Here is a 57,427-nt window from a genome sequence, read left to right as displayed (position 1 = left end):
GCGACTATGCCAACCGTATGCGTTTTGCCGTAGAGGTTGTGCGGGCAGTACGCCAACGCGTCGGCAACGATTTCATCATTATCTATCGCCTGTCGATGCTGGATTTGGTGGAAAACGGCGGCACCTTTGAGGAAACCGTACAGTTGGCGCAGGCCATAGAAGCCGCAGGCGCAACGATCATTAACACGGGTATCGGCTGGCATGAAGCCCGCATTCCCACCATCGCCACGCCGGTCCCGCGCGGCGCGTTTAGCTGGGTAACCCGTAAGCTGAAAGGCCATGTGACAATCCCGCTGGTCACCACCAACCGCATCAACGATCCACAGGTAGCCGATGATATTCTGGCCCGCGGCGACGCCGATATGGTGTCGATGGCGCGTCCGTTCCTCGCTGACGCCGAACTGCTTTCCAAGGCGCAGTCCGGACGTGCCGATGAGATCAACACCTGCATCGGTTGTAACCAGGCTTGTCTGGATCAGATCTTTGTCGGCAAAGTCACGTCATGCCTGGTGAACCCACGCGCCTGCCACGAAACGAAGATGCCCATCTTCCCGGTAGTGGTGAAGAAAAATCTGGCCGTGGTCGGCGCCGGACCCGCCGGTCTTGCTTTTGCGATCAACGCCGCCGCACGCGGTCATCATGTCACCCTGTTTGATGCCAACGCCGAGATCGGCGGACAATTTAACATCGCCAAACAGATCCCCGGCAAAGAAGAATTTTATGAAACGCTGCGCTATTACCGCCGGATGCTCGACGTCACGGGCGTTACGCTGAAACTGAATCAGTTCGTAAGCGCCGACTGTCTTCAGTCCTTTGATGAAGTGATCCTCGCCAGTGGGATCGAGCCGCGCATGCCACCGATCGCCGGTATCGATCATCCGAAAGTACTGACCTATCTTGACGTCTTGCGTGACAAAGCCCCGGTCGGGAAGCGCGTCGCCATTATTGGTTGCGGCGGGATCGGTTTTGATACCGCCATGTACCTCAGCCAACCCGGCGACCCCACCAGCCAGAACATTGCCGAGTTTTGCGTGGAGTGGGGTATCGACACCAGCCTGCAACAAGCGGGCGGCCTGCGCCCGGAAGGCCCTCATTTATCACGCAGCCCACGGCATATCGTGATGCTGCAACGCAAAGCCAGTAAGCCTGGTCAGGGGCTGGGGAAAACAACGGGTTGGATCCACCGCGCGACCCTGCTCTCGCGCGGGGTAAAAATGATCCCGGCGGTCAGCTACCAGAAGATTGACGATGACGGGTTACACGTGTTGATCAACGGCGAGCCGCAACTCCTTGCCGTGGACAACGTGGTCATTTGCGCCGGGCAGGAGCCGAAACGCGATCTGGCCGATCCGTTGCACGCAGCAGGTAAAGTGGTGCATCTGATTGGCGGATGTGATGTGGCGATGGAACTGGATGCCCGCAGAGCCATTGCGCAAGGGACGAGGCTGGCGCTAGAAATTTAACTGGGTGTATTTCGTAGGCCGGATAAGGCGTTTCGTTGCCATCCGGCAATGTGTGCCGATAGGCCTGATGGCGCTTCGCTTATCAGGCCTACGAGATCGTGCAGATGATTTAATTAGCGGCGACGCCCCAGCTTCACCGCTTTGAGCACCACAAATTTATTGTTGGTAGCGATGGTGGTGCAGTTGCCAAAAATCTTCTTCAGCTTGTGGAAGTAGTCCAGGTGACGGTTTGCCACAATATACAGTTCACCGTTGATTTTCAGACAACGACGCGCATGATGGAACATCTCCCAGGCGATGTTATCGGTCAGCGCATGCTTCTGATGGAACGGCGGGTTGCACAGCACGGCGTTAAAGCGGAATGGCTCCACGCCAGAGAGCGCGTTATTAATCATAAATTCACAGCGATCCAACGCGTCCGGCATGTTGGTTTCCACGTTCAGACGGCTGGACGCCACGGCCATCGGCGATTCATCGACAAACACCACGCTCGCCTGCGGATTCTTCTCCAGCAACGTCAGACCAATCACCCCGTTGCCACATCCGAGATCCACGATCTCCCCTTCCAGATTTTCAGGCAGATGCTCAATAAAGAAACGGGCGCCAATATCCAGACCGGTGCGTGAAAAGACGTTGGCATGGTTGTGAATCGTCCAGTCCGTGCCTTCAAGCTTCCAGCTCAGCGTCTGCGGCGTCTCGGCCAGCGCAGGTTCACTGAAGGTACAGTTGATCAACCGCGCTTTTTTCCACGCCAGGGTGGTGGTGGTTGGACCGAGCACCTTCTCAAACAGATCCAGCGTGGAGGTGTGGATATCACGCGCTTTTGCCCCGGCGATAATGCGGGTTTGCGGCGTCACTACCTGACGCAGCGCGCGCAGTTGCTGCTCCAGCAGGGCCAGCGTTTTAGGCACTTTGATCAGCACCACGCCCGGTGCTGGCGGATAGTCCGCCGTGCTGTCGAGAAACTTGACGCTGGATTCTGCGATGTCGTTATGGCGCAGGTTTTCACGCGTGGCGAGTTCGCTTAGGTAAGAATCACCGATGCTGTAAGGCGTATGTTCGGCCAGCGCGCAACCCAAGGCACCGAAGGTATCATTCAGGATCAGAACCGGGCCGCTAATCACCGTATCGTCCAACTGCTGCAGCAGATATTCATCCGCCGCTTCCCACGCCAGCAGCGGGTTAACGTCGTCCGTCTCCGGGAAACGTTTAAGATTGAGTGAACGGAAACCGTTGTCTAAGTGGCTCATCGGCCCTCCTGAGTGGTAAAATTTCGGCGTTATCCCTGAAAAGGGTGCGTGAGTATACCTTTTTTACACACAAAATCATTCAAGTTGCATGAAGTTGGCAAGAGAGAGAATCCCCAGGAGCTTACATAAGTAAGTGACTGGGGTGAACGAACGCAGCCAACGCGCAGGCAGTTTGAAGGATGACGTGTATGGAGTGTTGATGAGCAATCTTACCTATCTGCAGGGCTATCCGGAGCATTTACTTTCCCAGGTGCAGACCCTCATTACTGAACAACGGCTGGGTACCGTACTGGGAAAACGGTATCCGGGAACGCATGATTTCGCGACCGACAAGGCGCTCTGGCAGTACACCCAGGATCTGAAAAATCAGTTTCTGCGTAATGCGCCGCCGATCAATAAAGTGATGTATGACAATAAGATCCACGTCCTCAATAACGCGCTCGGTTTGCATACCGCCGTTTCACGTGTTCAGGGCGGGAAACTGAAAGCAAAGGCAGAGATCCGCGTCGCCACGGTGTTTCGCAACGCGCCGGAGCCGTTTCTGCGGATGATCGTCGTCCATGAACTGGCGCATCTTAAAGAGAAAGAACACAACAAAGCCTTTTATCAGTTGTGTTGTCATATGGAGCCACAGTATCACCAGCTTGAGTTTGATACCCGCCTGTGGCTGACGCAGCTTTCGCTAAAGGAAACTGCGTAGTCGCGCACTGGCTTTGCCATAAAGGCGTGATACATTGGCGCAAGAATCCCTTTATGGAGCCTGAAGGCGTTTATGATACGTTTCGCTGTTATTGGCACAAACTGGATCACCCGCCAGTTTGTCGATGCCGCTCATGAAACCGGCAAATATAAGTTAACCGCAGTCTATTCCCGCAGCCTCGAGCAGGCGCAAACTTTCGCTAACGACTATCCCGTTGAACATCTGTTTACGTCGCTGGACGCCATGGCGCAAAGCGATGCAATTGATGCGGTCTATATTGCCAGCCCGAATTCCCTGCACTTTCCCCAGACCCGACTCTTTCTCAACCACCAAAAACATGTGATCTGCGAGAAGCCGCTGGCGTCGAATCTGGCTGAGGTTGAAGCGGCTATCGCCTGTGCCCGCGAAAATCAGGTCGTACTCTTTGAAGCCTTCAAAACCGCCAGCCTGCCCAATTTCCTGCTGCTGCAACAAGCTTTGCCGAAGGTGGGGAAAGTACGTAAAGCCTTTATCAATTACTGCCAGTACTCCTCGCGTTACCAGCGCTATCTGGACGGTGAAAACCCCAACACCTTTAATCCGGCGTTTTCAAATGGCTCGATCATGGATATCGGCTTTTATTGCCTGGCGTCAGCCATCGCACTGTGGGGCGAACCCAGCAGCGTACAGGCCTCTGCCAGCCTGCTGGAAAGCGGGGTGGATGCCCATGGCGTCGTGGTGCTGAATTACGGTGATTTCAGCGTGACCCTGCAGCACTCCAAAGTCAGCGATTCTGTACTGGCCAGCGAGATTCAGGGGGAAGCCGGTTCTCTGGTGATTGAGAAAATCGCCGAGTGTCAGAAAGTTTGTTTTATCCCGCGCGGCGGCAAGACGCAGGATCTCACTGTACCTCAGCATATTAATACTATGCTTTATGAGGCAGAAACCTTTGCGCATTTGGTTGAAACGCTTGAGGTGAACCATCCCGCTCTGGAAGTCAGCCGTATTACCGCGAAACTGCAAACGGAAATTCGTCGCCAGACGGGAGTGGTCTTCCCGGCAGATGATCAAAACCCGCCAGCCACTGCGTAAATCAATGTAAAACAGATGTAACAGGCCATTGACTGGCAGCATGGCCTGTCATATTTTGTAACCTGCAAAGGGGAGTAACTTCATTGTCGGTGGATCGTCATTACGATGTGTGAAAAACCACATCCGGTCACCGGGCAACAAAACAGGAATGCGTCGTCGTATTCCTGTTTTGTTGTAAGTGAGACCTTGCCGGAAGGCGAGGTCTATGCATATAAAAAGCAACGGCTGGCGTCTTCTGACGTCAGCCGTTTTTTTATGTGTAAGGAAATTTTATGAATACTGTCGGCACACCGTTGTTATGGGGCGGATTCGCTGTCGTTGTGGTGGTTATGCTGGCTATTGATCTTCTGCTGCAGGGGCGTCGTGGCGCACATACGATGTCAATGAAGCAGGCGACAGTCTGGTCCCTGGTCTGGGTAACGCTCTCATTATTGTTTAACGCCGTATTCTGGTGGTATCTGGTTCAAACGCAAGGACGTGAGGTCGCCGATCCGCAAGCGCTGGCGTTTCTGACCGGTTATTTGATCGAAAAATCACTGGCGGTGGATAACGTCTTTGTCTGGTTGATGCTGTTCAGCTACTTCTCTGTCCCACCCGCGCTGCAACGTCGGGTATTGGTCTATGGCGTACTGGGCGCGATCGTGCTGCGTACCATCATGATCTTTGCCGGAAGCTGGCTAATCACGCAGTTCGAGTGGTTGCTGTATGTGTTCGGCGCCTTCCTGCTGTTTACCGGTGTAAAAATGGCGCTGGCGAAAGAAGATGCGTCCGGCATCGGCGACAGACCGGTGGTTCGCTGGCTGCGTGGGCATCTGCGCATGACCGATACTATCGAGAATGAACATTTCTTCGTGCGTAAGAACGGCCTGCTGTTCGTCACGCCGCTGATGCTGGTCCTGATTCTGGTTGAACTGAGCGATGTCATTTTCGCCGTCGACAGTATTCCGGCTATCTTTGCCGTCACGACCGATCCGTTCATTGTACTGACCTCTAACCTGTTCGCGATTCTGGGTCTGCGTGCAATGTACTTCCTGCTGGCAGGGGTCGCGGAGCGCTTCTCAATGCTCAAATATGGTTTGTCGGTCATCCTGGTGTTCATTGGCATTAAGATGCTGATTGTCGACTTCTATCATATTCCTATCGCCATCTCGTTAGGTGTGGTGTTTGGGATCCTGACCGTAACGCTGCTCGTTAACGCATGGGTAAACCATCAAAACGATAAGAAACAGCAAGCGCAGTAACCTCCCCCTGGCCCGACAGCATGCCTGTCGGGCCAACAAATACAGGTTCCGCAGACCGGTAAACGTAGCGTCCCCTGGCAATACATGAACAAATAGTTAAAAAATATGATGCGATACGTAAATTTCAGTATTTTACGCTTCCCCAGAGCGCATCTTTCCTTATACTCACACAGGCAAACATTTATTACATCCGGGCATAAACGTAACAAAGAGTACGTTCCAGGGTGGACGCAATATCACTTAAGGAAATCTCCATGAAGTCATCAACTTCTGGCCTACTCGCGCGCCTGGCGCAGGGTAGCCTCGTAAAACAAATCCTCTTAGGTTTGGTGCTCGGCATTTTGCTGGCGCTGGTGTCTAAACCTGCGGCAGAAGCTTCGGGCCTGCTGGGAACGCTGTTTGTTGGCGCCCTGAAAGCCGTGGCTCCAGTCCTGGTACTAACGCTGGTCATGGCGTCTATCGCCAATCACCAGCAGGGTCAGAAAACCAATATCCGTCCGATTCTGTTCCTGTACTTGCTGGGAACATTTTCTGCTGCCCTGGCGGCGGTAGTGTTCAGTTTTGTATTTCCGTCAACGCTGCATCTGTCCACTGCCGCAGGGGATATCGTACCGCCTTCTGGAATTGTAGAAGTGTTACGTGGACTGCTGATGAGCATGGTCACCAACCCCATTAATGCCCTGCTCAACGCTAACTACATTGGTATTCTGGTCTGGGCTGTGGGTTTAGGCTTCGCGTTTCGCCACGGTAGTGAGACGACAAAAAATCTCGTTAATGACATGGCAAATGCCGTGACCTTCATGGTGAAGCTGGTTATCCGTTTTGCCCCTATTGGTATTTTTGGACTGGTTTCCTCCACGCTCGCCACGACCGGTTTTGCGACGCTCTGGGGCTACGCTCAACTGCTGGTCGTGCTGATTGGCTGTATGCTGCTGGTCGCGCTGGTCATTAACCCGCTGCTGGTATTCTGGAAGATTCGCCGTAACCCATATCCGCTGGTCATGACCTGTCTGCGCGAAAGCGGTATCTATGCTTTCTTTACCCGCAGTTCTGCCGCGAATATCCCGGTAAACATGGCGTTGTGCGAAAAACTGAACCTGGACAGAGATACCTATTCCGTCTCTATCCCGCTGGGTGCGACCATCAATATGGCTGGGGCAGCAATCACCATTACCGTCCTGACATTGGCTGCGGTTCACACACTGGGCGTTCCGGTGGATCTCCCGACGGCGCTGTTACTGAGCGTGGTTGCTTCGCTGTGTGCGTGTGGTGCATCTGGTGTGGCGGGTGGCTCTCTGCTGCTGATCCCGCTGGCGTGTAATATGTTCGGTATCCCTAACGATATTGCCATGCAAGTGGTAGCGGTCGGCTTCATCATCGGCGTACTGCAGGACTCCTGCGAAACGGCGCTGAACTCGTCGACTGACGTCCTGTTCACCGCAGCAGCCTGCCAGGCTGAAGACGAACGTCTGGCTAATAACGCACTGCGCGGTTAATCTCTTCCCCCTCCGTCAACGTGCGGAGGGGGCTTTCTGCGACGCCGCAGTCTCCATTCTGAAAGGATCAATACCGCGTTTTTGCATGCGTCTGAAGCGGATAATATTGAGACCATTGATCACCAAAAAGCTGCCCTCAATAAGCGTACCGCCAATCGATCCCAACCAAAAGTTATGAATGACCCAACAGGCCGTGGCGCACCACATCACGCAACGCACAGTTAATCCTTTACAGCGAAACAGCGCCCAGGTACTGGCAAGCGTGCCCATAATAGGCAACAGTTCCATAGCATGTTGTAGTTTCGCCAGACCAAGAACCAGCGTGAGCACGATGAAAACGGCCATCACCCAAAGTCGCCGGGTATACATCGAAATTAGCGTACGTACGGTGTTAAGTTCAGCGCTCATCCCGGCAGGGGTGGCGCCCATTAAAAAGAAATGCACGCCAATGATGGCGCTATAGACGGTAAGCTGCAGTTTGAAACGACGCTCGTCGCGGTTGAAAAAGGTGGTAATACCAATCAGAAAGGCGATGACTCCAACGCCCTGAGCCAACCAATACGCGGTCATGATAGTCCTTGTAGACAGGCAAAAAGAAACGGCGCCTCATTATATGAAACGCCGTTTCAATTTTAAAGCAATCGTTTTATAACGTCACGCCGCTTTTGAAAATCGCCAGTTCCCGGAAGTCATTACGCTCATTACAGGTCTGCTTACCATTGGCAAAATCAACGATCGTATCGACGAACTCATCGAGTAGCTGCGGCATCGCTTTGCCGTGGATCAGTTGCCCGGCATCAAAATCGATCCAGTGCTTTTTCTTCGCCGCCAGTTCGCTGTTTGTGGCGATTTTCACTGTCGGAACAAATCCGCCGTATGGCGTACCACGACCGGTACTGAACAACACCATGTGGCAACCCGCCCCCGCCAGCGCACTGGTAGCAACAGCATCGTTACCCGGAGCACTCAGCAGATTAAGGCCCGGCGTTTTCAGACGCTCACCGTAGCGCAGAACGTCCACCACCTGGCTGGAACCGGCTTTCTGAGTGCAGCCCAGCGATTTGTCCTCCAGCGTAGTGATCCCCCCCGCTTTGTTGCCCGGCGAAGGGTTCTCGTAGATCGGCTGATCATGCGCAATGAAGTACTGTTTAAAGTCATTGACCATGGTGACCAGTTTTTCAAACGTCTCTTCGTCACGGCAATGCGTCATCAGCAATTGCTCCGCGCCAAACATTTCCGGTACTTCCGTCAACACGGTCGTGCCGCCATTGGCAATCACGTAATCGGAGAAGCGTCCCAGCATCGGGTTGGCCGTGATACCCGACAGACCATCTGAACCACCACACTCCAGACCGAACTTCAGCTCGCTCAGTTTGCCCGGTTCGCGCTGGTCGTGACGCATCACGTTATACAACTGATGAAGATGCTCAATGCCCGCTTCCACTTCATCGTCCTGCTGCTGGCAGATCATAAAGTGAACGCGATCGGCATCAAACTCGCCCAGCGTTTCACGGAAGGCATCCACCTGGTTGTTTTCACACCCCAGTCCAATCACCAGCACCGCTCCGGCATTCGGATGGCGGACCATATTTTGCAGCATGGTGCGGGTATTGATGTGATCGTCACCCAACTGAGAACAGCCATAGGTATGACTAAAGAGGAACACACCGTCAGTACCTTCGGCGTCGTGAGTTTCCTTCAGAAAGCGTGTCTGCATCTGGCGTGCAATACCGTTCACACAGCCGACCGTCGGCAAAATCCACAATTCGTTGCGCACACCCACTTCGCCGTTGGCGCGGCGATAGACCTGCACATCGCGATCGGCAGGCTGCGCTTCTTCGGCCTGAAAATCGGGTTGATAGCGATACTCGTCCAGATCGCTCAGATTCGTACGAGTATTGTGGGCGTGAATATGCTCCCCCACCGCAATATCCGCCAGCGCATGACCGATCGGCAGACCATATTTAATGACGTTTTCGCCTTTTGCGATCTGGCTTAACGCAAATTTATGTCCGCGGGCAATGTCCTGGCAAAGCGTTACGATGTGGTTATCAATGCTGACTTCTGTACCCTGCGCCAAATCGGCCAGGGCAACGGCAACGTTATCCAGCGAATGGATCCTGATGTATTGCATATCAACCCCAGACCTTAGTTCAGTTCAATAGCGAAGTAATCGCGCGCATTGGTAAAGCAAATATTGCGCACCATCTCACCCAGCAACTGGATATCCGCCGGCGCTTCACCAGCCGCCACCCAGCGGCCCATCATCTGGCAGAGGATGCGACGGAAATATTCGTGACGGGTGTAAGACAGGAAGCTGCGGCTGTCTGTCAGCATGCCGACAAAGCGGCTCAGCAGGCCAAGCTGCGCCAGTTGAGTCATCTGACGTTCCATACCGTCTTTCTGGTCGTTAAACCACCAGCCGGAACCGAACTGCATTTTGCCCGGCATTCCTTCGCCCTGGAAGTTACCGATCATCGTGCCCAACACTTCGTTATCGCGCGGGTTCAGGCAGTAGAGGATGGTTTTCGGCAGCAGATTCTGTTCATTCTGTTTGCTCAGAAGCTTAGAGAGCTCTTCCGCCATCGGGCGGTCATTGATGGAGTCAAAACCAACGTCTGCGCCCAACAATTTGAACTGACGCAGGTTGTTATTACGCAGCGCGCCAATGTGGTACTGCTGTACCCACTCGCGACGCGCGTATTCAGCGCCGAGGAACACCAGTACGGCAGTTTTAAACTGCGCCACTTCGTGCTCGCTCAGGGTTTCACCTGCCAGGCGACGAGACAGGATATTGTCCAGCTCTGCATCGCTCGCGTCAGCGAACATCACGACGTCCAGCGCGTGGTCGGAGACTTTACAACCGTGTGCCGCGAAGTGATCCAGACGTTTGGTCAGCGCGGTTTGCAGGTCAGTGAAACGACGAATATCGGTATCGGAGACTTCACCCAGCTTCGCCATGTAATCGTTAAAGGTGGCCTGCTCAATGTTGAAGGCTTTATCCGGGCGCCAGCTCGGCAGCACTTTGATGGCGAAAGTGCTGTCTTTCGCAACCGTTGCGTGATGCTCCAGAGTATCGATCGGATCATCGGTGGTGCCGACCATTTTCACGTTCATCTGCTGCATGATGCCGCGCGCGGAGAATGTGTCCTGCGCCAACAATTCGTTGCACTGGTTCCAGATTTCGTCGGCCGTCGCCGGAGAAAGCAGTTTGCCGGTAATGCCAAACGGACGACGCAGCTCGAGGTGCGTCCAGTGGTATAACGGGTTGCCGATAGTGTGCGGAACGGTCGCCGCCCAGGCATCAAACTTCTCACGATCGGAGGCATCGCCGGTACACAGGCGTTCAGCGACGCCATTGGTACGCATGGCGCGCCACTTGTAGTGATCGCCTTTCAGCCAGATGTCATACAGGTTGTTGAAACGGTAGTTTTCGGCGATTTGCTGCGGCGGCAGATGGCAATGGTAGTCGAAGATAGGCTGGTCTTTCGCGTAATCATGGTACAGACGTCGGGCAAATTCAGTATCCAGCAGAAAATCTTCAGTCATAAACGGAGTCATTTATCGTTTTCCTCTCAACGAGTACGTCAGATTGCTTATGTTTAGATGCTGCAAAGTTATCACACCAATTTACAGACTCTGAAGATATTTTCGTGAGATAGATCAATAAACCTAAACAATTAGATTCCCCTTAGCGAAGCAAATCGTGCTCCAGACCGCGCCAAGACTGGTCTGGTGGAATCAAAATAATGTCCCTACGAAGATTCATACTTTTGTGATGTCACTCACCTTTTGAAGTTGTATGACAAGTTATCTTTTTTTCGTCGCAATTTGTAAGCCGACTTAATATAACAATTTTGATGGTTCGCCATCGAATTAACCGGTACGGAAACCGAATTAGCACGATGACTTAAATGGCAAAGTTCGGGGAGTATCTCATCTTACGGTTACCCCCCTTCGTTAAAGAACATCTTCCGCCCCGAGCAGGAAGATAGCCGCATGACTTGCGGAAATAACAAAACGATGAGGTTTTACATGCGTAAAATTAAAGGATTACGTTGGTACATGATCGCACTGGTGACATTAGGCACCGTGCTGGGTTACCTGACACGTAACACAGTCGCGGCCGCGGCGCCAACGCTGATGGAAGAGTTGCATATCTCCACCCAACAGTACTCCTATATCATCGCAGCCTATTCTGCTGCTTATACCGTAATGCAACCTGTCGCGGGCTATGTACTGGATATACTCGGTACGAAAGTGGGTTACGCGATGTTCGCCGTACTGTGGGCCATTTTCTGCGGTGCGACAGCGCTGGCAGGAAGTTGGGGCGGCCTGGCCCTGGCGCGTGGTGCCGTCGGCGCCGCAGAAGCGGCCATGATCCCGGCAGGCCTGAAAGCCAGTTCTGAATGGTTCCCGGCAAAAGAGCGCTCCATTGCCGTGGGATATTTCAACGTCGGTTCCTCAATTGGCGCGATGATCGCACCACCGCTGGTGGTCTGGGCGATCGTCATGCACAGTTGGCAAATGGCGTTTATCATTTCCGGCGCGCTGAGCTTTATTTGGGCGATGTCATGGCTGATTTTCTACAAACATCCTCGCGATCAGAAAAAACTGTCTGACGAAGAACGTGACTACATCATTAATGGTCAGGAAGCACAGCACCAGGTCGGGGCGGCGAAGAAAATGTCCGTTGGCCAGATCCTACGTAACCGTCAGTTCTGGGGTATTGCACTGCCGCGTTTTCTCGCAGAACCGGCATGGGGTACCTTCAACGCATGGATCCCGCTGTTCATGTTTAAAGTTTACGGCTTTAACCTGAAAGAGATCGCCATGTTCGCCTGGATGCCAATGCTGTTTGCCGACCTGGGTTGTATCGTTGGGGGCTACCTGCCGCCACTGTTCCAACGCTGGTTTGGTGTGAATCTGATCGTTTCCCGTAAAATGGTCGTCACCATGGGGGCATTTCTGATGATTGGTCCCGGCATGATCGGCCTGTTTACCAGCCCCTATGTCGCTATCGCGCTGCTTTGCGTTGGCGGCTTTGCTCACCAGGCACTTTCCGGCGCCCTGATTACGCTCTCTTCCGACGTCTTCGGTCGTAACGAAGTGGCGACAGCAAATGGCCTGACCGGGATGTCTGCCTGGATGGCGAGTACGCTGTTTGCGCTGGTGGTTGGCGCACTGGCCGACACGATTGGCTTTAGCCCGCTGTTTGCCGTGCTGGCCGTATTCGACCTGCTGGGCGCTCTGGTCATCTGGACCGTACTGCAAAACAAACCGGCGAATGATTCACCTTCAGGCAAATCGCTCAACGAACCTGCTCCGCAAAATTGACCTGACGCAGTTAGTCATGAATTACCGTCAAAGCCGCCTGGAAACAGGCGGCTTTTTCATCAGTACAAGTAGAGCCAGGCTCGTAAAAGTGGTATAACAAATGTTGTCTGCCGTATCATGCCTGGAGTGCATATGGAAATCACCGAACCACGACGTTTATATCAACAATTGGCTGCTGACCTTAAAGAGCGTATCGAAAACGGCGTTTATCTCGTGGGCGATAAATTGCCTGCAGAGCGTTTTATTGCCGATGAAAAGAATGTCAGCCGCACTGTGGTTCGCGAAGCCATCATCATGCTGGAAGTTGAAGGCTATGTAGAAGTGCGTAAAGGTTCCGGCATTCACGTCATTTCGAACCAGCCAAGGCACTATGTCGCGCCAGACGAAAACCTTGAGTTCGCCAGCTATGGTCCGTTTGAGCTGCTCCAGGCTCGACAACTCATCGAAAGTAATATTGCTGAATTTGCTGCCACCCAGGTGACCAAACAAGACATCATGAAGTTGATGCAAATTCAGGAGAATGCGCGTAACGAAAAATGTTTCCGCGACTCCGAATGGGATCTCCAGTTTCATGTACAGGTCGCGCTGGCCACACAAAATACCGCACTGGCCGCTATCGTTGAGAAAATGTGGACTCAGCGCGTACATAACCCGTACTGGAAGAAACTTCACGATCACATCGATCTCCGCACTGTGGATAACTGGTGCGATGACCATGATCAGATCCTGAAAGCGCTGATTCGCAAAGATCCCCATGCAGCCAAACTGGCGATGTGGCAGCATCTTGAGAATACAAAACAGATGCTATTCAATGAAACCAGCGACGATTTTGAGTTCAACGCCGACCGTTATCTTTTTGCGGAAAATCCCGTCGTTCATCTTGATACTGCGGCCAACGCCGTAAAATAAATACTCTGACGTTGACAGGCGCAGCCATGCTCCTGTCGGCGATATTCAGTAAGCGTAAGGTATAAAGTGTCAGCCTGTGTAAATCCTCTCGCCACCCTCCGTTGCGATAAGCAAAATCAGCGTGTATCGACGGCAATTTCTATAACGGACTACGTTGACCTTTGTTACACTTAGATGTTTTTTAAATTATGTGTGTTAGTGCTTGCTCGCTTCATAACTTAACAAGGAATTGTGCAAGCCGTGACGTTGCACCCTACAGCGACCCATACGAAAAAACGAAGAATGTCGCAATGTTGCAAACTCCAGAAAACCGGCATGACGATTACCGATTCTCCAGGAATACTGAATGGAACTTTTGACCCAATTGCTGCATGCCCTCTGGGCTCAGGACTTTGAAACACTGGCCAACCCTTCCATGATTGGCATGCTTTATTTAGTCTTATTTATGATTTTGTTCCTGGAAAACGGGTTGCTTCCTGCTGCCTTTTTACCTGGCGACAGCCTGTTGGTTTTGGTCGGCGTACTCATTGCAAAAGGCGCCATGGGATTCCCACAAACGATTCTGTTACTCACAACCGCCGCCAGCTTAGGCTGCTGGGTCAGTTATATACAGGGTCGATGGTTAGGCAACACCCGAATCGTACAAAACTGGTTGTCTCATTTACCCGCGCATTATCACCAACGCGCGCACCACCTTTTCCACAAGCATGGCTTATCGGCATTATTGATCGGCCGCTTTATCGCCTTTGTGCGCACTTTACTGCCCACTATCGCCGGTTTATCTGGCCTCAATAATGCGCGTTTTCAGTTCTTCAACTGGATGAGCGGTTTATTGTGGGTGGTTATACTGACCACCCTGGGCTACATGCTGGGCAAGACGCCTGTCTTCCTGAAGTACGAAGATCAGCTGATGTCGTGCCTGATGCTACTTCCCGTGGTCCTGCTGGTGTTTGGGCTAGGAGGTTCGCTGGTGGTGCTATGGAAAAAGAAATACGGTAATCGAGGTTAAATGATGCTGAAACCACGCCTGACGCTTCGACAACTGGGCTGGACAACGTCATTTTTGGTGCTGCTGACCATACTGATTCTGGTGTGGTCGGCGATTCGTCAACAAGAGTCGACGCTGGCTATCCGTGCGATTAATCAAGGCACCAGCATGCCGGATGGTTTTTCAATTTGGCATCATCTGGATGCCAATGGCATTCGTTTCAAAAGCATCACCCCGCATAACGACACCTTACTGATCACATTCGACTCCCACGCCCAAAGTGCAGCCGCCAGGGCGGTGTTAGTCAGAACGTTGCCCCGTGGTTACATCATTGCCCAACAAGATGGCCAAAACCCAGCGGTGCAGTGGATTTCCCGCTTACGAGATACCCCGCTTCGCTTCGGATAATTTCAAACAATCCGAATCATATCACTCACTTTGGTGATTTCGCTGTTTACTGGCTATGATTAAGTGAGCGGGTACATCACCCGCCGCTTTATTATTTGGATCATCGTGCCCGAAAAAGGGATACGAGTCACAATGGAAGGTTCAAGAATGAAATACCGCATTGCTTTAGCTATTACCCTTTTCACGCTCAGTGCAGGCAGCTACGCCAACACCCTCTGTCAGGAAAAAGAGCAGGATATTCAGCGGGAAATCAGCTATGCCGAAAAGCACAACAACCAGAACCGCATCAACGGTCTGAATAAAGCACTCAGTGAAGTCAAAGCCAACTGTAGCGACAGTCAATTACGTGCTGACCATCAGAAAAAAATCGCAGAACAGAAAAATGAGATTTCTGAGCGTCAACGTGACTTAGCAGAGGCGAAGCAAAAAGGCGATGCTGATAAGATTGCAAAACGCGAACATAAGCTTGCCGAAGCTCAGGAAGAGCTGAAAAAGCTTGAAGCTCGCGACTACTGATTTATCCGTAACAATCACTACTCACTCACCTGGAGAAAACTATGTCGAATGATAACACTACGGAACATCTGCGCGCTGAGTTGAAATCCCTGGCCGACACGCTTGAAGAGGTGCTCAGCTCCTCTGGCGATAAGTCAAAAGAAGAGCTGAGTAAGATTCGTAGTAAAGCCGAGCGCGCGCTGAAAGAAAGCCGCCACCGTCTGGGGGAAACCGGAGACGCGATTGCGAAACAGACCCGCGAAGCTGCGGCCCGCGCTGATGACTATGTGCGGGAAAATCCGTGGACGGGCGTTGGCATCGGCGCGGCAGTCGGTGTCGTGCTGGGCGTTCTGCTGACGCGTCGTTAATGATGGCGGATTCTCATCAAACACAAGGACCGGGTAAAAGCGTTCTGAGTATTGGCCAGCGAATTGTCACTATTCTCGTTGAGATGGTGGAGACCCGTTTGCGACTGGCGGTTGTTGAGCTGGAGGAAGAAAAAGCAAATCTCATCCAGCTTTTGCTGATGCTGGGTCTCACCATGCTTTTCGCTGCTTTCGGTCTGATGAGCCTGATGATTCTCATCATCTGGGCCGTGGATCCTCAGTATCGACTTAATGTCATGATCGCGACGACAGTGGTGCTACTGGTGATGGCGCTGATTGGCGGAATCTGGACGTTACGCAAGGCGCGTCGCTCTACCCTGTTGCGCCACACACGACGCGAACTGGCGAACGACAGACAAATCCTTGAGGATGATGCCCGATGAGCAACAAAGTCGAACGCCAAAAGCGTAAGGCCTTGCTGCTTAGTCAGATCCAGCAGCAAAGGCTGGATCTGTCTGCCAGTCGTCGGGAGTGGCTTGAAACGACCAGCGCGTACGATCGCGGCTGGAACACGCTACTCAATCTGCGTTCATGGGCGCTGGTTGGCAGTAGCGTGATGGCTATCTGGACGCTTCGCCACCCCAACAGACTGGTACGTTGGACGAAACGAGGATTCGGTCTCTGGAGCGCCTGGCGTTTGATTAAGTCGACGCTGCGGCAGCAACATTTACGCGGTTAACGTCGCCACACCGCAAGCCTGATAATGCTTTGCTTATCAGGCTCTCTTCTTTCTTCTGCACATCACTCAAATTTTTTGAAAAATACTGACAGTTTTCCTTGCTAACAATTGTCATTAGCCATGTTTATGATTCTCTCCATCGACAGCAAAGACGCGCGATAACGCGTAATAGCATAAACAACATAATCAGCAGCCTGAGTGGTTTCCTGGAGAGTAAAATGAAAAAATTAGAAGATGTTGGTGTACTGGTAGCGCGCATTCTGATGCCAATCCTGTTTATTACCGCAGGGTGGGGAAAAATCAGCGGATATGCGGGTACCCAACAGTATATGGAAGCGATGGGTGTCCCCGGCTTTATGCTGCCGTTGGTGATTCTGCTTGAGTTTGGTGGCGGTCTGGCGATCCTGTTTGGTTTCCTGACCCGTACAACTGCACTGTTTACTGCGGGCTTTACACTGTTAACGGCATTCTTGTTCCACAGTAACTTTGCCGAAGGCGTAAACTCGCTGATGTTCATGAAAAACCTGACCATCTCAGGCGGCTTCCTGCTGCTGGCCATCACAGGGCCAGGCGCATTCAGCATCGACCGTGTGCTGAATAAAAAGTGGTAAGCGCACTATAATTAAGAATCAAAAAACGAGGAGCTTTACTCCTCGTTTTTGCTATCCGGAGGAGAGAGAAAATGGGACAACTGATTGACGGCGTCTGGCATGATGTCTGGTATGACACCAAATCTACCGGAGGGAAATTTCAACGTTCTGTATCGGCTTTCCGCCACTGGCTCACCGCGGATGGCGCGCCAGGCCCGTCTGGTAACGGGGGTTTTGCCGCGGAAAAAGACCGCTATCATCTGTACGTCTCTCTTGCCTGCCCCTGGGCGCACCGCACGCTGATTTTACGTAAGCTCAAAGGTCTGGAACCGTTTATATCGGTCTCTGTTGTCAATCCGTTGATGCTGGAAAACGGCTGGACGTTCGACGATAACTTTCCCGCAGCGACCGGCGATACTCTCTATCAACATGAATTTCTCTACCAACTCTATCTGCACGCCGATCCGCATTACAGCGGCCGCGTGACCGTGCCGGTACTGTGGGATAAAAAGAATCACACCATCGTCAGTAACGAATCGGCGGAAATTATCCGCATGTTCAACACGGCGTTTGACACGCTGGGTGCGAAAGCGGGCGATTACTACCCTCCGGAACTGAGCCCTGAAATTGACGAGCTGAACAGTTGGATTTATGACAATGTGAACAACGGTGTCTATAAAGCCGGTTTCGCCACCAGTCAGCAGGCGTATGATGACGCCGTAACCCACGTCTTTGACTCGCTGGCGCGCCTGGAACAGATTCTTGGACAGCATCGCTATTTGACCGGTGCCAGGTTAACGGAAGCTGACATCCGGCTGTGGACGACGTTAGTGCGCTTCGATCCGGTGTACGTAACACACTTCAAGTGTGACAAACACCGAATCAGCGACTACCCGAATTTGTACGGTTTTTTGCGCGATATTTACCAGATACCGGGCATCGCGGAAACGGTCAATTTCGACCATATTCGTCACCACTATTTCCGCAGCCACAAAACCATCAACCCAACCGGCATTATTTCTATCGGCCCGTGGCAGGATCTTAACGAACCTCACGGGCGCGACCTCCGTTTTCGTTAGTTTACAAGGCACCCTTCAGGGTGCCTTATTTATTCATACTTCAAATATTTACCACCTTTCCATTCGCGGCTATTCTTTGTTTGAGTACTTTAAAAGCAAGTGATTGACCACGATTGAGGAAAAAATGGACTGGTATTTAAAAGTATTAAAGAACTACATCGGTTTTGGCGGGCGTGCGCGCCGCAAAGAGTACTGGATGTTTGTTCTGGTCAACGGCATCTTCACAGTAGTACTGGCGGTACTGGACAAGATGTTTGGCTGGGAGGGCACTGCGGGAGAAGGCACACTGACCACCATTTATGGCGTTCTGATATTTTTACCCGGCTTAGCGGTACTGTTTCGCCGTCTGCATGATACTGACCGCACAGCATGGTGGTTATTGATATTACTCATCCCCATTATCGGCTGGCTGGTCATTTTCGTCTTCACCTGCCAGAGCGGCGTGTCGGGCGAAAACCGTTTCGGACCGGATCCGAAGCTTATCGCCTGATGTCATCTTCGCACCTCTTCTCAGAGGTGCGTTTCACCTTTACTTTCCGGCAAACAGTTTGGGGATCTCCCGCAGACACCAGGACTTCGCTTCTCCCATGCTGTCACGTCGCCACGCCATAATGATATCGATCTCGCTGGTCGATTCCGGGCTGACAACCCGTAGCCGTCCTTCGGCAATATCCTGCTCCACCAGCGGATACGGCATCGTTGCAACGCCAAGTCCGGCCAATAACGCCTGACGTTTATCTTCAATAGCGCTCACCGTCAGACGAGGCTGTTTATCCAAAAGCTGAACGGTTAACACCGGACGCTCACGGGCAGTATCCGCCACCGCAATCCCACGATATTTGACGCGCGTGACTTCCGATAAAGGTTCAGGCTCCTGATGGATCGGGTGGTCAGGCGCCGCCACATACACATTCATCAGGGTGTACAGTTTGCGGGAATTAATTTCTGACGATGAACGAAAATGCATATCCGGCGCGATGACAATATCGGCACGCCCCTGCTCCAGACGTTCCCATGCGCCCGCCAGCACTTCGGTGATAACTGAAAGTTGGGTATTCGCCTTACCGGCCAACCGCTCGATAAGCGGGAAGAAAGCCGACGTCGGCACCAGGGCTTCGGTCACCAACGTCAGATGCGTTTCCCAGCCACGCGCCAGCGCTTCTGCATCCGTCGTGAGTTTGTCAGCCGCTTCCAGCAGTACCCGCCCGCGTTCCAGCAACATACGCCCGACATTGGTGAACTTCGTCCGGTGTCCCGAGCGGTCAAACAGCACCACATCCAGCTCTTCTTCCAGTTTTTGCATGGTGTAGCTGAGCGCGGAAGGCACGCGTCCCAGTTCATCCGCCGCAGCGGCAAAACTGCCACGCCTGTCGATCGCATCCATTACACGTAACGCTTCAAGCGTTAACGCCCTTTCTTTGGCCATATCGTTCTCATTCAGGAAATTTGAACATACCGGGCAGAATATCTGGCTAACAATGCAGCGTCCAGCCCCTTAACATAAAAGGAGGTAAAGAGAGGTCAAGAATTATGATTACTACCCGTACAGCCAAACAATGCGGCCAGGCAGATTATGGATGGTTGCAGGCCCGTTATACCTTTTCTTTTGGACACTACTTTGACCCCACACTGTTGGGATACGCCTCGCTGCGCGTCCTGAACCAGGAAGTCCTTGCGCCGGGCGCCTCTTTCCAGCCGCGCGCCTACCCGAAAGTAGATATTTTAAATCTGATTCTGGAAGGCGAAGCAGAGTATCGCGACAGCGAAGGCAACCACGTCCAGGCGAAAGCGGGAGACGCATTACTGCTCGCCACCCAGCCGGGCATCAGCTACAGCGAGCACAATCTCAGTAAAGAGAAGCCGCTGACCAGAATGCAGTTGTGGCTGGATGCCTGCCCTGAAAGGGAAAATGCGCTGGTACAAAAAACCGCGCTCACACTGGGTAAACAGCAACTGATCGCGTCCCCGGACGGCTCGCAGGAAAGTCTGCAACTGCGTCAACAGGTATGGGTACACCACATCATGCTCGATAAAGGTGAATCCGTGAGTTTTCAACTGCATGGCCCGCGCGCCTATCTGCAATCGATTCATGGTACGTTCCATGCGCTGACGCATAACGAAGAAAAAGAAGCGCTAACCTGCGGTGATGGCGCATTTATTCGTGATGAAGCTAACATAACGTTAGTGGCCGATACGCCATTGCGCGCATTGCTGATAGATTTGCCTATATAGTCTGGAAAAACAAGGGAGTATGACTATGAGCAAAAAGTCGGCTAAAAAGCGTCAAGCCGTATCAAAAAATAGCGTGCAGGAAACCGTGAGCAAACCTGCCCCGTTTGGTTATGAAGAGATGTTGACCGAGCTGGAAGCGATTGTCGCTGACGCCGAAATCCGGCTGGCGGAAGAAGACGCCGCCTGACAACCCGATAAGTAAAACCCCATCGGGGAGTCAGTCGGCAAATGGCCGGATGGTGACGCAGTAGCGTCTTCTCCGGCCTGACGATTAATGTGCCTTGCTGGCCATGATCTCAATGATCTGCTTGTCCGTTTGCTGCATGGAGCGACACGCCAGCGCACACAGGTTCGAGATAGACTGTTCGACGTTATGCGCCACAATCCCCTCATTACCGGTCACTGCCGTATCATCCAATGCCATTAGGACCGCCTTCCATGCCGACGATGCGCTGGTGGACACTTTCATTGCGCAGCTGTTCGACGCTCCGTCGCAAATCATCCCGCTGACGTCGCCGATCATACTGCCGATCGCCATCGCAATGGTGTTGTAGCGCCCGTCAATCAGCCACGCCATTCCCGCAGCAGCCCCCATCGCCGCCGTGGTCGCCGCACACAGAGCGGACAAACGCGGCAACTGGTAATGGATGTAAATCGCACTCAGATGTGACAGCATCAACGCGCGCGCGAGACGCTCCTCATCGGCGCCAAAATGCTCTGCAACCACCATCACCGGCACCGTCGCGGTAATCCCTTGATTACCCGAGCCAGAGTTACTCATCGCAGGCAACGTTGCTCCCCCCATTCGCGCATCCGACGCCGCACTGGTACGGATCAAAATGGCGGTGGACAGATCATTTGCCAGCAGTCCCCGCGCACACTGTTTCTCCATTGTCGACCCGATATGCAACCCCCAGGAACCGCGCAGGCCTTCCAGAGACAGCGCGCCGTTGAGCTTCGCGGCATCGAGAATAAAACGGATCGATTCAAACGGAACGGCGTTCACAAAGGCTAAAATCTCCTCCAGTGACGTCTCAGAAAGCACGTCCAGCGGCGACCCCTGCTCTTCATGCTGACGGCATTCATCCTGCGTAAACACCACCCCCTTGTTCGTTTCAACACGCACAATGTTGGTATGGCCGCCCACGATCGTCACACATGCCCATCCAGAGGCGCTATAGACTTTAGCCCGTGAAAACAGGATATCCTCGCAAGGCTCCTGCAACATCACCGAGACCTTTCCGGCTGCCAGCAAGTTTTTCGCCCCGGCAATCGCCTCAGCAGAAGCGTCTTTCAGCACTTCAAGACCGGCTAGAGCGTCTCCCCCCAGCGCCCCCAGCGCTGCCGCGACGGGCAGCCCAACCATCCCTGTGCCCGGTACGGTAACCCCCATGCCGTTTTTCATCAGGTTTGGTGAGACCCATGCATCAATGCGTTCGACCTGGCCTTCAAGCTCAGAGACCGCAACCGCCGCCGCCAGGGCCAGTGAAATGGGTTCAGTACATCCCAGCGCCGGTTTGACTTCTTCCTGCACCGCCAGGATAAAACGCTGCCATAATGGATTTACTGTAGTCTCAAACATAACAATGACCTTAAAATTTCATCAATATCAAGAAAATGCCAGGAACGGAGAAACGCACAGCAACAGGCCGGTGAAGATAATCAGATATAACGACGCGCCTTTGTATTTGTGCAATGCAGGAACTTTGTAGACCAGCCACGCCGGGATCAAACATCCCACCATGCCAAAGATTGGGCTACAGATTGAGGTAAAGCTGAGGACGGGCGCATTCAGGACAATTGCGCTCCAGGCCAGTAAGATGGCAAACAGCATAATGCCGCGCTGAACGAGTGTTTCGTTGATCTTCTCGGCCGGCATTTTGCGGCGCAACAGGTTCATCACAATCCCTTGCGTGGCTTCACGAAAGCCCAGATACACCCCGAAGAAAGCCGTCATCACCGCAAAAATGTTCAGAATGACGCTGACCACTTTGACCCAGCCAGCTCCAGCGCCGCTAATAAATTGCGCGGCAATCGCAAGGGCGGAAATATTCTGCTCGTACGCTTTCACCGCTTCATCGTGACCCATCGCCAGAGTGAAAGAGACGGCATAGAAAAAGACCGTGACAAACAGAACCCCGAACGCAATGTTCATGGCGCGCAGCGCCTTATGACGCGCCACCTCGATGGATTTTGAACGTGAACGGTAAGAGATCACCATCGGGCTTAAGGTTTGGATAAACAGAATTGACGTCAGCGTAAAAGGTAACGTGATGATGGCGTTTTTTACCAGTAGGGCCATCGGCGGCAGCGCACCAATGTTATACAGATGCCACATCCCGACCATTGACACCCCCAACGCCGCCACCACTAACAGCTTGGTCAGCACCATGCCGGTAGAGATTTTAAACAAGAGCTTTTCACCGCGCGATGAAATGGCCACCAAAGCACAAATCAGTACCAGGCCATAAAACGGGCTGTCAGAGAGTAAGCCTTCGGTGACGCCGAACGTGTGGAGGTATGACGCGCTGTCATTGGTGATGGCGGTGGAGTACACAAACATCCAGATAACCAACATCACAAAGTAAAGCGCACCTAACAAAATCCCCCAGTTTTTACCCAGATAGCCGCTAATAACGCTGGGGTAGTCTTTGCATTCAGGGGATTCCGCCAGGGTGTTAATAAACAAACGCTGAAACAGATACATGGCCGGGTAGCCAATAATGGAGGAGAGCAAAAAGACCCACAGCCCCATTAATCCCACCTGGACGGGGAGAAAAACGATCCCCGCGCCAATCGCCATGCCAATACTCATAATGACCCAGCCAGTGTCCATGCTGTCGAATTTAATCGCTTCACGCCATTCACTTTCGCTCATTCCAGCCCGGCGCGCTGGAGCCGATACGTCGAGGATGACGCTGTTATTCGTTGCCGTTTCCATAAGGTTCTCGCTTAATGTTCAGGTAGAGGTTTTTTATTTTTTTTCGTTCCGCATCAAGGCGATACGCGGCACGTTTTCTGCAGGCGAGCTTTTGTAATGAAGAAATCATACGCCCAGGGCCAGAGAAAAACTTCACAATAAAACACCTACAATTTCTAAAAGTTAAGAAATATTTTCTATATTAGAAACAAAAAATAATCATACTTTCTCTATTTGAAGGAGATCACAACATAAAATTCTGATGAAATCACAACATAAAAAAAGGCGCACCAGAGTGCGCCTAAAGGGGGAAGAGAAAAAGGGATTCGGTCAGGTACAAACAACTTTAATTGCCAGCCCACCACGTGAGGTTTCACGGTATTTATCGTTCATATCTTTACCGGTCTCATACATCGTCTCGATGACTTTATCGAGAGAAACCCGCGGTTCAGATGTCCGGCGCAACGCCATGCGTGCCGCGTTCACCGCTTTTACCGCATTAATCGCGTTACGTTCAATACACGGAATTTGTACCTGTCCCGCCACCGGATCGCAGGTTAGCCCCAGGTTGTGCTCCATCGCGATTTCCGCCGCAATACAGACCTGCGTCGGACTACCGCCCAGCAATTCCGTGAGCCCTGCCGCCGCCATCGAACAGGCTACGCCAATCTCGCCCTGACAGCCGACTTCCGCCCCGGAGATGGAGGCATTCATCTTATACAACGCGCCGATGGCTCCGGCCGCCAGTAAATAACGGGCAATGGAGTTCGCATTCACCGGTCGACGGAACTTGTCATAATAAGCCAGTACGGCAGGGATAATGCCACATGCCCCGTTCGTTGGCGCAGTCACGACCCGTCCTCCCGCCGCGTTCTCTTCACTGACGGCTAAGGCGAACATGTTGATCCAGTCGATAACATTCATCGGATCGCTCGACAGGCTGTCACTGGAGACCAGTAACCGACGCAGCGCAACCGCACGACGCGGCACATTAAGCGGCCCTGGCAGCACGCCCTCGGTATTCATGCCCCGTACTATCCCGGCATGCATGACCTCCCAGATACGCGCAAATCCCGCATCCACGTCATCTTTACTGCGCATTGCCAGCTCATTTTGCATCATCAAGCCGGAGATGGAGAGGCCATTTCTTTCACACAGTTTCAGAAGTTCGCTGGCTGAGCGAAAGCCATAAGGCACTGACGTTTCAACATCATGCGCCTGACCAAAACGCTCCTCGTCGACGATAAAGCCACCGCCAATAGAGTAATAGGTTTTACTTAACAGTTTTTCCTGCCCGTTCCACGCCGTAATGCGCATCCCATTCTCATGGCGTGGGAGCGTTTCTTCGTGAAAGAGAATACTGTTAGCGACGGGAAAATCGACCACATGAGCGCCTTGTGCCACCGGCAGGCGTCCGGTACGGGTGACTTCCTGAATAAATGCAGGAATACCATCAATATCAACATCCTGTGGACTATTTCCAGCCAGCCCCATCATAATGGCGACATCGGTCGCATGCCCTTTTCCGGTCAGCGATAACGATCCATACAGATCGACCACCATACGCGTTGTCTGTAGCAGTGCCCCAGAACGGGTCAGTTGATCAATAAAACATTTTCCAGCATTCATTGGCCCTACGGTATGCGAGCTGGAAGGTCCAATGCCAATCTTAAAAATTTCGAATGCGCTAATCATATCCACACCCTCGGATTGCCGTTCAGTGAAGACCAGGTTTCACACTCATTATTGGGATCGGGGCGATCCTAACGATCGCCCCGCAGGGGATGACTTACGCGCTGCGCACCGCGATGGCTTCAATCTCCAGTTTCACGTCCTTCGGCAGACGGGCCACCTGAACGCAACTGCGTGCGGGGTAGATAGCCTGATGTTCGTCAAAGAACTGCTGGTAAACCTGATTGATAGTGGCAAAGTCATTCATATCAGTAATGAAGACAGTTGTTTTCACGATACTGCCGACCTCTAACCCGGCGGCAACCACGATTGCCTTCACGTTCTCAAGGCTCTGACGCGCCTGATCGGCGACGTTTTCCGCGACTGCACCCGTTTGTGGGCAAACCGGGATCTGACCCGACGTCAGCACCATACTGCCTAAATCAACGCCCTGTACGTAAGGACCGATGGCCCCCGGTGCACGTTGGGTCTCAATACTCTTTCTCATATCGCCTCCGGCGTTAAATCGCCTGGGTGAAAGTACGCGAAATGACATCCTGTTGCTGCTCTCGGGTCAGCGCGTTGAAGCGCACAGCATAACCAGAGACACGGATTGTCAGGTTTGGATAGTTTTCCGGATTCTCAATAGCATCCAGCAGCATTTCACGGTTCATCACGTTCACGTTCAGGTGCTGCCCACCTTCGACATGCGCTTCATGATGGAAGTAACCGTCCAACAGACCCACCAGATTGGTTTTGCGCACACCGTCATCTTTACCCAGCGCCGCTGGCACAATGGAGAAGGTGTACGAAATACCGTCTTTGGCGTAGGTGAACGGCAGTTTTGCCACCGATGTCAGCGACGCGACTGCCCCTTTACGGTCACGGCCATGCATCGGGTTAGCCCCTGGCGCGAACGGCGTACCGGCGCGGCGACCATCCGGGGTGTTCCCGGTTTTCTGGCCATACACCACGTTAGAGGTAATGGTCAGAATCGACTGCGTCGGCACGGCATTACGGTAGGTTGGCAACACTTTAATTTTCTTCATAAAGCGTTCAACCAGATCGCAGGCAATGCTGTCTACGCGTTCGTCGTTATTCCCGTACTGCGGGTAGTCGCCTTCAATTTCAAAGTCGACAGCCAGCCCGTTTTCATCACGAATCGGTTTCACTCGTGCATACTTGATGGCAGAGAGGGAATCCGCCGCGACGGACAAGCCCGCCATCCCGCACGCCATCGTCCGATAAACATCACGATCGTGCAGCGCCATCAGCGAAGCTTCGTAGCTGTATTTGTCATGCATGTAGTGGATGATATTCAGGGCGCTGATGTACTGTACCGCCAGCCAGTCCATAAAGTGGTCCAGGCTCTCCATCACCGTGTCGTAATCCAGCACGTCATCCATCAATGGCGCCGTTTTCGGCCCAACCTGGATTTTCAGCTTCTCATCCACACCACCGTTGATTGCGTACAGCAGCGTTTTCGCGAGGTTGGCGCGTGCGCCAAAGAACTGCATCTGCTTGCCGATCACCATCGGGCTCACGCAGCAGGCAATGGCATAATCGTCGCTGTCGAAGTCAGCACGCATCAGATCGTCGTTTTCATACTGCAACGATGAGGTGACGATTGAGACTTGCGCAGCATACTTTTTAAACGCAATCGGCAGCGCTTCCGACCACAACACGGTCAGGTTTGGTTCTGGCGCTGGCCCCATAGTGTGCAGCGTATGTAGGTAACGGTAGGAGTTTTTGGTCACCAGCGTACGACCGTCCAGCCCCATCCCGCCGATCACTTCGGTCGCCCAGATAGGGTCGCCGGAGAACAGCGTGTCGAATTCCGGCGTACGCAGGAAGCGCACCATACGGATCTTCATGATGAAGTGGTCGATCAGTTCCTGCGCCTGCTGCTCTGTTAAGACCCCGGCCTTAAAGTCGCGTTCGATGTAGATATCAAGGAACGACGCGGTACGGCCCAGAGACATGGCACCGCCGTTCTGCGATTTCACCGCAGCCAGATAGGCGAAGTAAACCCACTGTACGGCTTCCTGCGCATTACGCGCCGGACGGGAGATATCGCAACCGTATTTCGCGGCCATTTCCTGCATTTGCAGCAGCGCACGACGGTGTTCCGAGAGTTCCTCACGCAGGCGAATAGTCGCCTCAAGATTCTGCCCCCACTCCAGATTTGACTGGAGATCGGCAAATTGTTGTTCACGCTCACGCACCAGATAGCGAATACCGTACAGCGCGACGCGGCGGTAATCGCCAATGATGCGACCACGGCCATAGCCGTCTGGCAGACCGGTCAATACGCCAGACTTACGGCAGCGCAGCATATCCGGGGAATAGGCGTCAAACACGCCCTGGTTATGTGTCTTTCGCAGTTCCGTAAATTGATATTCGAAGTCGGCATCCATCTCGCGACCATAAGCGTCGAACGAGCTTTTGATCATATTGATGCCGCCAAACGGGTGCAGGGCGCGCTTCAGCGGTTTATCCGTTTGCAGACCGACGATCTTTTCCAGCTCTTGTTCAATATATCCCGCATCATGCGCGGTGATCGTTGTCGCGATATTGGTATCGAAATCAACCGGGGCATGGGTTGCGTTTTCAATACGAATTCCCGCCATGACTTTTTCCCACAATGCTGTGGTTGCCGGGGTTGCTTCTGCAAGGAAAGATTCATCCCCTTCATATGGCGTATAGTTGTGCTGAATAAAATCACGGACATTAATTTCTTCTTTCCAGTCCGTACCTTTAAAGCCTTGCCAGGCGTCGGCATACAGCATATCGCTGGTATCGATATTTACCTTCATGAAAAATAATCTCTCTACAGAACAACAAAATAAGTTATGCAAATTCCACAGTGGCGTTAACTTTGCCTAAATGAATCGCATCGAGTGCAATCATTTTTTCTTCATTCGTGGGAATGACGGCGCAAATAACACGAGCCTCTTTGCCTGAGATAATTCTTTCGCCATGGGAATTAGGCAGACTGTTCATATCGCTGTCTACACTCACGCCCAGTACGGCCAGATGTTCAATCACCAGGCGGCGAATTAATACGGAGTTCTCACCGATGCCGCCAGTGAAAATAATGCCGTCCAGACGATGCAACGACGCCGCGTGACCAGCAATATGTCGTGCAATGCGATGCACAAACGTTTTGATCGCCAGTTGTGCGCGTTCATGACCTTCGTGCCAGGCTTTTTCCAGCACGCGTAAATCAGAAGACAGACCTGAAATTCCCAGTAAGCCAGACTCTTTGTTAACCACGCGCTCAAGGTCACCCAGCGTCTGGTTGGTTTCGCTGGCTACCCACGCCATGGCACCAAAGTCTACGTCGCCACTGCGCGTGCCCATCATCAGCCCTTCCAGCGGCGTCATCCCCATTGAGGTATCGACGCTCTGTCCGTTGCGAACCGCACAGATTGACGCGCCATTGCCGAGATGAGCGACGACCAGACCGGAATCTTGTTCCTGAAGTTCGAGGAGATCGTGCGCACGTTGTGAAACGTAGCGATGCGATGTGCCATGAAATCCATAGCGGCGCACACCCAGCTCTTCAAAATATTTCCACGGTAAACCGTACAGGTAAGCTTCAGGTGCCAGCGTTTGATGGAAGCTGGTATCAAAAACGGCCACCTGTTGAACACCAGGGAAAAGCTGCTTTGCCGATTCAATTCCGCTTAAATTCGCGTAATTGTGTAATGGCGCTAAAGGAGAAACCCGGCGAATATTTTCAATAACGTCATCAGTAATAATGGCCGATTCAGTAAAGATATTTCCGCCGTGGGCGATACGGTGGCCAATTAAGGCCACGCTATCGATTAAATTACGTTTTTCCAGTTCAACGGCTATCGCCTGAAATGCACCTTCGTAGCTGTGGTGAGCCAGCTTCGCTGGCTCTCCTCCATTCACAACCAAAAAAGCATTTTCAGAATTAATACCGTCCGCAATACCCGACATCAAAACATCACAATGGGTTGCATCCAGCACTGAAAACTTAATTGAAGATGATCCACAGTTAATAACCAGAACTACCGGGAATTCATTCATTTCACTACTCATCCTGCGTTTAAGGATTAAAACAGTTTGTACACGATGTTCAGAATGGTCAGCAGACCAATAGCGGTAACAAACACGTTATCCAGACGACCACGGTACTTCGCCAGCGACGGCGCTTTACGGATGGCGTACATCGGCAGCAAGCAGAGCAGCGATGCAATGATCGGCGCACCCATGGCTTCAATCAGGTCCAGAATGTTCGGGTTGGCGTATGCCACAACCCAGGTGGAGCCCATGATGAAGATCATGCTGATGGTGTTAAGTTTGCCGGAGGAAACTTTAGTTTTATCGCCTTTATAACCGAACTTCAGCACCAGACCGTTCAGACCTTCCAGCGTTCCCAGATAGTGACCGAAGAACGATTTGAAGATGGCGACCAGTGCGATAATAGAAGCACCGTATTCCAGAACCGTCGCAAAAGTCGATTTAGTACCAGACAGTGAAGCAAAGTGGTTTGCCAGGTAAGAAAGCACTGGAATGTTCTGTGCTTTAGCATCTGCCATGTTTGCCGGAGAGAGCGTGAACAGGCAGCTGAAGGCGAAGAACATCACGACTGCCACCATCAACACGCTGGCGCGAGAGATGATCTGTGAACATTTACGCTCAGTGAACTCGCGACCAAAGTCTTTCTCATACTCTTCACGTTTGGACACCACGAAAGAAGAGACGATAGGTGAGAAGTTGAAAGAGAACACCATGATGGAGATACCCAGCCATACGGTAACCAGAATACCGTCATGCCCGGTCAACGCGATATTACTGAGATCCACCTGCTCAACGACTGCGGAGTTCCAGTAAGGGATTAGCGACAGGGAGATCAGCACCAGGCTGGCAATGAACGGCCATACCAGGTAGCTCATCACTTTAACCATCAGATCCTTACCGAACCAGATGACAAATGCCATCAGCAGCAACAGGAACAGTGCCACGAAGCCACGGTTAAGCGCAGGCATCTGCAACTGGTTTTCCCAGAAGGTCATAAAGGTGTTGGTTATGGTGACACCATAAATCCACAGCAGTGGACAAATCGCAAAGAAGTAGAGGAACGTGATAACCACGCCACCTGTTTTACCAAAATGCTCTTCAACCGTTTCTGTGATGTTACCGGAAGGATTAGAACCGGAAAGACACAGGCGTGCCAGTGCACGGTGGCAATAGAACGCGATGGGGTACGCTAACACCAGCATCAACAGAATGGGGATCAGTCCGCCAAAACCTGCGCGGATGGGGAAGAACAACACCCCAGCGCCGATGGCAGTACCAAATAAACCCAGTGTCCAGGTGGTGTCTGATTTGCGCCAGGACGACTCTTTTGTCTGGCTGGATACAATGCTGCTATCAGTAGTACTCATATCCTATCCTCAACGAAATAATGAATAGCTGGGATTAAGCGTCAACTAAACCCGTAATTTGTGAAACGCGGGAGAGATCGATATTTCCGCCAGAAATAATGCTGACTGTTTTTCTGTTCTGGATATAACCATCTAATTTCCCACTTAATAATGCAGCACATGCCAGCGCGCCAGCCCCTTCGGTGACAACTTTATTACGCTGAATTAATGCAATCATGCTGTTTCGAATTTCGTCTTCGCTCACCAGGACAATGTCGTCTACTAATTCACGAACGATTTCGTAAGTTAAATTACCCGGGCGGGAGACATCACAACCATCCGCCAGGGTGCCGGTCGTTCGGTGCATGGTTATTTCACCGGCATGATAAGATGCCGCCATACCGTGTACATTTTCAGACTGTACACCAATAATTTTAATGGTCGGGTTGATAGATTTAATCGCAATAGCAATACCTGCGATTAAGCCGCCGCCGCCAATGGGCACAATCACGTTATCGACATCATATAAATCTTCCATGATTTCCAGGCCAATTGTACCCTGACCGGCAATCACTTTCGGATCATCATAAGGAGGAATAAAAATACGCCCTTCGGTTTCAACAATTTCACTGACTTTGGCAATCGTGTCATTGAAGTTGTCACCGTGCAGGATCACTTCTGCAGAATAATCACAGGTGGCTGCTACTTTAGACTTCGGCGCGCCCTTAGGCATGACAACCTTCCCGTCAATACCGAGCATAGCGCAGGAGAGCGAAACCCCTTGCGCGTGATTACCCGCAGAACAGGCCACAACACCTTTGCGTCTTTCAGCTTCCGTTAAAGAGCTGAGCTTATTAAATGCGCCACGGATTTTAAATGATCCGGTACGTTGCATATTTTCAAATTTCAGGAATATTTCACCTTTGCAACGCTCACTAAAATAGTTGGAGCGAGGCATTCCCGTTTTATAAATTTTGCCCGCAAGTCTTTTTTTCGCTTCGATGACATCTTCAATAGCAACCGGGAGATCGTATGTAATGTGCATGAAAACCTCTTACCTGGGTATTAAAGTAATATGAATAGCTGTTACCATTGTCTGATATTCAGACAAATGGTATCGATTGTGTATTAAAACTAAGTTCAGTGAATTTCAATTAATTGCTTTCGTCTGCAACCATTATATGATGAGTATTCTTTGGCTAATTCAACCAAAACCGATGCTGCCTTTTTAATTCGATAATTCTTAGACCATACCGCAGCATAACGCGCAACCGGCAAAGTCTCCTCTACTGGAATAGTAGTAAACTGATTTGAACCAAAAGGTGTGGTCATGTCGCAGGGAATGACGGTCAGGAAATCAGCATTGAGAACAAGATTGTAAATGGTAACAACAGAATCTGTTTTAACGATGTTTTCACTGTTAATACCATTTCTTTGTAATGTGGTGAGGAGTTCGCTGTAGTAACCCATATTCGTTTGCGGCAACACCCACTGTTCGTTCTTCAACGATTCCAGCGTAGTGGTGCCGGTGCATGTTCGGGACTTGCTGGCGACCAACACAAACTCGGACTCAAAGAGCGGTTCCACATGCAGATCTTGCAGTTTCATCTCATCACTCAACGTACCGATAGCGAAGTCCAGTCGGCCATCACGAATCGCAGGTAGAAAAGAGGAAAGCTGCGCTTCGTACATAGAAACCTGCGCTTTCGGAAACACCTCTTTAAACTTGTGAATCATGTCTGACATGAAAGTAAAACCAATCAGTGAAGGGAAACCAAACGAAACGTCGACGACCGTATTGCAGGTCATACTGTTCATCTCATTCACCATGTTTTTCATTTCACGGGTAATAGTTTCAGACCAGGACAACAAAACCTGACCCGCACTCGTTAATGTGACACCCGTATTTTTACGAACAACTAATTCAACACCAAAATAGGCTTCAACATCACTGACAATTTTGCTGACGGCGGGTTGAGTTAATCCTAATTCTTTTGCAGCCGAACCGATAGAACCGCTTCTAATGACTTCCTGGAAGACCACTAAATGCTGTGTTTTTGGGAGAAGAATATTATTCATTTCGGCCTGCACTAATTACTTTATTGACGGCAGGAAGTGTACCAAATAAAAGTTATGTGGTTATGTGCGACCACTCACAAATTACCTTACCTTACCTTTAACAGGCCTGTATTTTTAAAAATAAACACTTATAAATCATATGCTTATAAATAACTTCAGTGACTTAACCAGGACATTCATCAAGAAAAACCGCAGGGGATAACAATATTTTATGGCTATAACATCGGTGTTTTATCAGTTATTTTCAAAAGACCGTATAGACGATAATTCAAGCAATTACAGTGTAATTAACACACAAACTTACATTTAAATTTATAAAGTAACTTATCAAATATCTGTATAAACATGACAAAATTGCCATTAAAAACTGTTGCACATCACATTTTTTTGCCTTATTTGTTTGTAAATAAATATGATAATTATCATTTACTAAACTATTTAGCTATTTCTATTATCATTTCAAACAATATTTTAACACTATGTTTGTCAGTTTTTTTAGCGAGTAATTTTGTGATTTTGATCATCAGCATTTCTTTTGTCTGGCATAAATACTCACAGACAGGGTTTTGTGTTAGTCATCACAAAACAAGAAATCTCTCCGGATGAAAGCTGCCCGAGTTATTTCAAATATGCCGATTTATTACTCAGTCTTCCCCCGTTTATTACGCCCGGAGAGTGCGATATTTACACCATCAACTAGTACATTATCTGCTTAAAATGCCCTGTCGGACACAATGCAGCCTTCCAGCGATAAGCCCATCCCGCCCTCCGACTCTTTCTTGCGCCTCAGGGAGACTCAAAAAGAGTAGCCAGCGAAATACTATTCAATATGATCACGCACTCTCAGTCTCGCGACACCCCGCCACAGATGCTTTAAGCGCTCCCCCTTTTCGTCTAAAAGAAATTTTCATTTCGTTCTTTTTTGACTGCTGTCTCATTTTTTACTCTGAACTATGGTTGACAATCGAACTTGTCCGGACATCCGGACAAATAACCACCCAACGGTCTGGAGAATGAACCATGGTGAATATCGTGCACACCCGCTTAGATGACCGCTACATTCACGGTCAGGTTGCGACAGGATGGATTCCGCATACACAGTCAAATCTGGTTGTTATCTGCAATGACGCTGTAGCCGAAGATGAAATGAGAAAACAGTTGATATCCATTGCCGCGCCAGAGGGGGTTGGGGTTCGCTATTTTTCAGTCCAGAAAACGATTGATGTCATTCACCAGGCATCGCAAAAACAACACATTCTGCTGCTGGCTGATAACCCACTGGATGCGTTAAAACTGGTTGAAAACGGGGTGCCGATCAAAGAGATCAACCTGGGAAATCGCGCTTATTCCACTGAACACAACATTAAAGTTTACAAGTCCTATCACGTAAACCCTGAAGAAAAAGCGGCTCTGGACACATTAGCCAGCAAGGGAATTAATGTGTATTACGCTTTGACGCCTAATGACAGCAAACAAGCCTATAAAGGGTAAATTTCATGGAATTAACAACAGTTTTGCTCATTGCGCTTGTTGCCGCATTTACCGGTGCGGATTCGTTTGCAGAGCAGTTTCAAACCTATCGTCCGGTCGTTGTTGGTTTTTTGGTTGGTCTTGTGCTGGGTGACGTCAAAACAGGTTTGATGGTCGGTGCGATTCTGGAGCTGGTCTTTCTGGGTCAGACCGCAGCATTTGGCGGCGCTCAGCCACCTAACATGGTGATAGGTACCGTTATTGGCGTAACGTTCACTATTGTGAGTGGACTTGATCCAAAGGTCTCTGTCGCTTTGGCGGTGCCATTTGCCATCCTGATGCAGGCGATCATGACCGCTTTTTGTACTTTCCTTGCGGTGTACATGCATAAAAACGATCGCTATATCGAAACCATGAATTTCTCTGGTTTTGCCCGAACTCAATGGACGGGTCTTAGCCTCGCCTTCATCTTGTACTTTGTTGTCGCTTTTATTCCGATTTACTTTGGCGCCGAACAAGCCTCCGGTTTCATCAAATCGTTACCAGAATTTGTCATCCACGGTCTGGCCGTCGCTGGCGGGATCTTACCTGCCGTTGGTTTCGCCATGCTGCTTAAAATGATGTGGCAACGCCAGCATATCCTGTTTCTTATTGCCGGTTTCGCCGCAGTGAGTTACCTAAAGATGCCTATCCTCGCGCTGGCTATCTTTGGGGGTTGTTTCGCCGCTTACGATTTCTTTTCTAATCAATATCGTCAGCAGACTATGCCTAAAACGACACCAGAAACTGAAGAAGAAGGGATCTAAGATGAGCGATTTTATCGACCAAACTGAAGCGCCTGAGTTAACCAAAGCAGACTTAAATAAGGTGTGCTGGCGCTCAATGTTATTGAATACCAGTTTCAACTATGAACGTATGCAGGCCGGCGGTGTGATTTACTCAATGCTGCCTGCACTGAAGAAGATCCATTCCAATCCTGACGATCTTACAAAGTCGTTGAATTTGCACAGTGAGTTTTTCAACACCAACACCTTTGTACCCACCTTTGCGTTTGGCCTGGCGTTGGCCGCCGAACGTAAGAAAGCAGCACCTGATGTTATCCGCAGCATTAAAATCAGCGCGATGGCGCCAATGGCGGGTTTAGGCGACTCCTTGTTGTGGGCGACGGCGATTCCCATCATTGCCGGTATTGCCGCGAGCCTGGCAAGTCACGGTAACGTGTTCGCTCCGTTCTTTTATCTGATCAGCTTCTTCGTGATTCAGTTTTCGATCCGTTTTGGCCTGATGCATTTTGCCTATAGAAATGGCACGAAGGCCTTTGCCAATATCAAAACAGTTTCCGCACAGCTTTCACGTACCGCCACCATTCTTGGGATGACAGTGATAGGCGGTCTGATGGCCTCCTATATTTCGATATCGACACCGCTAACACTCGATGCCGGGGACATGGTGGTTAAACTGCAAAGCGATCTGCTGGACGCCGTGATGCCTAACTTACTGCCTGCACTGGTCGCCATCACAGTCTTCTATGCGGTTAAGGTCAAAAAAGTCAAACCACTGGTCATGATCGGCGCCATCACGGCACTTTCAATCGCTGGCGCAGCGATGGGGATTGTGTAATGAACGTTGTCGTGATCATAAGCGGCCACGGAGAATTCTCTCAAGGCTTACAGAGTCTGATTAAGGGCGTATTAGGCGATGTCGACAATCTTTATGCCGTTCCCTACGCCTACGATATGTCTTCAGCCGTGTTCAGGGAACAACTGGAATGTCTGGTGACATCTCAGGAACCAAACTCTGCATTTTTAGTACTCACAGACATGAAAGGTGGAACCCCATTTAATAAGTCAGTAGAGTTAAAACTAAAAGGTTATGACATTGAGGTTCTGACCGGTACAAATTTCAATATGGTGGTGGCCGCTATCGAGGTCAGAAATGACATCGATACCATGTCCGAGCTTGTTGAAATAGTGTTAGAGCAGGGGAAAGAATCAATATCTGCGTTTGTTATAGAAGATACGCCGATATCCTTTGAGGAAGAAGACGATGGAATCTAAGCATTTATTACCGAAGTATCTGCAAATTTCCGAACTGATTTTAGAAGAAATTCGCGGTTTACAGGAAGGTGATAAATTAACTTCAGAATTGACGTTAAAAGAGAAATATCAATGCAGCCGCTCAACCATACGTAGTGCTATCGCCTACCTGATTGAGCGTGGCTACCTCGTATCGAAACAGGGTATTGGTAATATTGTGACCATTCCGATGCTCCGCGAGGAAGTTGAGCCTGAATTAAGTTTTACTCAGGATGTCGATAAAAAAGGCCTGAAGCATAAAACCATTATTGAGAAAGTTGATTTTCTAAAGTCTGCATTTGTCGCAAATATTTTTGGCGTTGCCGCAGATGAATGTTTTGCAGTCATATCCCGTCGTCGCTATGTCAACGACTCTCTGGCTGTTCTTGAAGATACTTATCTTCTGCAATCAACATTTAACTTACTTAATATTGAACATGTTGAACAGGTTGGCCTGTATCGGGCTCTGGACGATATTGGTAAGAGTGGCGAAATGAGCATTAAAGAAAAGCTTACGCCCATTATTCTCAATGAAGAACAATGCAAAATTTTTGAGGTGACTGAACCCACTCCCATGATGAGCGTTATTCGCATCGGTTCAAATGAGAATGGCGTATTTGAATACACCGTCTCAATCACTGATTCAGGTATTCTTGAATTTACCAGAAATATGAAAAGAGGTTAACTGATGCAATTAGTTAAATTAACGACCCAGGAAGATGTTGCAGCCCATGTAGCACAACAAATTGCCGACACTATCGCGAAAAAAGAAGATGCTTCATTTATTCTTGCTTCAGGTGGAACACCGACTAAAGCATTTGATATGGTACCATCAATGCTGTCCAGCCCAGCCAGTCACGCAAAGATCATTAAGTTAGATGAATGGGTAGGTCTGAGTAAAACGGATAAAGACTCGTGTGAGCACTATTTAATTGAACATGTTGTTAAGCCATGGGGTGTTCAACCAGAAAACTACATCGCGTTCGATGGTGGTGAATTGCCAGAATCCGAAGTAGAACGTATTCAGGATGTGATGAACACCATAAAGAATCCTGATTTGTGTATTATTGGTCTGGGTATGAATGGGCATATCGGTTTTATCGAGCCAAACGACGGTTTGCCCGTCAACGTCAGTAAAGTGACGCTGCATTCGGCGTCAAAAGCACATCCGATGGTATCAGGGAAGAATGATATTGAATTCGGTATCTCATTAGGATTGCAGGAAATTATGTCCGCCAAAAAAGTCATTTTGATGGTAACTGGCGAGCATAAAAAAGAGATCTTTGGTCAGCTTCTCAAAAGTAGCATAACGACATCTCTACCCGCTTCTCTGGTGAAAATACATCCTAATGCTGAAATAGTGTATTCCGAAGATGTGATTTGATTTCAGCTTCGCTGGTTTATAGCGTTGTGGACAGTCATTCATCTTACCTGCCTTGTAAAAGCAAAAACCCCGCCGAAGCGGGGTTCTTTAAGAGGTGAAGCTGACCGATAAGCCGGGTTCTGTCGTGGACAGTCATTCATCTAGGCCAGCAATCGCTCACTGGCTCAAGCAGCCTACCCGGGTTCAGTACGGGCCGTACCTTATGAACCCCTATTTGGCCTTGCTCCGGGTGGAGTTTACCGTGCCACGGACTGTTACCAGCCGCGCGGTGCGCTCTTACCGCACCCTTTCACCCTTACCTGATCCCACTTGCGTAGGCCATCGGCGGTTTGCTCTCTGTTGCACTGGTCGTGGGCTGTTACACCCCCCAGGCGTTACCTGGCACCTTGCCCTATGGAGCCCGGACTTTCCTCCCCTCCGCCCGTCTCCCCCGAAAGGGACGACGACGAAGCGGCGACTGTCTGGTCAGCTTCGGCGCGAAGTATAGAGGGTTTGTACGCCCTTGTCACCCCGCACTGTGCATCCCGACGGCCAGTGTGGCCGCAATATTGCGCGAGGAACGATAAATATTGTCAAATGCGCCCCGAAAAGCCTCTTCCAGCGTCTCAATCCGGGTCAAGACACTGAAGACCGCGTCAATGCCATACTGATGCACAACAGCGACATCGCTGGTCAGGCTACCCGCAATGCCAATCACCGGTTTATGGTATTTTTTCGCCACACTTGCCACGCCTACCGGTACTTTGCCGTGAATACTCTGGCTGTCGATACGCCCTTCGCCAGTCACCACCAGCGTACAATCGTGGATATGTTCTTCGAGATTAAGCGCTGTTGTGACGATCTCAATGCCGCTTTTCAACTCCGCGCCAAGAAACGCCATCAGTGCCGCCCCCATCCCCCCTGCCGCACCCGCGCCAGGTACGTCTTTCACATCAATACGCAATGATTTTTTTATCACCTCTGCATAGTGTGCAAGATTGCGATCCAGTTCAGTAATACGCTCTTCGGTTGCCCCTTTCTGGGGGCCAAAAATACGTGAAGCACCGTTCTCGCCAAGAAGCGGGTTGGTCACATCACAGGCGACACGGATAGCGCACCCTTTTAAGCGTGGATCCAAACCGGAGATATCAATGGAATTCAGGCTGTTCAAACTCCCACCGCCGTAACCAATCTCGGTGCCATTGGCATCACAGAGCCGGGCCCCCAGCGCCTGTACCATACCTGCCCCGCCATCATTGGTCGCGCTGCCGCCAATACCGATAATGATGCTTCTGGCGCCACTTTCCAGGGCATGCAAAATGAGTTCCCCGGTGCCACGCGAGGTCGTGATTAAGGGGTTACGCTTTTCCAGGGGAACCAGAGCCAGCCCGCTGGCCGCCGCCATCTCAATAAACGCGGTTTTACCGTCGCCGGACATCCCCCAACTGGCATTCACTTTTTCGCCCAGCGGCCCGGTCACCCGCGCGAAATGTTCAGAACCTTGCGTGGCGGCAATCATGGCTTCAACAGTCCCTTCACCACCATCGGCAACAGGAACAGAAACATATTGCGCATCGGGGAAAATTTCCCGAAATCCTTTTTCTATCGCCTGTGCTACCTCAGTGGCAGAAAGGCTCTCTTTATAAGAGTCTGGGGCAATTACGATTTTCATAGTTATGTCGCCTGACAGTGCCGCGCAAGGCAAGAATTACAGGGCGCACACGGCGCCCATCTTGTTAGCGAGTGACTTCCACTTTCGCCAGTTTTTCGTAGTAGCACGCAAGCGCGCTGTGATCGGCCGTCCCCAGCCCATCCGCACGTAACGCCTGCATCATCTCCATCACTGCGGCGGTCAGCGGCAACTGCGCCCCAACGCCATGCGAGGTATCCAGCGCATTGGCCAGATCTTTGATGTGCAGATCGATACGGAATCCCGGCTTGAAGTTACGATCCATCACCATCGGCGCTTTCGCATCCAGCACGGTGCTGCCCGCCAGCCCGCCACGAATCGCCTGATAGACCAGATCCGGATTCACGCCCGCTTTGGTTGCCAGAGTCAGTGCTTCCGACATTGCGGCAATATTCAGCGCGACAATGACCTGGTTTGCCAGTTTAGTAACGTTACCCGCACCGATTTCTCCGGTATGCACCACAGAACCCGCCATCGCTTTCAGCAGAGAGTAATACTTGTCGAAAATCGCTTTATCACCGCCCACCATCACCGACAATGTGCCATCAATCGCCTTCGGTTCACCGCCGCTTACTGGCGCATCCAGCATATCGATACCTTTCGCTTTCAGCGCGTCGCTGATTTCACGGCTCGCCAGCGGCGCAATGGAGCTCATATCGATCAGTACGGTCCCCGGTTTCGCCCCTTCGATGATGCCGTTTTCGCCCAGCGCCACCTCTTTTACATGCGGGGAATTTGGCAGCATGGTGATAATCACATCACACTGCTCCGCAATTGCTTTTGGCGTTGTCGCGGTTTCTGCACCTGCGGCAATGACTTCAGCGATCGCGTCACGGTTGCGATCGGCCACCACCAATGAGTAGCCCGCTTTGAGGAGGTTTTTGCTCATGGGTTTGCCCATAATGCCCAGGCCAATAAAACCTACTTTCATCGTCATAATTGCGTCTCTCTCTTCTTTTGGTGATATTTATTTCTTAAAGGAATCAGCCAGTTTCTGTGTAGCAGAACGGAAGACACCGAGGTCGCTGCCGACGGCAACGAAGGTTGCGCCCCATTCGAGGTAGCGACGAGCATCCGCTTCAACCGGTGCCAGAATGCCGCTCGGTTTGCCATGTGCTTTTGCACGGGCAAAAATATGCTGGATGGCTTTCTGTACTTCCGGGTGAGCAGCGTTGCCGAGATGGCCGAGCGCCGCCGCCAGGTCGCTTGGACCAACGAAGATCCCGTCCACACCGTCGGTCGCCGCGATCGCATCAACGTTATCCACACCCTGTTGGCTTTCAATTTGCACCAGAATGGTGATGTTCTTGTTTGACTGCGCAAAGTAGTCCGGCACGGTGCCAAACATGTTGGCGCGGTGAGAAACGGAGACGCCACGAATGCCTTCCGGCGGATAGCGGGTGGACGCCACGGCCTGCACCGCTTGCTCTTCCGTTTCCACAAACGGGATCAGGAAGTTATAGAAACCGATATCCAGCAGGCGTTTGATAATGACCGGCTCGTTAGTCGGCACACGCACCACCGGTGTGCTGGCACTGCCTTTCAGCGCCATCAGTTGGGGAATAAAAGTCGAGATATCGTTTGGCGCATGTTCGCCATCCAGCACCAGCCAGTCGAACCCGGCCAGCCCTAGCACTTCCGTACTGATCGGATTTGCCAGCGCAGACCAGCAGCCTATCTGTACCTGTTTAGCTGCCAGCGCAGCCTTAAACTTATTCGGGAAGATATCGTTATTCATCGCTTATACCTTGTCTCTTAACCGTTAATTACTTTTGTAATTCCATACGTTTAATGTCGCCGACAATAAACAGGTAGCAAACCATCGCCATCAACGCTGAACATCCGACGAACACCAGCGCGGCATTAAATGAGTGCAATTCACTGACCAGGTAGCCAATCACCAGCGGGGTAACAATGGAGGCCACATTACCAAATACGTTGAATACCCCACCGCACAGACCGACAATTTCTTTCGGCGCGGTGTCGGAAATCACCGGCCAGCCCAGCGCACCAAACCCTTTGCCAAAGAACGCTAACGCCATCAGCATCACCACTAACGCGGTATTGTCGGTGTAGTTACACAGAATAATGGTCGAGGCCAGCAGCATTCCGAGAACAATCGGTAATTTACGCGCCAGCGTAATGGTGGCACCGCGTTTAATCAGGTAATCGGAGAACACGCCGCCGAGTACGCCGCCCGCAAACCCACAGAGCGCTGGAATGGAAGCCACCAGACCGACTTTCAGAATCGACATTCCCTTTTCCTGCACCAGATAGATCGGGAACCAGGTCAGGAAAAACCAGGTAATGGTGTTGATGAAATACTGTCCGAAGAAGACCCCCAGCATCATACGGTTGGTCAACAACTGCTTGATGTAATGCAGTTTTGGCCCGCTTGCTACCGCGTTGCCAGGTTTTTTGTGGTCCATATCCACCACCGCGCCGTTTTCAGAGATGAACTTCAACTCTTCCGGCGACATGCGCGGATGGTCCGTCGGGTTATGGATCAGTTTTACCCACAGCGCCGTCAGCACGAAGCCGATAACCCCCATCACGGTAAAAACGTGCTCCCAGCCCCAGGCAAAGGTCAACCAGCCCAGTAGCGGCGAAAACAATGCCAGAGAAAAATACTGTGCTGAGTTAAAGATGGCGGAGGCGGTACCACGCTCTTTGGTCGGGAACCATGCCGCAACAATACGGGCATTTGCCGGGAAGGAGGGCGCTTCTGAAAAGCCCAGCATAAAACGCATAAAGAACATTGAGATACCCGCCCAGGCCAACGGGAACATATCCACAAAGCCCTGCAGGAAGGTAAACAGCGACCAGAAGAACAGGCTGTATGTATAGACTTTCTTCGAGCCAAATTTGTCGAGCAGCCAGCCGCCAGGGATTTGCATCAGCAAATAGGCCCAGCCGAAGGCGGAAAAGATGTACCCCATTGACACCGCACTCAACTGTAGCTCTTTCGCCACTTCGGTACCGGCAATGGAAAGTGTCGCACGGTCAGCGTAGTTAACTGCCGTCACAATAAAAATTATTAACAAGATTAAATAACGGGTATGCGTACCTTTCTTTTTCTCTTCAACCGTATCCAGTATCATTTTATTTACCTCAGGCACTTAAGAAGACATTCTTATTATTATTTGAGTGTGATTTCATGTGACAAATTACTAAACAAAGAGAATATAAAATAATTTATCAGACACCTTAAACCGTGATTCAGTATAATCAGCGAGGCGATATCAGGCATTGTGCAAAAGAACATTTAATCCGTAATATTTAAATATAATCTTGAGCAAATGCACATAATGCTGGGCGCTGATGCACAGATTTACGCTTTCCTGCCCCTTGTGGCGCGGCGCTCACAACAATGAGTGACATTGATCACATTCTTGATTATGAACTCCTGACATTCTTATTTCACAACATTGAATCTTTAATTCTTATCATCAGATTCGACTCTTATATTTTTATTATCACCACCTGGCTGGAGAATACTGGACAATGGCCGACATCGAAATTAGGCAAGAATCGCCAACGGCGTTTTATATTAAGGTGCATGACACTGACAATGTAGCGATTATTGTCAATGACAATGGTCTGAAATCCGGGACGCGTTTCCCTGACGGACTGGAGTTGATTGAACATATTCCTCAGGGCCATAAAGTGGCGCTGGAGGCCATTCCTGTTCACGGTGAAATCATACGCTACGGCGAAGTCATTGGTTACGCGGTTCGCGACATTGCCCGCGGTAGCTGGATTGATGAATCCCTGGTTGAGCTGCCGAAAGCACCGCCGCTGAATACCCTGCCACTGGCCACTAAAGTACCGGAACCTCTACCGCCGCTCGAAGGCTATACCTTTGAAGGCTATCGCAACGCCGACGGAAGCGTGGGGACCAAGAACCTGCTCGGTATCTCTACCAGCGTCCATTGTGTTGCCGGGGTTGTGGATTACGTGGTGAAAATCATTGAGCGCGATCTGTTGCCCCATTATCCAAACGTAGACGGCGTAGTGGGGCTCAATCACCTCTATGGCTGCGGTGTTGCCATCAATGCCCCCGCCGCAATCGTACCGATTCGCACTATCCATAACATCGCACTGAACCCCAACTTTGGCGGCGAAGTGATGGTTATCGGGCTGGGTTGCGAAAAGCTGCAGCCGGAACGTCTGCTGGAAGGGACCGACGATGTGCAAAGTATCCCGGTGGATAGCGCCAGTATCGTGACGCTCCAGGATGAGAAGCACGTAGGATTTAAATCGATGGTCGATGACATTTTGCAGGTGGCAAAACGGCATCTGCAAAAATTGAATCAACGCCAGCGCGAAACCTGCCCGGCCTCTGAACTGGTGGTCGGTATGCAGTGCGGCGGTAGCGATGCGTTTTCCGGCGTAACGGCCAACCCGGCGGTAGGTTATGCTTCTGACCTGTTAGTACGCTGCGGCGCAACGGTCATGTTCTCAGAAGTCACCGAAGTGCGCGATGCGATCCATTTACTGACACCGCGCGCCGTGAATGAAGAAGTGGGTAAACGCCTGCTGGAAGAGATGGCCTGGTACGATAACTATCTTGATATGGGGAAAACCGACCGCAGCGCTAACCCTTCACCAGGCAACAAAAAAGGCGGCCTGGCCAATGTGGTGGAAAAAGCGCTCGGATCTATCGCCAAGTCAGGCAAAAGCGCCATTGTGGAAGTTCTCTCGCCGGGTCAGCGCCCCAGCAAACGCGGTCTGATTTATGCCGCCACGCCCGCCAGCGATTTTGTTTGCGGCACGCAGCAAGTGGCTTCGGGGATTACCGTTCAGGTCTTTACCACCGGGCGTGGAACACCGTACGGCTTGATGGCGGTGCCAGTGATTAAGATGGCGACCCGTACAGAGCTGGCGAACCGCTGGTACGACTTAATGGACATTAATGCGGGAACGATCGCAACGGGTGAAGAGACCATCGAAGAGGTGGGGCAGAAGCTGTTCGAGTTCATCCTTGAGGTCGCCAGTGGTCGCAAGAAAACGTTCTCGGATCAATGGGGGCTACATAACCAACTGGCCGTATTTAACCCAGCGCCAGTGACCTGATAGTGATACTGAGGCCGGGTGCTGCGTACCCGGCCTTCCCTTCTCCTCGAATGAGAGGGAGGGAATTAATTCTCAACCAGAATCACATCAATGCCCATTTTCCGTAATGCTTCCAGACACTCAACGGGAATGCCTTCATCCACAATAATCATATCAATACGTTGCATATCAATAATTTTGTGCAGGCTGGAGCGGTTAAATTTACTGGAGTCAGTGACCACGATAATCCGATCCGCCACCTCACACATTCGGCGATTAAGTCTGGCCTCATCTTCGTTATGCGTGCTGACGCCGCGATCTAAATCAATGGCATCAACGCCAAGGAACAAGATATCAAAGTGGTAATTTTGCAGTGACTGTTCCGCCTGATCGCCGTAAAACGACTGCGACTGGCGGCGCAGATGCCCGCCCGTCATCAGCAGTTCAACCCCTTCCGCTTCGAGTAACGCATTGGCGACGTTCATACCGTTGGTCATCGCAATCACATCAGTATGCTGACGCAGCATGCGGGCTATTTCGCAGGTCGTGGTACCCGAGTCAAGGATCACGCGATGCCCGGGTTTGATCAGTTCAGCGGCTGCTCTGGCAATACTGCGTTTCACCGCCGTATTAAGAGAGCTTTTATCTTCAACAGAAGGTTCCGCGGCCGGCATATTGCTATCGCAAATCAACGCGCCGCCATAAGCACGAACGGCAATTCCCTGTTTTTCCAGAAACGCCAGATCGTTACGGATGGTGACCGTGGAAACCCCGAATAGTGCTGAAAGATCATTTACCTGCACACTTCCCTGCTGTCGCAACCGCTGAATAATCTGCTCACGCCTTTCGCTGGTACCCGTTACCCGCTTATCTGCAGAAGCATCGGTATTATTCATAAAAAATCCTTTAGTAAATCTTTCGTTTCATTTCGTTTTTCTTATTAACGCCTTTCTTTTAGTGGAATGCAAGTCCCATAAGCCTGTCATTCCCCCGTCAACGCACCGCTTTAACCTTTCATTATGTTTCTTTTGTGAAACAGATCGAAAAACCAGCACCTTTCGTTTTATTTTTACAACACCATAAAGCAGTATAAAACAAAACAAAACAAAACAAAACAAAACAAAACGAAAGATTAATGTCGTAGATATCTGACCGGGAGAGGGAAGTGAAACATCTGACAGAAAGGGTGGAACAGCATAAACGGGGAAAAACAAACGGGATTTATGCCGTTTGTTCCGCACATCCACTGGTACTTGAAGCCGCATTACGCTACGCCCATAAACACCAGTCTCCATTGCTGGTAGAGGCAACGTCGAACCAGGTTGATCAGTTTGGTGGCTACACCGGTATGACGCCCGCCGATTTTCGCGGTTTTATTGGCAGTCTTGCCGACTCACTTGGCTTTCCACAGTCGCAGCTCATTCTGGGAGGCGATCATCTCGGTCCAAATCGCTGGCAAAATCTTCCCGCCGATCAGGCCATGAATAATGCAGATGTGCTGATCAAAAGCTATGTTGCTGCAGGATTCAAAAAGATCCACCTGGATTGCAGCATGTCATGCGCCAACGATCCTGTTCCGCTAACTGATGAGATTGTCGCGGAGCGTGCCGCACGTCTCGCCAGGATCGCAGAAGAAACCTGCTGCGAACATTTTGGCGAAGCCGATCTGGTTTATGTCATCGGCACCGAAGTCCCCGTTCCTGGCGGCGCTCATGAGACCCTCACTGAACTTGAAGTCACAACACCAGATGCGGCACGAAAAACTCTGGAAGCCCATCGTCACGCATTTGAAAAGCAGGGGTTAAATTCCATCTGGCCTCGTATTATTGGGCTGGTGGTACAACCCGGCGTCGAGTTCGATCACACGCATGTTATTGACTACCAGCCACAAAAAGCAGAAGCACTCAGCGCAATGGTAGAAGCGTATGACAGGCTGATCTTTGAAGCGCATTCAACGGACTATCAAACACCTCAGTCGCTGCGCCAGTTGGTGAAGGATCATTTCGCGATCCTGAAAGTAGGACCGGCTCTCACCTTCGCCTTGCGCGAGGCGCTCTTCTCGCTGGCGGCCATTGAAGAAGAATTACTCCCCGCAAAAGCAGGATCCGGACTACGTCAGATTCTTGAGAGCGTGATGATTGACCGCCCTGAGTACTGGCAAAGCCACTACCACGGCGATGGCAATGCGCGTCGGTTTGCTCGCGGTTACAGCTATTCAGACCGCATCCGCTATTACTGGCCGGATCAACACATTGATGACGCATTTGCTCGTCTGGTGCGTAACCTGGCTGACGAACCGATTCCACTGCCGCTCATTAGCCAATATTTACCGCTGCAATACGTCAAGGTCCGCGAGGGAGTTCTCAAGGCTGCGCCACGAGACCTCATCATCGACCATATCCAGGACATCCTGCGACAGTACCATACAGCCTGTCAGGAAGAGTCTCCTGCCACATAAAGAGGTTAAGGAAAAAGAGATGGCTATGCTACTTCGTGCAAGGCGCCTGCTCACTGAAGAGGGCTGGCAAGATGATTATCAGCTAAGAGTCGATAACGGCGTCATCACCGCCATTGAACCTATTCCTATGGGAGTCAGTCAGCGCGATGCGGAATTACTCTGCCCTTCGTACATTGATATTCATGTTCATGGTGGCAACGGCATAGATGTTATGGATGACGACCCGGATGCGCTGCACAAGTTGTCGATTTATAAAGCGCGAGAAGGTGTTGGAGCCTGGTTGCCTACGACCGTAACCGCGCCGCTCGATGTTATCCACCAGTCTCTACAACGCATTGCGCTTCACTGCGAAACCGGTGGGCCTGGAGCAGAAGTTCTGGGCAGCTATCTCGAAGGTCCGTATTTCACGCCTCAGAATAAAGGCGCACATCCGGCAGAACTTTTTCGCGAGCTTGACCTGGGCGAACTGGATGAGTTAGTCGCAATATCGCGTCAAACACTACGAATTGTGGCACTGGCTCCCGAAAAACCCGGGGCACAGGACGCTATCCGATACCTGAAAGCGCGAGGAATACGGGTCATGCTAGGTCACAGCGCAGCGAGTTATGCACAGACAATCGATGCTTTTGACGAAGGGGCTGACGGCCTGGTGCATTGTTTCAATGGCATGACGGGTTTGCACCACAGAGAACCAGGAATGGTAGGTGCGGGGCTACTTGATAAACGCCCCTGGCTGGAGCTGATTACTGACGGACACCATGTCCACCCGGCAATGATGCAACTGTGCTGCAATACCGCGGCAGACAGAATATTACTGATTACCGATGCCATGCGCGCGGCAGGCATGCCTGACGGTAAATATGAAATCTGCGGACACAATGTCGAAATGCATAACGGTGTCGTGCGCACGGCATCCGGTGGGTTGGCAGGCAGTACTCTGTCGCTGGATGCTGCAGTGCGCAACATGGTGAAAATTGCGCAAATCACCGATGCACAAGCGATTCATATGGCTTCGCTGCACCCTGCAAAAATGCTGGGTCTGGAAAATCAACGGGGTTCTCTGGCTGTTGGCAAACGCGCCAGTATGAATGAGCTGAATAGTCAGTTGCAGTTGCAACAAATCTGGGTGAATGGCCAGCCAGTTACTCTGTAGATCTTTTACCTGATTAATGTGAAAACGCATAAGGACAACGGTATGAATGACGACTTTTCTGAGTGTATAAATGGAGCGCAAACCTGGACCGCCCGGGAGATTAGCCAGCAACCTGAGTGTTGGCTGAAATCATTAAAAAACATTGCTCGACAGCGCGATGATCTTGATAAATTCCTGTCGTCGGTTTTTTCCAACCCAGGACTGAAGATCATACTGACTGGAGCCGGAACCTCCGCATTTATCGGCGATATTATCAGTCCCTGGCTTTCGTACCAGACAGGTAAAAACTTTGTTTCTGTTCCTACAACCGATCTGGTGACGAATCCGGCCGATTATCTGTATGAAGAACAGCCCACGCTTCTGGTCTCATTCGCGCGTTCCGGTAACAGTCCGGAGAGCGTTGCAGCAGTCAACCTCGCCAGCCAACAAGTGAAAAATTGCCATCATCTGGTGATCACTTGCAATGAAGCGGGCGCGTTATACCTAAACGCGACTGCAAGCGACAAAGCATACGCACTGTTAATGCCTGCTGAAACGCATGATCGTGGCTTTGCTATGACCAGCAGCATCACAACCATGATGGCTAGCTGTCTGGCGGTATTTTCTCCGGATGCCATCAACAGCACATCCTTTCAGGATGTCGCAGAGCGTTGCGAGAAAATTCTCACAACATACAGCGATTTCACCGACACTATTTTCGGGGATATGTCCTTTAAACGTATCGTATACCTTGGCTGTGGTGGCTTGCAGGGCGTTGCTCGCGAGTCAGCCCTAAAAGTACTGGAATTAACCGCAGGAAAACTCGCGGCATTTTACGACTCGCCAACGGGCTTCCGACATGGACCTAAGTCACTGGTAGACAACAATACTTTGGTCGTGATGTTCATCTCCAGTGATCCCTATACACGTTTGTACGATCTCGACTTACTCACCGAATTACGTCGTGACAAACAGGCACTACGTGTAATTGCCATCTCTGCATCGCCGGAACCTGAAGTCATTGCCGGTCCGCATATTTTATTGCCGCCATCCCGTGACTTCCTCGATATAGAACAGGCTTTCTGTTTTCTGATCTATGCACAGATATTTGCGCTTAGTGAATCACTTAAAGCGGGAATTACACCTGATACACCATCTGCAAGTGGTACGGTAAACCGAGTCGTAAAAGGTGTCATCATCCATCCCTGGATTAAGGCAGAAGCATAATATGGGCATTATATCGACTAAATATTTGCTGCAAGACGCACAATTGAATGAATATGCCGTCCCCGCATTTAACATTCATAACGCTGAAACTATTCAGGCGATCCTTGAAGTGTGTAAAGAAATGCATTCTCCGGTCATTCTCGCCGGCACTCCAGGTACATATAAACACATTGCTTTTGAGGAAATTTACGCGCTGTGTGAGGCTTATTCAGAACGTTATCAAATGCCTCTTGCGTTACATCTGGATCATCATGAATCTCTGGATGATATTCGCAACAAGACGAATGCTGGCGTACGCAGCGCAATGATCGATGGAAGCCATTTGCCTTTTGAAGAAAATGTGCAACTCGTAAGGTCAGTTGTTGATTTCTGTCATCGCCACGACTGTAGCGTGGAAGCAGAACTCGGACGTTTGGGCGGGGTAGAAGATGACATAAATGTAGATGCGGAGAGTACATTTATGACAGATCCCCTGGAAGCTCGCCGTTTTGTTCAGTTGACTGGCATCGACAGTTTGGCTGTCGCTATTGGCACTGCCCATGGCCTCTATACGCACCGACCGAATATTGATTTTGAGAGACTGGCGGAGATCCGTAAAGTTGTGGATATTCCCCTGGTGTTGCATGGAGCCAGTGATGTGCCTGACGAGTATATTCAACGAGCTATCAAATCTGGGATTTGTAAAGTTAACGTTGCTACAGAGCTGAAAATTGCTTTCTCCGGGGCACTCAAAAAATGGTTTAACGATAATCCTGATGGAAACGATCCTCGTAATTATATGCGTATCGGCATGGACGCAATGAAAGACGTTGTACGCAAAAAAATTTACGTTTGTGGCTCTTCTGGCAAAATTACAATTTAATATACATGCAGTATCAATATAGTAAGAAAACATTCCTGACATTATTGAATAATGAGAAAGTGATCAATATAAATACTTTCCTACTAATATAGAATTAGATGGATGAGGTAATCTTTAAAATACAACAATACATTAGCAATACAAAATAATAAACTTTATATTAATAATAAGGGGTTTCACTATGTTAGGCATTGTTATAACAGGACATGGGAAGTTTGCCACAGGATTATTATGTGCAGTTGAGCAAGTTATTGGTTCACAGACACAATGTAAAGCCATTGACTTTCCGGAAGGAATATCTACCGAGGAGTTGGCCAGCCAACTGGAAGATGCCTGTAATGCCTGTGACAATGGTGATGGTATCGTCTTACTTTGTGATTTGCTTGGAGGTTCACCATTCCGTCAAGCATCACAAATTGCACTAACTAAAAATAACTATGAAGTCATTTCTGGAACAAATATGCAGATCGCCGCAGAAATGCTGCTTGAAAGGGAAGAATTAACAGCTGCTGAGTTTCGCAATGCTGCTGTTATTTGTGGTAAAGATGGAATAACGAGCCTGTGGCACGAATTGAGCACTGATACAAATAACACAGATTTTTAGTGTATTACTGCATTATTAATAATAACCATATAAGCAACGCTACACCAAAAAGGTAAAATTATGCCAATAATCCATTTTCGGGTGGACTCACGTCTTATCCATGGCCAGGTTGCTTTAGCCTGGTCAAAAATGACCAACCCTAATCATATTATCGTTGCAAATGATACAGTAGCAAAAGATGTAACTCAGCAAGCGGTTCTAAAACTGGCGGCACCAAAACAAGTACGCCTGTCAATGGTTGAAATTGACAGAGTGAAATCTTACATAAAAAGAGGACTTCAGGAAAATGAAAATGTTTTTTTGTTAGTTCAGAATGTTATTGATGCGAGTAAGTTTTTCGATGATGATTTTATGTATCGCGAATTAAACATTGGTAATATGGTACATAAGACAAATTCGCAAAAATTAAATGATCGGTTATTTGTGTCAGACAATGAACTATCTGCATTAAAATCAATTATCAGTAAAGATGTTAACTGTTATTTTCAAGTTCTGCCAAATGACAGCAAGCAGGATATGAAACTGCTGCTACAAAAAAACGGCTTATTATGAATAATTAGAGGAATGAATAAATGGAAAGTTTACAGCTATGGCAAGTTATATTGCTCTCGCTATGGGCATTTCTCTGTATTAATGAGTTACTTTTTACTTATCTTGGATTGTGGCAACGTCCATTAATTGCAGGCGTCGGTGCTGGTATTATCCTCGGCGATCTTACTACAGGTATCGTCATTGGAGCCACCCTTGAGATGGTTTCATTGGGCGTGCATTCTTATGGTGGCGCTGTAGTACCCGATTATACTACAGGTTCGATTCTTGGCGTTGTGTTTGGGTACCTTACAAACGACATATCCCTGGGAACAACTATTGGTATTCCTATCGCTTTATTAGGTGCTTATCTTGATGTTATGGCAAGGATGTCAACAGCGATATGTGCCCATAAAGGAGACAAGCATGCAGCATCTGGAAATATAGCTGGCATGTGGCGATGGCATCTCTTTGGTTCTGTCCCATGGGGATTATCGAGAGCTATTCCTGTCTTTATCGGTGGGTATTTTGGTGACGCAGTGGCAAGACAATTTATCGAACATGTTCCTCAGTGGCTTATGAACGGTTTAACTGCTGTTGGTCACGCCATGCCAGCACTGGGTATTGCAATATTATTAAATTATCTACCATTCAACAAAAAAGCCTACTTTGCAGTTTTAGGGTTCGTTCTAGTTGCTTATTTAAAACTACCTATGATTGCAGTGGGTATCTTAGCTGCAATAGTTGCTATTGTATACACTCAGCTATACATGAGGGAAAATACCAATAGTAAAGAAAGTGAAGAACAAATTGGGGGAGAATTTTAATATGAGCATATCAGAGACAGATTACATTTCAAATGATGACAAATCATTAATGAGCAATGAAGAAAAGGATTCTGACCAGGAAACCTGCATTACTAAAAAGGATCTATTTAAGGTCTATCTCCGTAATTTTACGGTGCAAGCATCGTGGTCTTACGAGCGAATGCAGGGGCTTGGGTTTGCAATATGCATGTCTCCCATTCTAAAGAAAATCTATAAAAATGAGCCTGAAAAGCTAAACGAAAGCCTGGTCAGACACATGGATTTTTTCAATACATGTCCTAACTATGGCACCCCTCCTATTTTGGGTATCGTCACAGCACTGGAAGAAAAGAGAGCAGACCCCGACCTTATTCGCGGGGTGAAAACAGGAATGATGGGGCCATTAGCGGGTGTTGGCGACACGATGATGTTTGCTATTCTTGGCCCACTTCTCTTTTCTATACCAGCATCAATGGCGTTAGCAAAAAATATTCATGGGGCTTATATTGCGCTGGCAATAACGCAGATATTATTTATTGTATTTAATTTATTTTTAAAATGGCGACTCCTTAATCTTGGATATTCTCAGGGGAGTAGTCTTGCCACCCAATCATCCGGCGTCCTGGAGCGTTTCACATTTGGCGCGGGGATTCTTGGGTTAATCGTGGTTGGTTCTCTAATAGGCTCAATAATTAACTTATCGACACCATTGACATGGCAGTTCGGTGATTATAAGTTCGAACTACAGGTTGTACTTGATACACTATTGCCAAAACTATTCCCTGTTCTCACCGTGGCATTTGTCTATTATTTATTAAAGGTCTGGAAATTAAGCCCAGTAAAAATAATAGGTTTCCTTTTCCTGATATTCACCACTCTCGGGGCATTAGGAATTGTAAAATAATTTTTAAGGAAAACACAAATGAATCTCAATAAAACCAAAGAATATTTAAACATCGTTAACCAACAGTTAAGTAAAATAGAAGAGAGTGAAAGCAAAAATATTGAAGATGCAGCCAACGTGATCAGCGATACATTAGAGAAAGATGGGTTAATCTATATTTTTGGCACAGGTCACTCTCAAATGTTTAGCCTGGAAATGTTTTACCGGGCCGGAGGGCTGGTCCCGGTACATCCAATGTTGGAAGCATCTGTTGCGATGTACACAGGGACAAAAACATCTGAATACGAAAGAGTACCTGATATAGGAAAAGTAATTTTTAAAAAGTCCGGCATGACGTCAAAAGATACTTTAATTATAGTTTCTCATTCCGGTAGAAACCCTATGCCTGTGGACCTGGCTGAGTCAGCCAAAGCTGCTGGTGTAAGTATTATTACAATTGCATCAGGTGCATTTATGGCTGGAGTATCCTCACGCCATCCATCAGGAAAATTCGTCAAAGATTTTGCTGATGTTATCATTGATAACCATTGCGATCTAGGTGATGCAGTCATTGATATCGAAGGAATGAGTACCAAAGTAGCAGGAACCTCTTCCATCCTTTCAATTGCCATCATTGAATCTATCGTCGCAACGACAATTAATATCTGCGTGAACAGAGGATTCACTCCTCCCGTCTGGATGAGCGGCAATCTTGATAATGGAGATGCACACAACGAGCAGCATTATCTTCAGTATCGAAACCGTATTCCTTACTTATAAAATACATCTGATTTTCTTCGGGAATATTTCATCACAGATGAAATATTCCCGACATAAACATCATCCACATCTAATCAGACTCATTACCAGGATCTTGTATGTTAGAAGTGATTGCTACATCGCTGAATGATGCTTTAATTGCACAAAAATGTGGTGCAGACCGTCTTGAAATTGTATCCCATCCAGAGCATGGGGGATTAACACCAGACCTGGAAGTAGTTCGTGAAATCAGCCAGGCTGTTAATTTGCCGTTAGCCATAATGATACGACCACATCCTCATCATTTTTTCTATGACGATGATGACATCCAAACCATGGCCAGGGATATTTATCAATTTTCGATGTTGGGTGTTGAGTCCATCGTTTCCGGTGTATTAGATAAAAGTGGTGATATTGCGCAACAAAAACTCGAAGAATTATTAAAAGCAAGCTCTCCTTGTAACTTCGTTTTTCATCGCGCAATTGAACAGACACCTGAAATATTAACATCAATAGAAATACTTAGTTCACACCCTATAATTAGACGCGTATTGACCAATTATAAACTCAAGGATTTTCATGGTGAACTTGATAAACTTAACTCACTGATAAACAGCACTGAGAAACTGGGTATCACAACAGTTCTCGGAGGCGGTATAAATGAAGAAACATTAGATTTCTTACACCAAAACTCTGCAGTTAAAGCATTTCATGTGGGTTCAGCGGTTAGAGTAAATGGCCACTGGGATGAAAATATTGATCCAGAGAAACTAACTCGACTGGTTAGTATATTAAATAAAAATAAAGCACATGATATCGTCTAAAAACTGTCGTTTTAGGCACGACTACCGATATGACTGGTGATATTAAATAGTGCCTGACCGTGCTAGCGCAAGATATGAATAACGTAAATCTGCCGGGCAGTGCGATGCCTGCCCAGTCAGTACCAAGGATATTAACATCCAGGACTTTTATTCACCCTGCTGCTCCAGCGCATACTTATACAGCGCATTCTTTTTCACGCCGTGGATTTCGGCGGCCAACGCGGCGGCCTTTTTCAGCGGAAGTTCCGCCTGTAATAATGCCAGCGTGCGTAGCGCATCGGCGGGAAGATCATCGTCCTGCGCTTTATGCCCTTCGACAATCAGTACCATCTCACCTTTGCGACGGTTTTCGTCCTCTTTCACCCACGCCAGCAGTTCACCCACCGGCGCGCCATGAATCGTTTCCCAGGTTTTAGTCAGTTCACGGGCCAGTACTACATAGCGGGACTCCCCCCACACAGCGACCATATCTTCCAGACTGTCCAATAAACGGTGGGTGGATTCATAGAAAATCAGCGTACGCGGTTCTGCTTCGATAGCCTTCATCGCATCGCGCCGCCCTTTGGATTTTGCAGGCAGGAATCCTTCGTAGCAAAAACGGTCCGACGGCAGTCCGGCAGCACTTAAGGCCGCAATCGCGGCGCACGGTCCTGGCAATGGCACCACGCGAATCCCCGCTTCACGGCAGGTTCGCACCAGGTGATAGCCAGGATCATTGATTAACGGCGTTCCCGCATCGGAAACCAGTGCAATGTTCTGCCCTTCTTTGAGTTTCGCCACCAGCGTTTCGGCCTTTTGCTGCTCGTTATGGTCATGCAGCGCAAACAGGCGAGCGTTAATCGCAAAGTGTTGTAACAATAATCCTGTGTGGCGAGTATCTTCAGCAGCAATTAAATCAACGGCTTGTAAAACTTCGAGTGCTCGTTGGGTAATATCAGCCAAATTCCCGATAGGAGTAGGTACAATATAGAGCTGGCCTTGAGAATTATCCGCCGATTCGTGTTGTTTCATTGTGTCGTCCGTATTGCCGATTTAATATTGAGCATTGCGTAAAAAATATCACTGGATACAGTATGGTACCCTCAACATTTTCTCGTTTGAAAGCCGCGCGCTGTCTGCCCGTCGTCCTGGCAGCATTGATGTTCGCCGGTTGTGGCACCCAGGCGCCCGATCAGAGTGCAGCCCATATGCAGGGCGCTGCACAGGCTGATTCCGGCTTTTATCTGCAACAGATGCAGCAAAGTTCAGATGATAGCAAGACCAACTGGCAATTACTCGCCATTCGTGCACTGCTGAAGGAAGGTAAAAGTCAGCAGGCGGTCGAATTGTTTAACCAGTTGCCGCAAAATCTGAACGATACCCAACGCCGCGAGCAGTCTCTGCTGGCAGTGGAAATCAAACTGGCGCAAAAAGATGTGGCTGGCGCGCAGGAGTTGCTGGATAAGCTGACGCCTGCTGATTTCGATCAAAACCAACAGGCGCGTTACTGGCAGGCGCAAATTGATGCCAGCGAGGGACATCCTTCCCTCTCCTTACTGCGTGCGTTAATCGCGCAGGAGCCGTTGCTGGCCGTTAAAGACAAGCAGAAGAATATTGATGCGACCTGGCAGGCGCTTTCGTCCATGACGCAGGAACAGGCTCAGGCGCTGGTCATTAATGCGGATGAAAATGTCCTGCAAGGATGGCTGGATCTGCAGCGTGTCTGGTTTGATAACCGTAACGACCCGGACATGATGAAGGCAGGCATTGCTGACTGGCAAAAACGCTACCCGCAAAACCCGGGTGCGACACTGTTGCCCACGCAGTTGACTAACGTCCAGAGCTTCAAACCCGCCTCCACCAGTAAAATAGCCCTTCTGTTGCCGTTGAACGGCCAGGCGGCGGTCTTTGGTCGCACAATCCAGAAGGGTTTTGAAGCGGCAAAAAATATGGGGACTCAACCCGTCGCCGCGCAACCGACAACAACACCTGCGTCTGCGGCGGAACCTGTCATAGCGGAGAGTCAACCGCAAGCAAGTGACGATGTCGCCAGCCCTTCTCAGGCTTCCGTCAGCGACCTGACGAACGATCAACAAACGCAACCCGATGCGCCAGCTAGCGCAGTGCAAGCCGCACCGGCGCAACCGGTAACGGCAAGTGCCCCAGCGAACCCTTCTGCGGAACTGAAAGTCTATGACACCAGTTCCCAGCCGCTGAGCCAAATCCTGGCTCAGGTTCAGCAAGATGGCGCCAGCATTGTTGTCGGTCCGCTGTTGAAAAATAACGTAGAAGAGCTGATGAAGAGCAACACCCCGCTGAACGTGCTGGCGCTGAATCAGCCGGAAGCGGTACAGAATCACGCCAATATTTGTTACTTTGCCCTTTCTCCGGAAGATGAAGCACGTGATGCGGCACGCCATATCCGTGAGCAGGGGAAACAAGCCCCCCTGTTGCTGGTTCCGCGTAGCGGGCTGGGCGATCGTGTGACAAACGCTTTTGCAAAGGAATGGCAGAAATTGGGCGGCAGTACCGTGTTGCAGCAGAAGTTTGGCTCAACCGCTGAGCTGCGAATGGGCGTCAACGGCGGTGCCGGCATTGCTCTGAGTGGAAGCCCTGTCACCACCAGCACCACGTCACAACCAGGCGTCACGATTGGCGATCTGACGATTCCAGCCCCGCCGACTGACGCGCAAATCACAGGCAGCGCTGGTCACGTGGATGCGGTCTATATTCTGGCAACGCCAGAAGAAATCGCCTTTATTAAGCCGATGATCGCTATGCGTAACGGTAGCCAGAGCGGTGCGACACTGTACGCCAGCTCACGCAGCGCACAAGGGACCGCAGGCCCAGACTTCCGTCTGGAAATGGAAGGTTTGCAATACAGCGAAATTCCAATGCTGGCGGGCAATAATGCCCCACTGATGCAGCAGGCGCTCAGCGCTGTGGGTAATGATTACTCTCTCGCCCGTATGTATGCCATGGGCGTTGACGCCTGGTCTCTGGCGAACAATTTCTCGCAGATGCGCCAGATGCAAGGTTTTGAGCTTAACGGGAATACCGGCGCACTCACTGCCACGCCGGATTGTGTGATTAACAGGAAGTTATCATGGCTCAAATACCAGCAAGGACAGGTTGTTCCCGCCAGTTAACGCATAAACAGACTGGGGACGCGTGGGAAGCCGCTGCGCGTCAATGGCTGGAATGCAAAGGACTGCGTTTTATTGCCGCCAACGTGCACGAACGCGGTGGCGAAATAGATCTGATCATGCGTGAAGGCAATACCACCGTTTTTGTCGAAGTCCGTTACCGCCGCTCCGCC

Annotated in this window: 57 protein-coding genes and 1 other RNA gene (2 of these 58 only partly in view); 37 read left to right on the top strand and 21 right to left on the bottom strand. The window is 50.2% G+C overall.

Annotated features, from left to right (window positions below; all coding sequences use genetic code 11):
• Positions 1-1,463: the 3' portion of an NADPH-dependent 2,4-dienoyl-CoA reductase gene (locus CJP72_RS03135; RefSeq protein WP_162379438.1), read on the top strand. It extends 556 nt beyond the left edge of the window; only the last 1,463 of its 2,019 coding nucleotides appear in the window; its start codon lies beyond the left edge, outside the window; it ends in the stop codon at positions 1,461-1,463.
• 113 nt (positions 1,464-1,576) lie between these two features.
• On the opposite strand, the gene rlmG is transcribed toward CJP72_RS03135, so the two are convergent.
• Positions 1,577-2,713: a 23S rRNA (guanine(1835)-N(2))-methyltransferase RlmG gene (gene rlmG, locus CJP72_RS03130; RefSeq protein WP_162379437.1), complete on the bottom strand. Its 1,137-nt coding sequence runs from the start codon at positions 2,711-2,713 to the stop codon at positions 1,577-1,579.
• A 199-nt stretch (positions 2,714-2,912) separates the two neighbouring features.
• Between rlmG and CJP72_RS03125 the strand changes: the two genes are divergently transcribed.
• From CJP72_RS03125 to sstT, 4 genes are all read left to right on the top strand, one after another.
• The gene (locus CJP72_RS03125) at positions 2,913-3,413 is read left to right on the top strand and encodes a M48 metallopeptidase family protein (RefSeq protein WP_162379436.1); all 501 of its coding nucleotides are present in this window, start codon (positions 2,913-2,915) and stop codon (positions 3,411-3,413) included.
• 72 nt (positions 3,414-3,485) lie between these two features.
• The gene (locus CJP72_RS03120; protein WP_162379435.1) at positions 3,486-4,484 is read left to right on the top strand and encodes a Gfo/Idh/MocA family protein; all 999 of its coding nucleotides are present in this window, start codon (positions 3,486-3,488) and stop codon (positions 4,482-4,484) included.
• Positions 4,485-4,756: 272 nt separating this feature from the next.
• Positions 4,757-5,725 (top strand): TerC family protein, encoded by a 969-nt coding sequence (locus CJP72_RS03115; RefSeq protein WP_162379434.1) that lies wholly within the window; start codon positions 4,757-4,759, stop codon positions 5,723-5,725.
• Positions 5,726-5,979: 254 nt separating this feature from the next.
• Positions 5,980-7,221, top strand: a complete 1,242-nt coding sequence (gene sstT, locus CJP72_RS03110; RefSeq protein ID WP_162379433.1) for a serine/threonine transporter SstT — start codon at positions 5,980-5,982, stop codon at positions 7,219-7,221.
• Between the two features lie 15 nt (positions 7,222-7,236).
• Here the strand turns inward: sstT and CJP72_RS03105 are convergent, their stop codons facing one another.
• From CJP72_RS03105 to uxaC, 3 genes are all read right to left on the bottom strand, one after another.
• Positions 7,237-7,791, bottom strand: coding sequence for a YgjV family protein (locus tag CJP72_RS03105; protein ID WP_162379432.1), 555 nt, complete (start codon positions 7,789-7,791; stop codon positions 7,237-7,239).
• 76 nt (positions 7,792-7,867) lie between these two features.
• Positions 7,868-9,355, bottom strand: a complete 1,488-nt coding sequence (locus CJP72_RS03100; protein WP_162379431.1) for a UxaA family hydrolase — start codon at positions 9,353-9,355, stop codon at positions 7,868-7,870.
• Between the two features lie 14 nt (positions 9,356-9,369).
• On the bottom strand, positions 9,370-10,782 hold the full coding sequence (gene uxaC / locus CJP72_RS03095; protein WP_162379430.1) for a glucuronate isomerase: 1,413 nt from the start codon (positions 10,780-10,782) through the stop codon (positions 9,370-9,372).
• A 474-nt stretch (positions 10,783-11,256) separates the two neighbouring features.
• Between uxaC and CJP72_RS03090 the strand changes: the two genes are divergently transcribed.
• The 11 genes from CJP72_RS03090 (at position 11,257) to CJP72_RS03040 (ending at position 18,582) form a co-directional block, all read left to right on the top strand.
• Complete coding sequence (locus tag CJP72_RS03090; RefSeq protein WP_162379429.1) at positions 11,257-12,558, top strand: MFS transporter; 1,302 nt, start codon at positions 11,257-11,259, stop codon at positions 12,556-12,558.
• A gap of 132 nt (positions 12,559-12,690) precedes the next feature.
• Positions 12,691-13,467 carry a transcriptional regulator ExuR gene (gene exuR, locus CJP72_RS03085; protein ID WP_162379428.1) on the top strand — a complete coding sequence of 259 codons (777 nt, stop codon included), beginning with the start codon at positions 12,691-12,693 and terminating at the stop codon, positions 13,465-13,467.
• 346 nt (positions 13,468-13,813) lie between these two features.
• The gene (gene yqjA, locus CJP72_RS03080; protein WP_162379427.1) at positions 13,814-14,476 is read left to right on the top strand and encodes a DedA family general envelope maintenance protein YqjA; all 663 of its coding nucleotides are present in this window, start codon (positions 13,814-13,816) and stop codon (positions 14,474-14,476) included.
• Positions 14,477-14,479: 3 nt separating this feature from the next.
• The gene (gene mzrA, locus CJP72_RS03075) at positions 14,480-14,863 is read left to right on the top strand and encodes an EnvZ/OmpR regulon moderator MzrA (protein ID WP_162379540.1); all 384 of its coding nucleotides are present in this window, start codon (positions 14,480-14,482) and stop codon (positions 14,861-14,863) included.
• 147 nt (positions 14,864-15,010) lie between these two features.
• Positions 15,011-15,379, top strand: coding sequence for a DUF1090 domain-containing protein (locus CJP72_RS03070; protein ID WP_162379539.1), 369 nt, complete (start codon positions 15,011-15,013; stop codon positions 15,377-15,379).
• Between the two features lie 41 nt (positions 15,380-15,420).
• Positions 15,421-15,726 (top strand): DUF883 family protein, encoded by a 306-nt coding sequence (locus tag CJP72_RS03065; protein WP_162379426.1) that lies wholly within the window; start codon positions 15,421-15,423, stop codon positions 15,724-15,726.
• Positions 15,727-15,728: 2 nt separating this feature from the next.
• Positions 15,729-16,127 carry a phage holin family protein gene (locus tag CJP72_RS03060; protein WP_162379538.1) on the top strand — a complete coding sequence of 133 codons (399 nt, stop codon included), beginning with the start codon at positions 15,729-15,731 and terminating at the stop codon, positions 16,125-16,127.
• On the top strand, positions 16,124-16,423 hold the full coding sequence (locus CJP72_RS03055; protein WP_162379425.1) for a YqjK-like family protein: 300 nt from the start codon (positions 16,124-16,126) through the stop codon (positions 16,421-16,423). The genes CJP72_RS03060 and CJP72_RS03055 overlap by 4 nt, the downstream gene beginning before the upstream one ends.
• 218 nt (positions 16,424-16,641) lie before the next feature.
• Positions 16,642-17,034 (top strand): DoxX family protein, encoded by a 393-nt coding sequence (locus CJP72_RS03050; RefSeq protein ID WP_193568566.1) that lies wholly within the window; start codon positions 16,642-16,644, stop codon positions 17,032-17,034.
• A 71-nt stretch (positions 17,035-17,105) separates the two neighbouring features.
• Positions 17,106-18,092 (top strand): glutathione S-transferase family protein, encoded by a 987-nt coding sequence (locus CJP72_RS03045; protein WP_162379424.1) that lies wholly within the window; start codon positions 17,106-17,108, stop codon positions 18,090-18,092.
• 124 nt (positions 18,093-18,216) lie between these two features.
• Complete coding sequence (locus CJP72_RS03040) at positions 18,217-18,582, top strand: DUF805 domain-containing protein (protein ID WP_162379423.1); 366 nt, start codon at positions 18,217-18,219, stop codon at positions 18,580-18,582.
• A 39-nt stretch (positions 18,583-18,621) separates the two neighbouring features.
• On the opposite strand, the gene yhaJ is transcribed toward CJP72_RS03040, so the two are convergent.
• Entirely contained in the window at positions 18,622-19,518 is an 897-nt protein-coding gene (gene yhaJ, locus CJP72_RS03035) for a DNA-binding transcriptional regulator YhaJ (RefSeq protein ID WP_162379422.1), read from the bottom strand.
• 104 nt (positions 19,519-19,622) lie between these two features.
• Here yhaJ and CJP72_RS03030 point away from each other — a divergent pair, with 104 nt between their 5' ends.
• Both CJP72_RS03030 and CJP72_RS03025 read left to right on the top strand, forming a co-directional pair.
• A complete protein-coding gene (locus tag CJP72_RS03030; RefSeq protein WP_162379421.1) occupies positions 19,623-20,324 on the top strand; it encodes a pirin family protein in 702 nt (233 codons plus the stop codon).
• Positions 20,325-20,349: 25 nt separating this feature from the next.
• The gene (locus tag CJP72_RS03025) at positions 20,350-20,511 is read left to right on the top strand and encodes a hypothetical protein (protein ID WP_162379420.1); all 162 of its coding nucleotides are present in this window, start codon (positions 20,350-20,352) and stop codon (positions 20,509-20,511) included.
• Positions 20,512-20,595: 84 nt separating this feature from the next.
• Here the strand turns inward: CJP72_RS03025 and CJP72_RS03020 are convergent, their stop codons facing one another.
• The 9 genes from CJP72_RS03020 to tdcA all read right to left on the bottom strand — a co-directional run bounded on the left by CJP72_RS03020 (position 20,596) and on the right by tdcA (position 32,393).
• On the bottom strand, positions 20,596-21,906 hold the full coding sequence (locus CJP72_RS03020; RefSeq protein ID WP_162379419.1) for an L-cysteine desulfidase family protein: 1,311 nt from the start codon (positions 21,904-21,906) through the stop codon (positions 20,596-20,598).
• A 27-nt stretch (positions 21,907-21,933) separates the two neighbouring features.
• On the bottom strand, positions 21,934-23,265 hold the full coding sequence (locus tag CJP72_RS03015; RefSeq protein WP_162379418.1) for an amino acid permease: 1,332 nt from the start codon (positions 23,263-23,265) through the stop codon (positions 21,934-21,936).
• 309 nt (positions 23,266-23,574) lie between these two features.
• Positions 23,575-24,939 carry an L-serine ammonia-lyase gene (tdcG, locus tag CJP72_RS03010; RefSeq protein WP_162379417.1) on the bottom strand — a complete coding sequence of 455 codons (1,365 nt, stop codon included), beginning with the start codon at positions 24,937-24,939 and terminating at the stop codon, positions 23,575-23,577.
• 94 nt (positions 24,940-25,033) lie between these two features.
• Positions 25,034-25,423 carry an enamine/imine deaminase gene (locus tag CJP72_RS03005; RefSeq protein WP_162379416.1) on the bottom strand — a complete coding sequence of 130 codons (390 nt, stop codon included), beginning with the start codon at positions 25,421-25,423 and terminating at the stop codon, positions 25,034-25,036.
• 13 nt (positions 25,424-25,436) lie between these two features.
• Positions 25,437-27,731 carry a formate C-acetyltransferase gene (gene pflB / locus CJP72_RS03000; RefSeq protein ID WP_162379415.1) on the bottom strand — a complete coding sequence of 765 codons (2,295 nt, stop codon included), beginning with the start codon at positions 27,729-27,731 and terminating at the stop codon, positions 25,437-25,439.
• A 34-nt stretch (positions 27,732-27,765) separates the two neighbouring features.
• The gene (gene tdcD, locus CJP72_RS02995) at positions 27,766-28,974 is read right to left on the bottom strand and encodes a propionate kinase (protein ID WP_162379414.1); all 1,209 of its coding nucleotides are present in this window, start codon (positions 28,972-28,974) and stop codon (positions 27,766-27,768) included.
• Positions 28,975-29,000: 26 nt separating this feature from the next.
• Positions 29,001-30,335, bottom strand: coding sequence for a threonine/serine transporter TdcC (tdcC, locus tag CJP72_RS02990; protein WP_162379413.1), 1,335 nt, complete (start codon positions 30,333-30,335; stop codon positions 29,001-29,003).
• Positions 30,336-30,369: 34 nt separating this feature from the next.
• The gene (gene tdcB / locus CJP72_RS02985) at positions 30,370-31,359 is read right to left on the bottom strand and encodes a bifunctional threonine ammonia-lyase/L-serine ammonia-lyase TdcB (RefSeq protein WP_162379412.1); all 990 of its coding nucleotides are present in this window, start codon (positions 31,357-31,359) and stop codon (positions 30,370-30,372) included.
• Between the two features lie 95 nt (positions 31,360-31,454).
• Positions 31,455-32,393 (bottom strand): transcriptional regulator TdcA, encoded by a 939-nt coding sequence (gene tdcA, locus CJP72_RS02980; protein ID WP_162379411.1) that lies wholly within the window; start codon positions 32,391-32,393, stop codon positions 31,455-31,457.
• Between the two features lie 1,020 nt (positions 32,394-33,413).
• On the opposite strand from tdcA, the gene CJP72_RS02975 reads away from it, so the two are divergent.
• From CJP72_RS02975 to CJP72_RS02950, 6 genes are read left to right on the top strand one after another with little or no spacing between them, the layout of a single operon-like run.
• Positions 33,414-33,884: a PTS system mannose/fructose/N-acetylgalactosamine-transporter subunit IIB gene (locus CJP72_RS02975; protein ID WP_162379410.1), complete on the top strand. Its 471-nt coding sequence runs from the start codon at positions 33,414-33,416 to the stop codon at positions 33,882-33,884.
• Positions 33,885-33,889: 5 nt separating this feature from the next.
• A complete protein-coding gene (locus CJP72_RS02970; RefSeq protein WP_162379409.1) occupies positions 33,890-34,669 on the top strand; it encodes a PTS sugar transporter subunit IIC in 780 nt (259 codons plus the stop codon).
• A gap of 1 nt (position 34,670) precedes the next feature.
• A complete protein-coding gene (locus CJP72_RS02965; protein ID WP_162379408.1) occupies positions 34,671-35,483 on the top strand; it encodes a PTS system mannose/fructose/sorbose family transporter subunit IID in 813 nt (270 codons plus the stop codon).
• Positions 35,483-35,920, top strand: a complete 438-nt coding sequence (locus CJP72_RS02960) for a PTS sugar transporter subunit IIA (protein ID WP_162379407.1) — start codon at positions 35,483-35,485, stop codon at positions 35,918-35,920. Before CJP72_RS02965 ends, CJP72_RS02960 begins: the two co-directional genes overlap by 1 nt.
• Positions 35,910-36,623 (top strand): GntR family transcriptional regulator, encoded by a 714-nt coding sequence (locus CJP72_RS02955; protein WP_162379406.1) that lies wholly within the window; start codon positions 35,910-35,912, stop codon positions 36,621-36,623. The genes CJP72_RS02960 and CJP72_RS02955 overlap by 11 nt, the downstream gene beginning before the upstream one ends.
• 3 nt (positions 36,624-36,626) lie before the next feature.
• Positions 36,627-37,322 (top strand): 6-phosphogluconolactonase, encoded by a 696-nt coding sequence (locus CJP72_RS02950; RefSeq protein WP_162379405.1) that lies wholly within the window; start codon positions 36,627-36,629, stop codon positions 37,320-37,322.
• Positions 37,323-37,414: 92 nt separating this feature from the next.
• Here CJP72_RS02950 and rnpB read toward each other — a convergent pair.
• The 5 genes from rnpB to garP form a co-directional block, all read right to left on the bottom strand.
• Positions 37,415-37,795: RNase P RNA component class A (gene rnpB, locus CJP72_RS02945), an RNA gene on the bottom strand.
• Positions 37,796-37,827: 32 nt separating this feature from the next.
• Positions 37,828-38,973: a glycerate 2-kinase gene (gene garK / locus CJP72_RS02940; protein WP_162379404.1), complete on the bottom strand. Its 1,146-nt coding sequence runs from the start codon at positions 38,971-38,973 to the stop codon at positions 37,828-37,830.
• A gap of 64 nt (positions 38,974-39,037) precedes the next feature.
• A complete protein-coding gene (gene garR / locus CJP72_RS02935) occupies positions 39,038-39,928 on the bottom strand; it encodes a 2-hydroxy-3-oxopropionate reductase (RefSeq protein ID WP_162379403.1) in 891 nt (296 codons plus the stop codon).
• A gap of 30 nt (positions 39,929-39,958) precedes the next feature.
• On the bottom strand, positions 39,959-40,729 hold the full coding sequence (gene garL / locus CJP72_RS02930; protein ID WP_162379402.1) for a 2-dehydro-3-deoxyglucarate aldolase: 771 nt from the start codon (positions 40,727-40,729) through the stop codon (positions 39,959-39,961).
• A 28-nt stretch (positions 40,730-40,757) separates the two neighbouring features.
• A complete protein-coding gene (garP, locus tag CJP72_RS02925) occupies positions 40,758-42,092 on the bottom strand; it encodes a galactarate/glucarate/glycerate transporter GarP (RefSeq protein ID WP_162379401.1) in 1,335 nt (444 codons plus the stop codon).
• A gap of 403 nt (positions 42,093-42,495) precedes the next feature.
• Between garP and garD the strand changes: the two genes are divergently transcribed.
• Positions 42,496-44,067, top strand: coding sequence for a galactarate dehydratase (gene garD, locus CJP72_RS02920; RefSeq protein WP_162379400.1), 1,572 nt, complete (start codon positions 42,496-42,498; stop codon positions 44,065-44,067).
• A 65-nt stretch (positions 44,068-44,132) separates the two neighbouring features.
• Here the strand turns inward: garD and CJP72_RS02915 are convergent, their stop codons facing one another.
• A complete protein-coding gene (locus CJP72_RS02915) occupies positions 44,133-44,942 on the bottom strand; it encodes a DeoR family transcriptional regulator (protein WP_162379399.1) in 810 nt (269 codons plus the stop codon).
• Between the two features lie 269 nt (positions 44,943-45,211).
• On the opposite strand from CJP72_RS02915, the gene kbaZ reads away from it, so the two are divergent.
• The 10 genes from kbaZ to CJP72_RS02865 all read left to right on the top strand — a co-directional run bounded on the left by kbaZ (position 45,212) and on the right by CJP72_RS02865 (position 54,129).
• Complete coding sequence (kbaZ, locus tag CJP72_RS02910) at positions 45,212-46,504, top strand: tagatose-bisphosphate aldolase subunit KbaZ (RefSeq protein ID WP_162379398.1); 1,293 nt, start codon at positions 45,212-45,214, stop codon at positions 46,502-46,504.
• 19 nt (positions 46,505-46,523) lie between these two features.
• A complete protein-coding gene (nagA, locus tag CJP72_RS02905; protein ID WP_162379397.1) occupies positions 46,524-47,657 on the top strand; it encodes an N-acetylglucosamine-6-phosphate deacetylase in 1,134 nt (377 codons plus the stop codon).
• Between the two features lie 42 nt (positions 47,658-47,699).
• Positions 47,700-48,863, top strand: a complete 1,164-nt coding sequence (locus CJP72_RS02900; RefSeq protein WP_162379396.1) for an SIS domain-containing protein — start codon at positions 47,700-47,702, stop codon at positions 48,861-48,863.
• A gap of 1 nt (position 48,864) precedes the next feature.
• A complete protein-coding gene (gene kbaY / locus CJP72_RS02895; protein WP_162379395.1) occupies positions 48,865-49,725 on the top strand; it encodes a tagatose-bisphosphate aldolase subunit KbaY in 861 nt (286 codons plus the stop codon).
• 181 nt (positions 49,726-49,906) lie between these two features.
• Positions 49,907-50,329: a PTS galactosamine/N-acetylgalactosamine transporter subunit IIA gene (agaF, locus tag CJP72_RS02890; RefSeq protein WP_162379394.1), complete on the top strand. Its 423-nt coding sequence runs from the start codon at positions 49,907-49,909 to the stop codon at positions 50,327-50,329.
• A 60-nt stretch (positions 50,330-50,389) separates the two neighbouring features.
• Complete coding sequence (locus CJP72_RS02885) at positions 50,390-50,881, top strand: PTS system mannose/fructose/N-acetylgalactosamine-transporter subunit IIB (protein WP_162379393.1); 492 nt, start codon at positions 50,390-50,392, stop codon at positions 50,879-50,881.
• Positions 50,882-50,901: 20 nt separating this feature from the next.
• A complete protein-coding gene (locus CJP72_RS02880; RefSeq protein WP_162379392.1) occupies positions 50,902-51,684 on the top strand; it encodes a PTS mannose/fructose/sorbose/N-acetylgalactosamine transporter subunit IIC in 783 nt (260 codons plus the stop codon).
• A gap of 1 nt (position 51,685) precedes the next feature.
• On the top strand, positions 51,686-52,567 hold the full coding sequence (locus CJP72_RS02875) for a PTS system mannose/fructose/sorbose family transporter subunit IID (RefSeq protein WP_202882567.1): 882 nt from the start codon (positions 51,686-51,688) through the stop codon (positions 52,565-52,567).
• A gap of 18 nt (positions 52,568-52,585) precedes the next feature.
• The gene (locus tag CJP72_RS02870) at positions 52,586-53,326 is read left to right on the top strand and encodes a sugar isomerase domain-containing protein (RefSeq protein ID WP_162379391.1); all 741 of its coding nucleotides are present in this window, start codon (positions 52,586-52,588) and stop codon (positions 53,324-53,326) included.
• A 98-nt stretch (positions 53,327-53,424) separates the two neighbouring features.
• Positions 53,425-54,129 carry a copper homeostasis protein CutC gene (locus tag CJP72_RS02865; protein WP_162379390.1) on the top strand — a complete coding sequence of 235 codons (705 nt, stop codon included), beginning with the start codon at positions 53,425-53,427 and terminating at the stop codon, positions 54,127-54,129.
• 147 nt (positions 54,130-54,276) lie between these two features.
• Here CJP72_RS02865 and rsmI read toward each other — a convergent pair whose 3' ends face one another.
• A complete protein-coding gene (gene rsmI, locus CJP72_RS02860; protein WP_162379389.1) occupies positions 54,277-55,140 on the bottom strand; it encodes a 16S rRNA (cytidine(1402)-2'-O)-methyltransferase in 864 nt (287 codons plus the stop codon).
• Positions 55,141-55,202: 62 nt separating this feature from the next.
• Between rsmI and CJP72_RS02855 the strand changes: the two genes are divergently transcribed.
• A complete protein-coding gene (locus CJP72_RS02855) occupies positions 55,203-57,257 on the top strand; it encodes a penicillin-binding protein activator (RefSeq protein WP_162379388.1) in 2,055 nt (684 codons plus the stop codon).
• A protein-coding gene (locus CJP72_RS02850; protein WP_162379387.1) for a YraN family protein crosses the window boundary here: on the top strand, positions 57,215-57,427 show its 5' portion. It continues 183 nt past the right edge of the window; 213 of the gene's 396 nt are visible here — the first part of the coding sequence; the start codon lies at positions 57,215-57,217; the stop codon falls past the right edge of the window. Before CJP72_RS02855 ends, CJP72_RS02850 begins: the two co-directional genes overlap by 43 nt.

The organism is Citrobacter sp. NCU1 (genome assembly GCF_010231475.1).
GTDB lineage: Bacteria > Pseudomonadota > Gammaproteobacteria > Enterobacterales > Enterobacteriaceae > Citrobacter_D.
This window is presented reverse-complemented; position numbering and strand designations above follow the sequence as displayed.

What these genes read in the sequence shown, in the direction of transcription:
- CJP72_RS03070 (WP_162379539.1), top strand. Translation starts at nt 15,011, where the DNA reads ATGAAATACCGCATTGCTTTAGCTATTACCCTTTTCACGCTCAGTGCA.
- tdcB (WP_162379412.1), bottom strand. Translation starts at nt 31,359, where the DNA reads ATGCACATTACATACGATCTCCCGGTTGCTATTGAAGATGTCATCGAA.
- yqjA (WP_162379427.1), top strand. Translation starts at nt 13,814, where the DNA reads ATGGAACTTTTGACCCAATTGCTGCATGCCCTCTGGGCTCAGGACTTT.
- CJP72_RS03100 (WP_162379431.1), bottom strand. Translation starts at nt 9,355, where the DNA reads ATGCAATACATCAGGATCCATTCGCTGGATAACGTTGCCGTTGCCCTG.
- nagA (WP_162379397.1), top strand. Translation starts at nt 46,524, where the DNA reads ATGGCTATGCTACTTCGTGCAAGGCGCCTGCTCACTGAAGAGGGCTGG.
- garL (WP_162379402.1), bottom strand. Translation starts at nt 40,729, where the DNA reads ATGAATAACGATATCTTCCCGAATAAGTTTAAGGCTGCGCTGGCAGCT.
- CJP72_RS03025 (WP_162379420.1), top strand. Translation starts at nt 20,350, where the DNA reads ATGAGCAAAAAGTCGGCTAAAAAGCGTCAAGCCGTATCAAAAAATAGC.
- tdcC (WP_162379413.1), bottom strand. Translation starts at nt 30,335, where the DNA reads ATGAGTACTACTGATAGCAGCATTGTATCCAGCCAGACAAAAGAGTCG.
- CJP72_RS02950 (WP_162379405.1), top strand. Translation starts at nt 36,627, where the DNA reads ATGCAATTAGTTAAATTAACGACCCAGGAAGATGTTGCAGCCCATGTA.
- tdcG (WP_162379417.1), bottom strand. Translation starts at nt 24,939, where the DNA reads ATGATTAGCGCATTCGAAATTTTTAAGATTGGCATTGGACCTTCCAGC.
- rlmG (WP_162379437.1), bottom strand. Translation starts at nt 2,713, where the DNA reads ATGAGCCACTTAGACAACGGTTTCCGTTCACTCAATCTTAAACGTTTC.
- CJP72_RS02900 (WP_162379396.1), top strand. Translation starts at nt 47,700, where the DNA reads ATGAATGACGACTTTTCTGAGTGTATAAATGGAGCGCAAACCTGGACC.
- CJP72_RS03065 (WP_162379426.1), top strand. Translation starts at nt 15,421, where the DNA reads ATGTCGAATGATAACACTACGGAACATCTGCGCGCTGAGTTGAAATCC.
- mzrA (WP_162379540.1), top strand. Translation starts at nt 14,480, where the DNA reads ATGCTGAAACCACGCCTGACGCTTCGACAACTGGGCTGGACAACGTCA.
- CJP72_RS02870 (WP_162379391.1), top strand. Translation starts at nt 52,586, where the DNA reads ATGAATCTCAATAAAACCAAAGAATATTTAAACATCGTTAACCAACAG.
- CJP72_RS03005 (WP_162379416.1), bottom strand. Translation starts at nt 25,423, where the DNA reads ATGAGAAAGAGTATTGAGACCCAACGTGCACCGGGGGCCATCGGTCCT.
- CJP72_RS02955 (WP_162379406.1), top strand. Translation starts at nt 35,910, where the DNA reads ATGGAATCTAAGCATTTATTACCGAAGTATCTGCAAATTTCCGAACTG.
- CJP72_RS03125 (WP_162379436.1), top strand. Translation starts at nt 2,913, where the DNA reads ATGAGCAATCTTACCTATCTGCAGGGCTATCCGGAGCATTTACTTTCC.
- exuR (WP_162379428.1), top strand. Translation starts at nt 12,691, where the DNA reads ATGGAAATCACCGAACCACGACGTTTATATCAACAATTGGCTGCTGAC.
- CJP72_RS03105 (WP_162379432.1), bottom strand. Translation starts at nt 7,791, where the DNA reads ATGACCGCGTATTGGTTGGCTCAGGGCGTTGGAGTCATCGCCTTTCTG.
- garP (WP_162379401.1), bottom strand. Translation starts at nt 42,092, where the DNA reads ATGATACTGGATACGGTTGAAGAGAAAAAGAAAGGTACGCATACCCGT.
- CJP72_RS03090 (WP_162379429.1), top strand. Translation starts at nt 11,257, where the DNA reads ATGCGTAAAATTAAAGGATTACGTTGGTACATGATCGCACTGGTGACA.
- agaF (WP_162379394.1), top strand. Translation starts at nt 49,907, where the DNA reads ATGTTAGGCATTGTTATAACAGGACATGGGAAGTTTGCCACAGGATTA.
- kbaY (WP_162379395.1), top strand. Translation starts at nt 48,865, where the DNA reads ATGGGCATTATATCGACTAAATATTTGCTGCAAGACGCACAATTGAAT.
- CJP72_RS02865 (WP_162379390.1), top strand. Translation starts at nt 53,425, where the DNA reads ATGTTAGAAGTGATTGCTACATCGCTGAATGATGCTTTAATTGCACAA.
- garD (WP_162379400.1), top strand. Translation starts at nt 42,496, where the DNA reads ATGGCCGACATCGAAATTAGGCAAGAATCGCCAACGGCGTTTTATATT.
- CJP72_RS02965 (WP_162379408.1), top strand. Translation starts at nt 34,671, where the DNA reads ATGAGCGATTTTATCGACCAAACTGAAGCGCCTGAGTTAACCAAAGCA.
- CJP72_RS02960 (WP_162379407.1), top strand. Translation starts at nt 35,483, where the DNA reads ATGAACGTTGTCGTGATCATAAGCGGCCACGGAGAATTCTCTCAAGGC.
- garK (WP_162379404.1), bottom strand. Translation starts at nt 38,973, where the DNA reads ATGAAAATCGTAATTGCCCCAGACTCTTATAAAGAGAGCCTTTCTGCC.
- yhaJ (WP_162379422.1), bottom strand. Translation starts at nt 19,518, where the DNA reads ATGGCCAAAGAAAGGGCGTTAACGCTTGAAGCGTTACGTGTAATGGAT.
- CJP72_RS03045 (WP_162379424.1), top strand. Translation starts at nt 17,106, where the DNA reads ATGGGACAACTGATTGACGGCGTCTGGCATGATGTCTGGTATGACACC.
- rsmI (WP_162379389.1), bottom strand. Translation starts at nt 55,140, where the DNA reads ATGAAACAACACGAATCGGCGGATAATTCTCAAGGCCAGCTCTATATT.
- CJP72_RS03055 (WP_162379425.1), top strand. Translation starts at nt 16,124, where the DNA reads ATGAGCAACAAAGTCGAACGCCAAAAGCGTAAGGCCTTGCTGCTTAGT.
- tdcD (WP_162379414.1), bottom strand. Translation starts at nt 28,974, where the DNA reads ATGAATGAATTCCCGGTAGTTCTGGTTATTAACTGTGGATCATCTTCA.
- sstT (WP_162379433.1), top strand. Translation starts at nt 5,980, where the DNA reads ATGAAGTCATCAACTTCTGGCCTACTCGCGCGCCTGGCGCAGGGTAGC.
- CJP72_RS03120 (WP_162379435.1), top strand. Translation starts at nt 3,486, where the DNA reads ATGATACGTTTCGCTGTTATTGGCACAAACTGGATCACCCGCCAGTTT.
- CJP72_RS03040 (WP_162379423.1), top strand. Translation starts at nt 18,217, where the DNA reads ATGGACTGGTATTTAAAAGTATTAAAGAACTACATCGGTTTTGGCGGG.
- uxaC (WP_162379430.1), bottom strand. Translation starts at nt 10,782, where the DNA reads ATGACTCCGTTTATGACTGAAGATTTTCTGCTGGATACTGAATTTGCC.
- CJP72_RS03015 (WP_162379418.1), bottom strand. Translation starts at nt 23,265, where the DNA reads ATGGAAACGGCAACGAATAACAGCGTCATCCTCGACGTATCGGCTCCA.
- tdcA (WP_162379411.1), bottom strand. Translation starts at nt 32,393, where the DNA reads ATGAATAATATTCTTCTCCCAAAAACACAGCATTTAGTGGTCTTCCAG.
- CJP72_RS02915 (WP_162379399.1), bottom strand. Translation starts at nt 44,942, where the DNA reads ATGAATAATACCGATGCTTCTGCAGATAAGCGGGTAACGGGTACCAGC.
- CJP72_RS02975 (WP_162379410.1), top strand. Translation starts at nt 33,414, where the DNA reads ATGGTGAATATCGTGCACACCCGCTTAGATGACCGCTACATTCACGGT.
- CJP72_RS02855 (WP_162379388.1), top strand. Translation starts at nt 55,203, where the DNA reads ATGGTACCCTCAACATTTTCTCGTTTGAAAGCCGCGCGCTGTCTGCCC.
- CJP72_RS02880 (WP_162379392.1), top strand. Translation starts at nt 50,902, where the DNA reads ATGGAAAGTTTACAGCTATGGCAAGTTATATTGCTCTCGCTATGGGCA.
- CJP72_RS03030 (WP_162379421.1), top strand. Translation starts at nt 19,623, where the DNA reads ATGATTACTACCCGTACAGCCAAACAATGCGGCCAGGCAGATTATGGA.
- CJP72_RS03115 (WP_162379434.1), top strand. Translation starts at nt 4,757, where the DNA reads ATGAATACTGTCGGCACACCGTTGTTATGGGGCGGATTCGCTGTCGTT.
- CJP72_RS02875 (WP_202882567.1), top strand. Translation starts at nt 51,686, where the DNA reads ATGAGCATATCAGAGACAGATTACATTTCAAATGATGACAAATCATTA.
- garR (WP_162379403.1), bottom strand. Translation starts at nt 39,928, where the DNA reads ATGACGATGAAAGTAGGTTTTATTGGCCTGGGCATTATGGGCAAACCC.
- CJP72_RS03050 (WP_193568566.1), top strand. Translation starts at nt 16,642, where the DNA reads ATGAAAAAATTAGAAGATGTTGGTGTACTGGTAGCGCGCATTCTGATG.
- CJP72_RS02885 (WP_162379393.1), top strand. Translation starts at nt 50,390, where the DNA reads ATGCCAATAATCCATTTTCGGGTGGACTCACGTCTTATCCATGGCCAG.
- pflB (WP_162379415.1), bottom strand. Translation starts at nt 27,731, where the DNA reads ATGAAGGTAAATATCGATACCAGCGATATGCTGTATGCCGACGCCTGG.
- CJP72_RS02970 (WP_162379409.1), top strand. Translation starts at nt 33,890, where the DNA reads ATGGAATTAACAACAGTTTTGCTCATTGCGCTTGTTGCCGCATTTACC.
- CJP72_RS03060 (WP_162379538.1), top strand. Translation starts at nt 15,729, where the DNA reads ATGGCGGATTCTCATCAAACACAAGGACCGGGTAAAAGCGTTCTGAGT.
- CJP72_RS03020 (WP_162379419.1), bottom strand. Translation starts at nt 21,906, where the DNA reads ATGTTTGAGACTACAGTAAATCCATTATGGCAGCGTTTTATCCTGGCG.